At 67.9% G+C, this 55,936-nt stretch carries 55 protein-coding genes, 1 pseudogene and 1 riboswitch (2 of these 57 running past the window's edge); of the genes and pseudogenes, 22 read left to right on the forward strand and 34 right to left on the reverse strand.

The features are described 5' to 3' along the window. From BW990_RS13725 to tldD, 6 genes are all read right to left on the reverse strand, one after another. Nucleotides 1-810, reverse strand: the 5' portion of a protein-coding gene (locus tag BW990_RS13725) for a PAS domain-containing protein (RefSeq protein ID WP_076448657.1). Its footprint begins 249 nt before the window's first position; only the first 810 of its 1,059 coding nucleotides appear in the window; its start codon is at nt 808-810; the stop codon falls past the left edge of the window. Between the two features lie 3 nt (nt 811-813). Next, nucleotides 814-1,515: a CoA transferase subunit A gene (locus tag BW990_RS13730; RefSeq protein WP_076448658.1), complete on the reverse strand. Its 702-nt coding sequence runs from the start codon at nt 1,513-1,515 to the stop codon at nt 814-816. 274 nt (nt 1,516-1,789) lie between these two features. After that, nucleotides 1,790-4,339, reverse strand: coding sequence for a type I DNA topoisomerase (gene topA, locus BW990_RS13735; protein WP_076448661.1), 2,550 nt, complete (start codon nt 4,337-4,339; stop codon nt 1,790-1,792). A gap of 247 nt (nt 4,340-4,586) precedes the next feature. After that, a complete protein-coding gene (locus BW990_RS21895) occupies nt 4,587-4,745 on the reverse strand; it encodes a hypothetical protein (RefSeq protein WP_159441657.1) in 159 nt (52 codons plus the stop codon). Nucleotides 4,746-4,910: 165 nt separating this feature from the next. Beyond that, nucleotides 4,911-6,131 carry a DNA-processing protein DprA gene (dprA, locus tag BW990_RS13740; RefSeq protein WP_076448663.1) on the reverse strand — a complete coding sequence of 407 codons (1,221 nt, stop codon included), beginning with the start codon at nt 6,129-6,131 and terminating at the stop codon, nt 4,911-4,913. 107 nt (nt 6,132-6,238) lie between these two features. Then, nucleotides 6,239-7,660 (reverse strand): metalloprotease TldD, encoded by a 1,422-nt coding sequence (gene tldD / locus BW990_RS13745; RefSeq protein ID WP_076448665.1) that lies wholly within the window; start codon nt 7,658-7,660, stop codon nt 6,239-6,241. Between the two features lie 184 nt (nt 7,661-7,844). Between tldD and coxB the strand changes: the two genes are divergently transcribed. The 12 genes from coxB to BW990_RS13800 all read left to right on the forward strand — a co-directional run bounded on the left by coxB (nt 7,845) and on the right by BW990_RS13800 (nt 18,207). After that, a complete protein-coding gene (gene coxB / locus BW990_RS13750; protein ID WP_076448668.1) occupies nt 7,845-8,744 on the forward strand; it encodes a cytochrome c oxidase subunit II in 900 nt (299 codons plus the stop codon). Between the two features lie 72 nt (nt 8,745-8,816). Further along, nucleotides 8,817-9,761, forward strand: coding sequence for a heme o synthase (gene cyoE, locus BW990_RS13755; protein ID WP_076448669.1), 945 nt, complete (start codon nt 8,817-8,819; stop codon nt 9,759-9,761). Further along, nucleotides 9,758-9,931 (forward strand): hypothetical protein, encoded by a 174-nt coding sequence (locus BW990_RS22125; protein ID WP_200798050.1) that lies wholly within the window; start codon nt 9,758-9,760, stop codon nt 9,929-9,931. Before cyoE ends, BW990_RS22125 begins: the two co-directional genes overlap by 4 nt. After that, entirely contained in the window at nt 9,931-10,515 is a 585-nt protein-coding gene (locus tag BW990_RS13760) for a cytochrome c oxidase assembly protein (RefSeq protein ID WP_076448670.1), read from the forward strand. Before BW990_RS22125 ends, BW990_RS13760 begins: the two co-directional genes overlap by 1 nt. Nucleotides 10,516-10,544: 29 nt before the next feature. Beyond that, nucleotides 10,545-11,345 (forward strand): cytochrome c oxidase subunit 3, encoded by an 801-nt coding sequence (locus tag BW990_RS13765; protein ID WP_076448671.1) that lies wholly within the window; start codon nt 10,545-10,547, stop codon nt 11,343-11,345. Between the two features lie 397 nt (nt 11,346-11,742). Further along, the gene (locus tag BW990_RS13770) at nt 11,743-12,426 is read left to right on the forward strand and encodes an SURF1 family protein (protein ID WP_076448672.1); all 684 of its coding nucleotides are present in this window, start codon (nt 11,743-11,745) and stop codon (nt 12,424-12,426) included. Further along, on the forward strand, nt 12,423-13,811 hold the full coding sequence (thrC, locus tag BW990_RS13775; RefSeq protein ID WP_076448673.1) for a threonine synthase: 1,389 nt from the start codon (nt 12,423-12,425) through the stop codon (nt 13,809-13,811). Before BW990_RS13770 ends, thrC begins: the two co-directional genes overlap by 4 nt. Beyond that, complete coding sequence (locus tag BW990_RS13780) at nt 13,808-15,070, forward strand: M16 family metallopeptidase (RefSeq protein ID WP_076448674.1); 1,263 nt, start codon at nt 13,808-13,810, stop codon at nt 15,068-15,070. The genes thrC and BW990_RS13780 overlap by 4 nt, the downstream gene beginning before the upstream one ends. Beyond that, nucleotides 15,070-15,654, forward strand: coding sequence for a GNAT family N-acetyltransferase (locus tag BW990_RS13785; RefSeq protein ID WP_076448675.1), 585 nt, complete (start codon nt 15,070-15,072; stop codon nt 15,652-15,654). Before BW990_RS13780 ends, BW990_RS13785 begins: the two co-directional genes overlap by 1 nt. A gap of 440 nt (nt 15,655-16,094) precedes the next feature. Further along, nucleotides 16,095-17,009: a sulfite exporter TauE/SafE family protein gene (locus BW990_RS13790; protein WP_076448678.1), complete on the forward strand. Its 915-nt coding sequence runs from the start codon at nt 16,095-16,097 to the stop codon at nt 17,007-17,009. Next, nucleotides 17,009-17,776, forward strand: a complete 768-nt coding sequence (locus BW990_RS13795) for a TIGR02186 family protein (RefSeq protein WP_200798051.1) — start codon at nt 17,009-17,011, stop codon at nt 17,774-17,776. Before BW990_RS13790 ends, BW990_RS13795 begins: the two co-directional genes overlap by 1 nt. Continuing rightward, complete coding sequence (locus BW990_RS13800) at nt 17,776-18,207, forward strand: acyl-CoA thioesterase (RefSeq protein WP_076448683.1); 432 nt, start codon at nt 17,776-17,778, stop codon at nt 18,205-18,207. The genes BW990_RS13795 and BW990_RS13800 overlap by 1 nt, the downstream gene beginning before the upstream one ends. Before the next feature lie 115 nt (nt 18,208-18,322). Here BW990_RS13800 and uvrC read toward each other — a convergent pair whose 3' ends face one another. The 18 genes and pseudogenes from uvrC to BW990_RS13885 form a co-directional block, all read right to left on the reverse strand. Next, on the reverse strand, nt 18,323-20,197 hold the full coding sequence (gene uvrC / locus BW990_RS13805; protein ID WP_407690138.1) for an excinuclease ABC subunit UvrC: 1,875 nt from the start codon (nt 20,195-20,197) through the stop codon (nt 18,323-18,325). Nucleotides 20,198-20,509: 312 nt separating this feature from the next. Beyond that, nucleotides 20,510-21,301: pseudogene (locus BW990_RS13810) on the reverse strand (SDR family oxidoreductase); the annotation flags it as partial. A 16-nt stretch (nt 21,302-21,317) separates the two neighbouring features. Continuing rightward, complete coding sequence (locus tag BW990_RS13815) at nt 21,318-22,271, reverse strand: calcium/sodium antiporter (protein ID WP_407690139.1); 954 nt, start codon at nt 22,269-22,271, stop codon at nt 21,318-21,320. Beyond that, entirely contained in the window at nt 22,268-22,438 is a 171-nt protein-coding gene (locus BW990_RS22130; protein WP_200798052.1) for a hypothetical protein, read from the reverse strand. The genes BW990_RS13815 and BW990_RS22130 overlap by 4 nt, the downstream gene beginning before the upstream one ends. Before the next feature lies 1 nt (nt 22,439). Continuing rightward, complete coding sequence (locus BW990_RS13820) at nt 22,440-23,234, reverse strand: S49 family peptidase (RefSeq protein ID WP_076448687.1); 795 nt, start codon at nt 23,232-23,234, stop codon at nt 22,440-22,442. Nucleotides 23,235-23,520: 286 nt separating this feature from the next. Beyond that, complete coding sequence (locus BW990_RS13825) at nt 23,521-24,315, reverse strand: cytochrome c1 (RefSeq protein ID WP_076448758.1); 795 nt, start codon at nt 24,313-24,315, stop codon at nt 23,521-23,523. Nucleotides 24,316-24,335: 20 nt separating this feature from the next. Further along, entirely contained in the window at nt 24,336-25,682 is a 1,347-nt protein-coding gene (locus BW990_RS13830) for a cytochrome b (protein ID WP_076448688.1), read from the reverse strand. Between the two features lie 12 nt (nt 25,683-25,694). Continuing rightward, entirely contained in the window at nt 25,695-26,258 is a 564-nt protein-coding gene (petA, locus tag BW990_RS13835; RefSeq protein ID WP_076448689.1) for a ubiquinol-cytochrome c reductase iron-sulfur subunit, read from the reverse strand. Nucleotides 26,259-26,550: 292 nt separating this feature from the next. Next, entirely contained in the window at nt 26,551-27,303 is a 753-nt protein-coding gene (gene pssA / locus BW990_RS13840) for a CDP-diacylglycerol--serine O-phosphatidyltransferase (RefSeq protein WP_076448690.1), read from the reverse strand. Next, complete coding sequence (locus tag BW990_RS13845; protein ID WP_076448692.1) at nt 27,300-27,971, reverse strand: phosphatidylserine decarboxylase; 672 nt, start codon at nt 27,969-27,971, stop codon at nt 27,300-27,302. Before BW990_RS13845 ends, pssA begins: the two co-directional genes overlap by 4 nt. 397 nt (nt 27,972-28,368) lie before the next feature. Further along, nucleotides 28,369-28,974 (reverse strand): glutathione S-transferase, encoded by a 606-nt coding sequence (locus tag BW990_RS13850; RefSeq protein ID WP_076448761.1) that lies wholly within the window; start codon nt 28,972-28,974, stop codon nt 28,369-28,371. An 81-nt stretch (nt 28,975-29,055) separates the two neighbouring features. Further along, on the reverse strand, nt 29,056-29,679 hold the full coding sequence (locus tag BW990_RS13855) for an FMN-binding negative transcriptional regulator (protein WP_076448694.1): 624 nt from the start codon (nt 29,677-29,679) through the stop codon (nt 29,056-29,058). Between the two features lie 5 nt (nt 29,680-29,684). Continuing rightward, nucleotides 29,685-30,611: a tyrosine recombinase XerC gene (locus BW990_RS13860; RefSeq protein ID WP_076448696.1), complete on the reverse strand. Its 927-nt coding sequence runs from the start codon at nt 30,609-30,611 to the stop codon at nt 29,685-29,687. After that, entirely contained in the window at nt 30,608-31,321 is a 714-nt protein-coding gene (locus tag BW990_RS13865) for a DUF484 family protein (RefSeq protein WP_076448698.1), read from the reverse strand. Before BW990_RS13865 ends, BW990_RS13860 begins: the two co-directional genes overlap by 4 nt. A 152-nt stretch (nt 31,322-31,473) precedes the next feature. Further along, nucleotides 31,474-32,172, reverse strand: coding sequence for a thiamine ABC transporter ATP-binding protein (locus BW990_RS13870; RefSeq protein ID WP_076448700.1), 699 nt, complete (start codon nt 32,170-32,172; stop codon nt 31,474-31,476). Then, complete coding sequence (locus BW990_RS13875) at nt 32,165-33,676, reverse strand: thiamine/thiamine pyrophosphate ABC transporter permease ThiP (RefSeq protein ID WP_076448702.1); 1,512 nt, start codon at nt 33,674-33,676, stop codon at nt 32,165-32,167. Before BW990_RS13875 ends, BW990_RS13870 begins: the two co-directional genes overlap by 8 nt. Next, on the reverse strand, nt 33,652-34,635 hold the full coding sequence (locus BW990_RS13880; protein ID WP_076448704.1) for a thiamine ABC transporter substrate-binding protein: 984 nt from the start codon (nt 34,633-34,635) through the stop codon (nt 33,652-33,654). Before BW990_RS13880 ends, BW990_RS13875 begins: the two co-directional genes overlap by 25 nt. Nucleotides 34,636-34,679: 44 nt before the next feature. Then, nucleotides 34,680-34,781, reverse strand: a riboswitch (TPP riboswitch). Between the two features lie 222 nt (nt 34,782-35,003). Next, complete coding sequence (locus BW990_RS13885; RefSeq protein WP_076448706.1) at nt 35,004-35,849, reverse strand: isocitrate lyase/PEP mutase family protein; 846 nt, start codon at nt 35,847-35,849, stop codon at nt 35,004-35,006. 142 nt (nt 35,850-35,991) lie between these two features. Here BW990_RS13885 and aroC point away from each other — a divergent pair, with 142 nt between their 5' ends. Further along, entirely contained in the window at nt 35,992-37,092 is a 1,101-nt protein-coding gene (aroC, locus tag BW990_RS13890) for a chorismate synthase (protein ID WP_076448709.1), read from the forward strand. 122 nt (nt 37,093-37,214) lie between these two features. Here aroC and BW990_RS13895 read toward each other — a convergent pair whose 3' ends face one another. The 4 genes from BW990_RS13895 to tsaA all read right to left on the reverse strand — a co-directional run bounded on the left by BW990_RS13895 (nt 37,215) and on the right by tsaA (nt 39,917). Continuing rightward, entirely contained in the window at nt 37,215-37,631 is a 417-nt protein-coding gene (locus tag BW990_RS13895) for a carboxymuconolactone decarboxylase family protein (RefSeq protein WP_076448711.1), read from the reverse strand. A 3-nt stretch (nt 37,632-37,634) separates the two neighbouring features. Continuing rightward, complete coding sequence (locus BW990_RS13900) at nt 37,635-38,459, reverse strand: cyclase family protein (protein ID WP_076448713.1); 825 nt, start codon at nt 38,457-38,459, stop codon at nt 37,635-37,637. 153 nt (nt 38,460-38,612) lie between these two features. After that, the gene (locus tag BW990_RS13905) at nt 38,613-38,924 is read right to left on the reverse strand and encodes a hypothetical protein (protein ID WP_076448714.1); all 312 of its coding nucleotides are present in this window, start codon (nt 38,922-38,924) and stop codon (nt 38,613-38,615) included. Between the two features lie 501 nt (nt 38,925-39,425). Then, nucleotides 39,426-39,917, reverse strand: coding sequence for a tRNA (N6-threonylcarbamoyladenosine(37)-N6)-methyltransferase TrmO (gene tsaA, locus BW990_RS13910; protein ID WP_076448716.1), 492 nt, complete (start codon nt 39,915-39,917; stop codon nt 39,426-39,428). Between the two features lie 162 nt (nt 39,918-40,079). Between tsaA and BW990_RS13915 the strand changes: the two genes are divergently transcribed. The 4 genes from BW990_RS13915 to BW990_RS13930 all read left to right on the forward strand — a co-directional run bounded on the left by BW990_RS13915 (nt 40,080) and on the right by BW990_RS13930 (nt 43,471). Further along, nucleotides 40,080-40,787, forward strand: coding sequence for an ABC transporter permease (locus BW990_RS13915; RefSeq protein ID WP_076448719.1), 708 nt, complete (start codon nt 40,080-40,082; stop codon nt 40,785-40,787). Beyond that, nucleotides 40,780-41,484, forward strand: coding sequence for an ATP-binding cassette domain-containing protein (locus tag BW990_RS13920; protein WP_076448722.1), 705 nt, complete (start codon nt 40,780-40,782; stop codon nt 41,482-41,484). The genes BW990_RS13915 and BW990_RS13920 overlap by 8 nt, the downstream gene beginning before the upstream one ends. Nucleotides 41,485-41,551: 67 nt before the next feature. Next, nucleotides 41,552-42,364: an ABC transporter substrate-binding protein gene (locus tag BW990_RS13925; RefSeq protein ID WP_076448725.1), complete on the forward strand. Its 813-nt coding sequence runs from the start codon at nt 41,552-41,554 to the stop codon at nt 42,362-42,364. A gap of 213 nt (nt 42,365-42,577) precedes the next feature. Further along, nucleotides 42,578-43,471, forward strand: coding sequence for a helix-turn-helix transcriptional regulator (locus tag BW990_RS13930; RefSeq protein WP_076448727.1), 894 nt, complete (start codon nt 42,578-42,580; stop codon nt 43,469-43,471). 235 nt (nt 43,472-43,706) lie between these two features. Here the strand turns inward: BW990_RS13930 and BW990_RS13935 are convergent, their stop codons facing one another. The 4 genes from BW990_RS13935 to BW990_RS13950 all read right to left on the reverse strand — a co-directional run bounded on the left by BW990_RS13935 (nt 43,707) and on the right by BW990_RS13950 (nt 48,268). Then, nucleotides 43,707-44,408 (reverse strand): ABC transporter ATP-binding protein, encoded by a 702-nt coding sequence (locus tag BW990_RS13935; RefSeq protein ID WP_076448763.1) that lies wholly within the window; start codon nt 44,406-44,408, stop codon nt 43,707-43,709. Further along, nucleotides 44,401-45,171 carry an ABC transporter ATP-binding protein gene (locus BW990_RS13940; protein WP_076448729.1) on the reverse strand — a complete coding sequence of 257 codons (771 nt, stop codon included), beginning with the start codon at nt 45,169-45,171 and terminating at the stop codon, nt 44,401-44,403. The genes BW990_RS13935 and BW990_RS13940 overlap by 8 nt, the downstream gene beginning before the upstream one ends. Next, on the reverse strand, nt 45,168-47,006 hold the full coding sequence (locus BW990_RS13945) for an ABC transporter permease (protein WP_076448731.1): 1,839 nt from the start codon (nt 47,004-47,006) through the stop codon (nt 45,168-45,170). Before BW990_RS13945 ends, BW990_RS13940 begins: the two co-directional genes overlap by 4 nt. 65 nt (nt 47,007-47,071) lie before the next feature. Beyond that, nucleotides 47,072-48,268: an ABC transporter substrate-binding protein gene (locus tag BW990_RS13950; protein ID WP_076448732.1), complete on the reverse strand. Its 1,197-nt coding sequence runs from the start codon at nt 48,266-48,268 to the stop codon at nt 47,072-47,074. A gap of 219 nt (nt 48,269-48,487) precedes the next feature. Between BW990_RS13950 and BW990_RS13955 the strand changes: the two genes are divergently transcribed. Further along, complete coding sequence (locus BW990_RS13955; protein ID WP_076448733.1) at nt 48,488-49,450, forward strand: aldose epimerase family protein; 963 nt, start codon at nt 48,488-48,490, stop codon at nt 49,448-49,450. Beyond that, a complete protein-coding gene (gene kynU, locus BW990_RS13960; RefSeq protein WP_076448734.1) occupies nt 49,447-50,637 on the forward strand; it encodes a kynureninase in 1,191 nt (396 codons plus the stop codon). Before BW990_RS13955 ends, kynU begins: the two co-directional genes overlap by 4 nt. A gap of 421 nt (nt 50,638-51,058) precedes the next feature. On the opposite strand, the gene BW990_RS13965 is transcribed toward kynU, so the two are convergent. Then, complete coding sequence (locus tag BW990_RS13965) at nt 51,059-52,447, reverse strand: FAD-binding oxidoreductase (protein ID WP_076448735.1); 1,389 nt, start codon at nt 52,445-52,447, stop codon at nt 51,059-51,061. A 371-nt stretch (nt 52,448-52,818) separates the two neighbouring features. On the opposite strand from BW990_RS13965, the gene BW990_RS22475 reads away from it, so the two are divergent. The 3 genes from BW990_RS22475 to BW990_RS13975 all read left to right on the forward strand — a co-directional run bounded on the left by BW990_RS22475 (nt 52,819) and on the right by BW990_RS13975 (nt 54,273). Further along, complete coding sequence (locus BW990_RS22475) at nt 52,819-53,121, forward strand: hypothetical protein (protein WP_159441658.1); 303 nt, start codon at nt 52,819-52,821, stop codon at nt 53,119-53,121. Nucleotides 53,122-53,337: 216 nt separating this feature from the next. Continuing rightward, on the forward strand, nt 53,338-53,583 hold the full coding sequence (locus BW990_RS21450) for a hypothetical protein (protein ID WP_143526198.1): 246 nt from the start codon (nt 53,338-53,340) through the stop codon (nt 53,581-53,583). A 183-nt stretch (nt 53,584-53,766) separates the two neighbouring features. Further along, a complete protein-coding gene (locus BW990_RS13975) occupies nt 53,767-54,273 on the forward strand; it encodes a sulfotransferase (protein WP_234990264.1) in 507 nt (168 codons plus the stop codon). A 66-nt stretch (nt 54,274-54,339) separates the two neighbouring features. Here BW990_RS13975 and BW990_RS13980 read toward each other — a convergent pair whose 3' ends face one another. Further along, a protein-coding gene (locus tag BW990_RS13980) for an HlyD family secretion protein (protein ID WP_076448737.1) crosses the window boundary here: on the reverse strand, nt 54,340-55,936 show its 3' portion. 1,067 nt of this gene lie beyond the right edge of the window; 1,597 of the gene's 2,664 nt are visible here — the last part of the coding sequence; the start codon falls outside the window, past its right edge; the stop codon is at nt 54,340-54,342.

Below are 55,936 nucleotides of genomic sequence, written 5' to 3' on the forward strand. Positions count from 1 at the left end.
GTCGAGGCCGACGAAGGCATGCGAAAAGGCGTTGGACAGCGTCTCGGACAGGATCAGCGCGATCCTCAGCGCGTCGTCCAGCCCGACCTCCATCTGTTCGAATTGCTGCACCACGCGGATGCCGGGGCGGCTTTCGTGATGGGTCACGTTCGCGGCGATGCGGCTCAACAGCGCCCCGAGATCGAGCCCGGCACGGTCCAGTTCGCGGTCGGCCTTCTGCATCTCCTCGTAGACGAGCTGGATGCAATCGAGCCGCCGCGGCATGGCCTCGATCTCGGTCATGGGCTCGGTGAGGTTCTCGCGGATATCCGGATGGGCGATATTGCGCAGGATCAGCCCGAGGTCGCCATGCACCCGGCCCAGCAGCAGGTCGAGAATGGTGTCGTTAGAGACCGACTCGTCCTCATCTTCGCGCAATTCCTTCTGGAAGCCGAGGAAATACAACGGGTTGCCCTGCTCGTCGAGGATCGGCGCGATGGTCAGCCGGTTCAGGAACGGCTGCCCCGAGGCCCGGTAGTTCAGGATATCGACCGACACTTCGCGGCCGTTCTCCACGGCGGTTCGGATGCGGTCCACGTCGGTCTTGCGGGTCCGCTCGCCCTGCAGGAAGCGGCAGTTCCGCCCGATGACCGACGACCGCGCGTACCCGGTGATCCGCTCGAACGCGTCGTTGACGTAGACGATCGGATTGTCGGGCACCTGCGGATTGGTGATGACGATCGCAAGCGACAGGCGCGAAAAGCCCGCCATTGCCGAACGCTCGTCGAGGACCGAACTCAATCGCCTGGATTTCACCGCAGCGCCCGCCATGGTTCAGGCCGCTTTCTTCCGCGTGGTGACCTTCTCGATGCGCTTTTCATGCGCACCCTGGATCAGCCGGTGCACGTAGACGCCCGGCAGGTGGATGTTGTCGGGGTCGAGTTCTCCGGGCTGGACGATCTCTTCCACCTCGACCACGCAGGTCTTGCCGCACATGGCCGCGGGCGGATTGAAGTTCCGCGCGGTCTTGCGGAAGACGAGGTTGCCGGTCGTGTCGGCCTTCCACGCCTTGACGATGGAGAGGTCCGCGAAGATGCCGCGCTCGAGGATGTAGTTCTCGCCGTCGAACTCCTTCACTTCCTTGCCCTCGGCGATCTGCGTGCCGTAGCCGGTCTTGGTGTAGAAGCCCGGAATACCCGCGCCGCCCGCGCGCATCCGCTCCGCGAGCGTGCCCTGCGGGGTGAATTCCAGCTCCAGTTCGCCCGACAGGTACTGGCGCATGAATTCCGCGTTCTCGCCCACATAGGACGAGATCATCTTCTTCACCTGCCGCGTCTGCAGCAGGATGCCGATGCCGAAATCGTCCACACCCGCATTGTTCGACGCGAAGGTCAGGTTCTTGACACCGGATTGCTTGATCGCCTCCAGAAGCAACTCGGGAATGCCGCAGAGGCCGAAGCCCCCGGCCGCAATCAGCATGTCGTCGTGCAACAGACCCTCGAGCGCCTCGGCAGCGGAATTGTAGACTTTCTGCATGGAAGTCTTCCCCCGTAAGCGTTGATTTCCGCCCGTTTGTGGCGAGCGCCCGGGGTGAAGTCAATGCAAACGCAGCATCGATGCAAAGGGCAGGCCCGACGGTCCCGGCGGGATCCTGCAGCCCTGCATGATGCCCGCAATCCCCGGCGTGGCTGTCGAGCTGCGGCGGCGCGCGGCCAGTGCGGCGCAAGCATGACGCGCACGCCTCCCGGGGCGGCATCGCCGCCCACTGGGCCGATTGTGCACGCCGCGTCTGCCCGGCGCGCCCGGGCGTCTATTTCTTCGCTGCAGCCTTCTTGGCCGCCGGTTTCTTCGCGGCAGCCTTCTTCTTCGGCGCGGCCTTCTTCTTGCCCTTGCCGGACTTGGCCTCTTTCTCGGCGATCAGTTCGACCGCCATGGCCACCGTCACATCCTCGGGCGCGACATCCTTGGGCAGGGTCGCGTTGACCTTTTCCCACTTGATGTAGGGTCCGTAGCGCCCGTCCATCACGTTCATCGCGCCGCCCGCCTCGGGATGCTCGCCAAGCTCTTTCAGAGGCTTGGCCGCCGCCCGACCGCCGCCGCGTTTCGCCGCCTTCTCGGCCAGCACGTCCACCGCGCGGTTGATGCCGATCTCGAAGACCTCGTCCACCTCCTTGAGGTTCGCGTAGAGCTTGCCGTGCTTCACGAACGGCCCGTAGCGCCCGATGCCCGCCTCGATGGGTTCGCCATCCTCGGGATGCTTGCCCACCTCGCGCGGCAGCGACAGCAGCGTCAGCGCCTTCTCGAGATCCATGTCATCCGGCGACCAGCCCTTGGGCAGGCTGGCGCGCGGCGGCTTCTTGTTCTCTTCGGTCACCTCGCCGCGCTGCACGTAAGGCCCGAACCGGCCCGACCTGAGCGAGATCTCGTCGCCATTGTCCTCGCCCAGCACCCGGTCGCCCTGCTCGGCGGCATCGCCCCCGATGGGCCGGGTGTAGCGGCATTCGGGATAGCGCGAGCAGCCCACGAAGCCGCCCGAACGCGAGGTCTTGAGATGCAGCGAGCCTTCCCCGCAAAGCGGACAGATGCGCGGATCGCTGCCATCCTCCTTCGGCGGATAAAGCTGCGGCGCCAGCGCGTCGTCGAGCACGTCGAGCACCTCGGCGATGCGCAGCTCGGAAGTCTCGGCGATGGCCGCCGAGAAATCGCGCCAGAACTTCGACAAAAGCTCCTTGTAATCCGCCTCGCCCGCCGACACGTCGTCGAGCTCTTCCTCCAGCGCCGCGGTGAAATCGTATTCCACGTAGCGCTTGAAGAAATTCAGCAGGAAGATCGTCACGATCCGCCCCTTGTCCTCGGGGAACAGCCGGTTCTTGTCCTTGCGGACATATTCGCGGTCCTGGATCGTCGAGATCACGCTCGCATAGGTCGACGGGCGCCCGATCCCCAGCTCTTCCATCTTCTTGACCAGCGTCGCCTCGGTGTAGCGCGGCGGCGGCTGGGTGAAATGCTGCTCGGGCGTGACGCCCTCCTTGGCGGTCTTCTCGCCCTCCATGATCTGTGGCAGGCGCTTGTCGTCGTCATCCACGACGTCGTCGCGGCCCTCCTCGTACACCCGCAGGAACCCGTCGAAGAGCACCACCTGGCCGGTGGCGCGCAGGCCCACCTCGCCGTCGCGGCTGCCGATCTCGACCGTCGTGCGCTCCAGCCGGGCGGCCTCCATCTGGCAGGCCAGCGTACGCTTCCAGATCAGATCGTAGAGCTTCTTCTGGTCCGCGTCGCGCAGGCCCAGCGCGCCGGCATCCTTGGTCATGTCGGTGGGCCGGATGCATTCATGCGCTTCCTGCGCGTTCTTGGCCTTGTTCTTGTAGATCCGCGGGCTGCTCGGCACATATTCCGCGCCGAACCGGTCCTTGATGGCGTCGCGCGCCTCGCTCACCGCCTCGGGCGCCATGTCGATGCCGTCGGTCCGCATGTAGGTGATGTGCCCGGCCTCGTAGAGCCGCTGTGCGGTCGACATGCAGACCTTGGCGCCCATGCCGAACTTGCGGCTGGCCTCCTGCTGCAGGGTCGAGGTCATGAAGGGGGCGGAGGGGTTGCGGCTCGTGGGCTTGGCCTCGACCGAGGTGACGGTCAGGTCGCGGCTCTTGACTGCCTGCACCGCCATTTCGGCCTGGGTCTCGTTCTCCAGGTCGTAGCGGTCGAGTTTCTTGCCCGAAAGGCTGACCAGCCGCGCCTCGAAGCTCTGGTTCCGCTGGGTCTTCAGCTGCGCCTTCACCGACCAGTATTCGCGCGCGCGGAAGGCCTCGATCTCCATCTCGCGCTCGACGATGAGCCGCAGGCAGACCGATTGCACCCGCCCCGCCGAGCGCGCGCCCGGCAGCTTGCGCCACAGGACCGGCGACAGGTTGAACCCCACGAGGTAATCGAGCGCGCGGCGCGCCAGATAGGCCTCGACCAGCGGCGCGTCGATGTCGCGCGGGTTCTTCATCGCCTCGGTGACCGCGTCCTTGGTGATCGCGTTGAAGGTCACGCGGCTGACGGCGGTGTCCTTCTTGATCGACTTGCGCTTGGTCAGCGCCTCCTTGAGGTGCCACGAGATCGCCTCGCCCTCGCGGTCGGGGTCGGTCGCGAGAATGAGCGAATTGTCGTCCTTCAGCGCATCGGCGATGGCCTTGACGTGCTTGCGGCTGTCGGTCGCGACCTCCCAGGTCATGTCGAAACCGTTATCGGTATCGACCGATCCATCCTTCGGGGGCAGGTCGCGCACATGGCCGTAGGAGGCCAAAACCGTGTAATCGGAGCCCAGGTATTTATTGATCGTTTTGGCTTTTGCGGGCGACTCGACAACGACGACGGGCATGAAAAAACCTCGGAAAATGACGGATGTGATATGGCCGCGCAGGACGTGGGGTGCAAGCGCGCAATGTCAAACGGCGGCGGCGGGCGTCATCGCGCGGTTTCCGGCGGCGCCCGCGACGGCGCGCCGCGGCGGCGTTGGTGACATGGCCCGAAGACGACGCCGGCAGGGCCCGAAACAGAAAACGCGCTGCGGGGATCGCAGCGCGTTTTCGCTTCCGATACGGGCCTTTCGGTCCGCTGAGATCCGATCAGCCGCCTTCTGCGGGCGCGATGACCGTCGGGCGGTAATCCACAACCGTGCCGTCCTTGGCGTAGATGGGATCAACGGTGATGACGACGTCGAACGTCTCGTCCGCGCATGCGGCGAGGCCGAGCGTCGCAGCGAGCAGCAAAGCGACTTTCTTCATAAGTTTTTTGTCCCGTATTCCATTCATTTCATCCGGAAAGCACAGCAACCGGCACCGCTCAAGACTAAGGCAGATGAAGGCATGCGCAAGTCTTCGCCGGGGATTTGTGCAATATCACCCTGTTCGGCTCGCCTTTCGCCTTGAGAGTGTGACCTTTTCGACCGCTCAGGCCAGTTTCAGCGCCAACATGCCACCCGGCGCGCGGGCGATTCGACCCTCCAGCTCCAGATCGGTCAGCACCGGTCCGATTCGACCCATGGGCTGATCCAGATCGCGGATCAGCTGGTCCTCGGCGATGGGCGACGGGCCCAACCGTTGCAGGATCTGGCTGTGCAGATCGGCGGTCTCGCGCAGGGTTCTGCGATCCGCGGGACCGCGATCGGTGCCCGGCACCGGCGCCGTCACCGCGCATGGCGCGTCGGGGCCACCGGCGCCGGCTCTGAGCGCGATGTCATGAGCGCCTGCCGCCTGCGCCATGTCGGCGAACGGCGCCATGCCCAAAGCCGCGCGCACATCCCGGCTGCCGCGCACCAGCTGCGCCCCGTCGCGAATGAGCGCGTTGCAGCCGCCCGCCCGCGCATCGAACGGATGCCCCGGTACCGCCATCACATCGCGGCCCTGGTCGAGCGCCGTGCGCGCGGTGATGAGCGAGCCCGATTTCAACGCCGCCTCCACCACGATCACCGCGCGCGACAGCCCCGAAATCAGGCGGTTGCGCAGCGGGAAATGGCGCGCCTTGGGCGCCAGCGTCATCGGCTGTTCGCTGATCCTGAGCCCGCCCGCGGCGACGATCTCCTGCGCGAGCCGGGCGTTTTCCTGCGGGTAGAGCACGTCGACCCCGCCGCCCATCACTGCGACCGTGCCGGTTCGCAGCGCGGCGTCATGGGCGGCCGCGTCGATACCGCGTGCAAGGCCCGAGACCACGACGAGGCCCGCCGCGCCCAGATCGGCGGCCAGCGCCCGCGCCATGCGCAGGCCCAGCGACGAGGCGTTGCGCGCTCCCACCATCGCGACCAGCGGGCGCGACAGCACGGCCACGTCGCCGATGGCCCAGAAACAGGGCGGCGCATCGTCGATATCGCACATGGCGGAAGGATAATCCGGCTCGCCCTCGAAGATCAGCCGCGCGCCCTCGCGGCGGCCCGCGCGCAGTTCCGCGTCGACCAGGGCGTCCGGGCAGGTGTGATAATCGGCAAGGCCCGCCCCGCGGGCGATGTCGGGCAGCGCATCGAGCGCGGCCCGGGCGGTGCCGTGTTCGGCCATGAGCCGCCGGTAGGTGGCGATGCCGACGCGCCGTGAGCGCAAGAGACGGAGCCGGTCAAAACGGTCGTCTTCCGTGGTGGGTGGGATTGGGGGGTGAGTGGAAGAAGGATGGTCTTCGGCCATTCGCCCGTCCCCGTCTGCTTGCAGAATCAGGTATAGCACCCGGCGCCTTAACATAAGCTTAAGAGCCGCGGCGCGATTGCGGCGGGAAGGCGCCGCGGCGATGGCGCTCAGCCCTGCGCGCCGCCCACCGTCAGCCCGCCGATCAGCACCGAGGGCTGGCCGACGCCCACCGGCACCCACTGGCCCTGCTTGCCGCAATTGCCCATGCCCGGATCGAGCGCCATGTCGTCGGCCAGCCCGCGGATCTGCTGCAGCGCCGTCGCGCCGTCGCCGATCAGCGTCGCGCCCTTCACCGGCGCGCCCACCTTGCCGTCCTTCACCCTATAGGCCTCGGTGCAGGAGAAGACGAACTTGCCGTTGGTGATATCCACCTGCCCGCCGCCGAAGCCCACCGCGTAGATGCCGTCCTTCAGCTCGGCCACGAGGTCCTCACGCTTGGCATTGCCACCCAGCATGTAGGTATTGGTCATCCGCGGCATCGGGATATGCGCGTAGCTTTCGCGCCGCCCGTTGCCGGTGGGCGCCACGCCCATCAGCCGCGCGTTCTGGCGGTCCTGCATGTAGCCCACGAGGATGCCGTCCTCGATCAGCACGTTCTTGCCCGATGGCGTGCCCTCGTCATCCACGGTGATCGACCCGCGCCGGTCGGGGATGGTGCCATCGTCGAGCACGGTCACGCCCGGCGCCGCCACCCGCTGGCCCATGAGCCCGGCAAAGGCCGAGCTGCCCTTGCGGTTGAAATCGCCCTCGAGCCCATGCCCCACCGCCTCGTGCAGAAGGATGCCGGGCCAGCCCGGGCCCAGTACGATATCCATGACGCCCGCGGGCGCGGCCTCGGCGCGCAGGTTCACCGTTGCGATCCTCAGCGCCTCGCGCGCCTTCGCCTCCCAATCCGCGCGTGTGACCAGACCGTCCAGCATGACACGCCCGCCGCCGCCCGCCGTGCCCTGTTCGCGGCGGCCGTTCTCCTCGACGATGACGCTGATATTGAGCCGGGTCATCGGCCGCGTGTCGCTGACCAGCCCGCCATCGGCGCGCAGGATCGTCACCTCCTGCAGCGACGCGCCGAGCGAGGCCGACACCTGCACGACGCGCGGATCGAGGTCGCGCAGGAAGGCGTCGATCTCGCGCAGGGTCTCCAGCTTGGCGGCGAAACTCAGCCCCGCGATGGGATCGGCGTCGGTGTAAAGCCTGCGATTCGTCGGCGACGGCGCGGGCGCCATGACGCCGCCACCATCGCCGATGGCCAGCCGGGCGGTCTCCGCCGCGCGCGCAAGCGCCGCCTCGCTGATCTCGGTCGAATGGGCGTAGCCCGCCACCTCGCCCCTGACCGCGCGCAGGCCGAATCCCTCGGAGGCGTCGTAATTGGCGGTCTTGACCCGACCGTCGTCGAAAACGATGCCCTCGCTGCGCTTTCGCTCGAAGAACAATTCGCCGTCCTCGGCGCCATCGAGGGCGCTGCGCAGGCGCGACAGCGCGGCCTCGTGGTCGAGATGCGTCTCAAGCGGGCGGAACGGCGCGTCGGACATGGGGGAACCCTTCTTTGGTCGGATTGAGCGAAAGCGGCTCTTTGCCGCAAGCATCCATCTTTATCTGGCTGTAAGAATATGGTTTGAAGCGCCGGAGAAACAAATCGGGGATTCCGCGGCATACCGTTCGACGCGGCCTTCGCCCCGACCGACGCTGGAACGACTGAACCGATCAAGGTGACATATGCGACTTAAAACGATGCTCTCTAGCCTCCTTGCGGCCACGCTCGCCGCACCGGCCTTCGCCCAGAGCGACGAAGTGGTCGGCGCGCCCTCGGCTGGCGGCATGGGTTTCCAGCCCGCCGTAACCGAGCTTGCACGCGATCTGCAATGGCTCGACGGGATGATCAACATCATCATCACCGCGATCGTTCTGTTCGTGCTGGGTCTCATCCTGTGGTGCATCGTGCGCTACAACCGCAAGGCCAACCCCGAGCCCGCGGGCTTCACCCACAACACTCCGGTCGAGATCGCCTGGACCGTCGTGCCCATTCTGATCCTCGTCTTCATCGGCGCCTTCTCGCTGCCGGTGCTTTTCAAGCAGCAGGAAATTCCCGAGGGCGACATCTTCATCAAGGCGACCGGCTACCAGTGGTACTGGGGCTACGAGTACCCCGAGGAGGGCTTCGGCTTCGACAGCTACATGATCGGCTCGCCCGCGACCGGCGGCGACAATTCCTACACCGAGGAAGTCGAGATGCAGCTGATCGAGGCCGGCTACGAGCCCGAGCACTTCCTCCTGGCCACCGACACGCAGGTCGTGGTGCCCGTGGGCAAGACCGTGGTCGTGCAGGTCACCGGCGGCGACGTGATCCATTCCTGGACCATCCCGGCCTTCGGCGTGAAGCAGGACGGCATCCCGGGCCGCCTGGCCGAGCTGTGGTTCGAGGCCGAGCGTGAAGGCATCTATTTCGGCCAGTGCTCCGAGCTTTGCGGCATCGCCCATGCCTACATGCCGATCACCGTGAAGGTGGTCAGCGAAGAGGAATACGCCGACTGGCTGGTGCAGATGAAAGAGGAATACGCCTCCAACGACGCGGCCCCGGCACCCGCCGAGGCGGTCCAGCTCGCCTCCGCCGACTGATCTCTTCCCCGATCCCGGTCGGCGCGGGACCACCCGCGCCGCCCCCCTTCCCCTGACCCCGCCGAGTGTTGAATGACCGACGTTTCGCTGCAAACCGCCTATCAGGACGAGCCGCAATTCAGTGATTATTTCGCGCTGCTGAAGCCGCGCGTGATGACGCTTGTGGTGTTCACGGCCTTTGTCGGCCTGCTGGCCGCGCCCGGCGGGATGCATCCGTTCGTCGCTTTCTGCGCGATCCTGTTCATCGCCATCGGCGGCGGCGCTTCGGGCGCGCTCAACATGTGGTGGGATGCCGATATCGATGCCGTGATGCGCCGCACCGCCAAGCGCCCGATCCCGTCGGGCCGCGTCTCGGGCGACGAGGCGCTGGCCATCGGCCTTGCGCTCTCGGCCTTCTCGGTGGTGTTCCTCGGCCTCGCGACCAACTGGGTCGCCGCGGGTCTTCTGGCCTTCACCATCTTCTTCTATGCTGTAATCTACACGATGTGGCTGAAGCGCGCGACGCCGCAGAACATCGTCATCGGCGGCGCCGCGGGCGCGTTTCCCCCGATGATCGGCTGGGCCGCGGCCACCGGCGGCGTGTCCATCGAATCGGTGCTGATGTTCGCGCTCATCTTCATGTGGACGCCGCCGCATTTCTGGGCGCTGGCGCTGTTCATGCGCTCGGATTACGACGATGCGGGCGTGCCGATGCTGACCGTGACCCATGGCCGTCCCGCCACCCGCCGCCATATCCTGATCTATACCGTTCTGCTGGCGGCACTCGCCCTCGCCATGGGTGTCACCGCCGTCGCGGGCCCGGTCTACCTCGCTTCCGCGCTGATCCTGAATGCGCTCTTTCTCAAGGGTGCCGTGGCGATCTGGCGCCGCGACGAGGCGATGGCCGAGGCCGACAACTACCTCGTGGAGCGCAAGTTTTTCAAACTCTCGCTGCTCTATCTTTTCGCCCATTTCGGCGCGATCCTCGCCGACCAGGCGCTGGCGCGCTTCGGACTGACCTGGGAGGTCTTCCTGTGAGCCTCACGCATAAACACGAAATCCACACCCGCCGGTTCAGCCGCAACATGGGCGTCGGCCTGACGCTCGTGGCGCTGATCGGCATCGTCTTCGGCCTGACCTTCGTGAAGGTCACGCGCGGCGATTTCGAGGTGCCGCGCGCCAATTCCACCATCGTGGGAGATCAGTGATGGCGATGGACGCAAAGACCAAGACCGTGACCCAGCTCGTAGGCGTGGCGACCTTCATGGGCGCCATGGCCTGGGCGTCCGTGCCGCTTTACGACTGGTTCTGCGCGGTCACCGGCTACGGCGGCACGACCGGCACGGCCACGGCCTCGTCCGAGACGGTGCTCGACCGGGAGATCACCGTGCGCTTCGATGCCAATACCGAGAAGGGCTTCGGCTGGGAATTCCGCCCCATGCAGACCGAGATGACGGTCAAGATCGGCGGCGACGGGCTGGCCTTCTACGAAGCCTACAACCCCACCGACCGGCCCATCGCGGGACAGGCGGGCTACAACGTCGCCCCCTTCATCGCGGGCAGCTACTTTTCCAAGGTGGAATGCTTCTGCTTCCAGGAGCAGGTGCTGATGCCCGGCGAACGGGTCGAGATGCCGGTCAATTTCTTCGTCGATCCCGAGATCGTCGAGGATGCCGACGCGAAGAACCTCAAGCACATCACCCTGTCCTACACTTTCTACGAAATCGACCTGCCCGAAGACGTGGCAGCGGTTGACGAAGGTCTCGGAACCGGGAACACCGAGACCAACTGAACAACGCGAAAGCGAGCGAGGGAACAAACATGGCGCACGCGAAAAACCACGATTATCACATCCTCAACCCCTCGATCTGGCCCTTCATCGGGGCGGTGTCGGGCTTCGTCATGCTCTTCGGCGCGGTCCTCTGGATGAAGGACAGCGGGCCGTGGATGTTCCTCATCGGACTGGTGGGCGTGCTCTACGTCATGTTCGCATGGTGGTCCGATGTCATCGCCGAAAGCCAGGTGGGCGATCACACGCCGGTCGTGCAGATCGGCCTGCGCTACGGCTTCATCCTGTTCATCATGTCCGAGGTGATGTTCTTCTTCGCCTGGTTCTGGTCGTTCTTCAAACACGCCATGTACCCGATGGGCCCCGAAAGCCCGGCGGTGGACGGCGTCTGGCCGCCCGCGGGCATCGAGACCTTCGATCCCTGGCACCTGCCGCTGATCAACACGCTGATCCTGCTCTGCTCGGGTGCGGCGGCGACGTGGGCGCACCACGCGCTGGTGCACGAGAACAACCGCAAGGACATGAAGAACGGCCTGATCCTGGCCGTCGTGCTGGGCCTGATCTTCACCGCCTTCCAGGCCTATGAATATTCGCACGCGGCCTTCGGGTTCTCCGGCAACATCTACGGTGCCAACTTCTTCATGGCGACGGGCTTTCACGGCGCGCATGTGATCATCGGGACGATCTTCCTGTTCATCTGCCTGCTGCGCCTGCAGCGCGGCCACTTCACCCCCACCAAGCACGTGGGTTTCGAGGCCGCCGCCTGGTACTGGCACTTCGTCGACGTGGTGTGGCTGTTCCTCTTCGCCGCCGTCTACGTCTGGGGCGGCTGAGCCCGGGCGGACGAGACCTGCACGAGAGAACGCCCGGCTTGCCCGGGCGTTTTCTTTTTTCGGACCGATGGTGTCAGCCAAAACCCGCCACAGCGATGCACCCGGAGCGCGGAACAAGGCTGCTTGCAGCCGCCGCGCTCCAGCGCCTGCCCGCCCCGGTGGGCTGGCGCTTTGGCGACGCAAGTGCGACGTTCCTTCTGCGCGATGACTTGGCAGCCATAAAGCGCTTGCGTTCCAAGGTCTTTGCGCCACCCCGCGGGCAGGCGCTCTCGACGTGGCACCGACACCCGAACCCGCGCCACCGCTGCGCATCGCCCCTCCCATTCCCTCCATTGAACCCACTGGCGCCAGACGATAGACGATCCTCCAGCCAACCAAGCGGATTCCGCCCGACCCCATGCGCTTCATCGCCCCCCTTCTCTTCGGCCTCATCGGCTGTGCGATCCTGATCTCGCTCGGCACCTGGCAGGTGCAGCGCCTCGCATGGAAAGAGGGCATCCTGGCCGAGATCGAGGCCCGCATCGACGGCGCGCCCCAGCCCCTGCCCACCGAGGTTTCGCCCAGCGCGCAGCGCTACCAGCCCGTCGAACTCGGCGGCGCGATCGGCGACGGCGAAGTGCACGTCCTCGTCTCCACCAAGTCGCAGGGCGCGGGCTACCGCATCATCGCCCCCTTCACGACGGAGGACGGCCGCACCATCCTGCTCGACCGCGGCTATGTCCCGAACGAGGCCAAGAGCGCGGAGCGCCGCACCGGCCCCGCCACGATCACCGGCAACCTGCACTGGCCCGACGACCGCACCTCCTCGACGCCCGCCAATGACGAGGCCGGCAACACCTGGTTCGCCCGCGACATCGGGCCGATGGCCGAGGCGCTGCAGACCGAACCGCTTCTGGTCATCGCCCGCGCCGAGGACCCGCCCGCGCCGGGCATCCAGCCCCTGCCCGTGTCGATCACCGGCATCCCGAACGACCACCTGCAATACGCGATCACATGGTTCTCGCTCGCCGCGATCTGGGCGGCTATGACTGTGTTCTACATCGCCCGCACGCGCAAAACCGCGAAAGGCCCCGCCACATGAAATACGTCTCGACCAGGGGGCAGGCCCCCGCGCTCGGCTTTGAGGAGACGATGCTGTCGGGCCTCGCCCGCGACGGCGGCCTCTACGTGCCCGAGACGATCCCGCAGATGTCGCATGCCGATATCCGCGCCCTGCACGGCCTGCCCTACGAGGAAGTCGCCTATCGCGTGATGCGCCCCTTCGTGGGCGATGCCTTCGACGACGCGACCTTCATGCGCCTCATCGAGAACGCCTATGCGAGCTTCGGGCACGCCGCCCGCGCGCCGCTCGTGCAGCTGGCACCCGGCCATTTCCTGGCCGAGCTGTTCCACGGGCCCACGCTCGCCTTCAAAGACTTCGCGATGCAGCTCATCGGCCAGATGTTCGAGGAGGCGCTGAAACGCCGCGGCGACCGGGTGACCATCGTCGGGGCCACCTCGGGCGACACGGGCTCTGCGGCGATCGAGGCCTTCCGCGGGCTCGATGCGGTCGATGTCTTCATCCTCTACCCCCATGGCCGCGTCTCCGAGGTGCAGCGCCGCCAGATGACCACGCCGACCGAGGCCAACGTCCACGCCATCGCGCTCGACGGGCATTTCGACGATTGCCAGGCGCGGCTGAAGGACATGTTCAACCATTTCGAGTTCCGCGATGCGGTGCGCCTTGCGGGCGTCAACTCGATCAACTGGGGCCGCGTTCTGGCGCAGGTCGTGTATTTCTTCACCTCCGCTGTGGCGCTCGGTGCGCCCGACCGCCGTGTCAGCTTCACCGTGCCCACTGGCAATTTCGGCGACATCTTCGCCGGCTACATCGCCAAGCGCATGGGCCTGCCCATCGACAAGCTTGTGGTCGCCACGAACCAGAACGACATCCTGCACCGCTGCCTGTCCACAGGCGATTACCTGACCGACAGCGTCGCACCGTCCATTTCGCCATCCATGGATATCCAGGTCAGCTCCAATTTCGAACGCGCGCTCTTCGACGCTTATGGGCGCGACGGCGCGGCCATCGCCCAGCTCATGGACGAGCTGAAGGCGGGCGGTTTCCACGTCTCCCAGGGCGCGCTCGAAAAACTGCGCGAGGATTTCACCTCCGGCCGCGCGTCGGAGGTGGAGACGCTGGCGATGATCACCCGCGCCCATGCCACCATGGGCGAGCTTCTATGCCCCCATTCGGCCATCGGCGTGCATGTCGCCGAACGGCATCTCGATCCCGCCGTGCCGATGGTGACCCTCGCGACCGCCCATCCCGCGAAATTCCCCGACGCGGTGGAACAGGCCTCGGGCCTGCGCCCGCCCCTGCCCGAACGCATGGCCGATCTCTTCGACCGGCCCGAACGCGTGACGCGCGCGGCCAACGATCTCACCGAACTGGAAACCCTCATCAAGGAGCGGATCGCCCTTTGACTTCCCGCATCACCACGCTGCCCAACGGCTTCCGCATCGTCACCGAGGCCATGCCGCACCTGAAATCCGCCGCCCTCGGCATCTGGGTCTCGGCGGGCGGCCGGCACGAGCGCGAGACGGAAAACGGCATCGCGCATTTTCTCGAACACATGGCCTTCAAGGGCACCGCCTCGCGCACGGCGCTGAAGATCGCCGAGGAGATCGAGGATGTGGGCGGCTATATCAACGCCTACACCTCGCGCGAGACCACGGCCTATTTCGCGGGCGTGCTGGAACCCGACGTGCCGCTCGCGCTGGAGCTCATCGCTGACATCCTGCGCAATCCCGTCTTCGACGACCGCGAGATCGAGACCGAGCGCCACGTCATCCTGCAGGAGATCGGCCAGGTCCGCGACACGCCCGACGACATCATCTTCGACTGGCTGCAGGAGAAATCCTATCCCGACCAGGCCATCGGCCGGTCGATCCTCGGCCCCTCGGCGAATGTCTCGCGCTTCGCGAAATCCGACCTCGCCGCCTTCGTGGACGAACATTACGGCCCCGACCAGCTGATCCTGTCGGCGGCGGGTGCCGTCGATCACGACCACATCGTCAAGCAGGCCGAGGCGCTGTTCGGCGACATGGTGCCCCGCGCCTTCCGCGCCGCCGACCCCGCCTGCTTCGGCGGCGGCGAGGTGCGCGAGACCCGCGCGCTGGAACAGGCGCATATGGCGCTGGCCTTCGAATCCCCCGGCTACCGCGCGCCGGATTTCTACGCCGCGCAGATCTATTCCACCGTGCTGGGCGGCGGCATGTCCTCGCGGCTCTTCCAGGAGGTGCGCGAGAAGCGCGGCCTCTGCTACACGATCTTCGCCAATTCCGGCGCCTATGCCGATACCGGCACCACGACGATCTATGCCGGCACCTCGGGCGAGGAAGTCTCCGCGCTGTCGCACCTGGTGATCGACGAGATGAAGCGCGCGGCCTCCGATATCCGCCCCGCCGAACTGGACCGCGCCCGCGCGCAGCTCAAGGCCGGGCTGCTGATGGGGCTCGAATCCGCCTCCGCGCGCACCGAACGGCAGGCGCGGATGGTGCAGATCTGGGGCAAGGTGCCGCTGCTCGAGGAAACCATCGCGCGCATCGACGCCGTGAGCCTCGAGGATGTGCGCGTCTTCGCCGAGGCCCTCGCGGTCACGGCCCCCGCCGCGCTCGCGCTTTACGGCCCGGTCGCCGAAGCCCCCTCGCTCGAGGCGCTGAACGCCGCCCGCGCCGCCTGATGCTGAACCGCCGCCGGAAATTGAAGATCGAGACCGAGCGGCTGACGCTGCGCCCGCCCGTGCACGGCGATTTCAACGCCTGGTCGGCCCTGCGCCAGGACAGCCGCGATTTCCTCACCCCGTGGGAACCCACCTGGGCGGGCGATCACCTGACCCGGCGCGCCTTCACCAACCGCGTCTACTGGGCCAACCGCTCGATCTCAGGCGGCACGGCGGTGCCGCTCTTCCTGGTCCGCCGCGCGGATCAGAGCCTGCTCGGCGCGCTCACCCTCGACAATATCCGCCGCGGGCCCGCGCAATCGGGCACGATGGGCTACTGGATCGGCGCGCCCTTCGCGCGGCAGGGCTACATGCGCGAGGCGATCGAGGCGATGGTGCATTACGCCTTCGAACGGCTCGACCTGTCGCGGATCGAGGCCGCCTGCCTGCCCGAGAACGTGGCCTCCCGGGGCCTGCTGGAACGCTCGGGCTTCAAATACGAGGGCGTGGCGCAAAGCTACCTGCAGATCAACGGCCGCTGGCGCACCCATGTGCTCTACGCCGCATTGCGCCTCGACCGCCGCGGCAAGACCCAGGTCGGCTGAGCCGCGCCCCGGCCGGAAGCGCGCCCGCGCCTCTCCTGCCCCTGCCTCGCCGCGCCCCCCACGCTTCCGACACCAGCCCCCAACCTGCAAGGCCGCTGTCCAAACGCCCAACGCGCCCGCCATCCGCACCGCGCCCGGCGACCGTCACCGGCCCCCTGCCTTGGCTCTTTCCAAATACGCATCCGCAACCCGCGCCACCGGCAAACCACCCGAACCCCGCGCGCCCCCGCAACAGGCCCCTCCCCCGCCTTGCCTCTTTCCAAATACGCAAACACGCACCGCTCCACACGCCCGCCCTCCCCGCAAAACGCACTCCCCCCGCCACAAGTCCCCACCGGCGCGGGCGCCTGCGCCCGCAACATGACCAGCGTGCGGAGCCTCGGCTCCGCACCCCACCGGATCACATTGCCTTTCCGCCCGGCGCGGCACATTCTGGAGCGATGCAGCTCTACCTCCCCATCGCCGAGGTTTCGGTCAACCTGATCCTGCTTCTGGGGCTCGGCACGCTCGTCGGCATGCTCTCGGGGATGTTCGGCGTGGGCGGCGGGTTTCTCATCACGCCGCTCCTGTTCTTCATGGGCATCCCCCCCGCCGTCGCCGTGGCCACCGGGGCCAACCAGATCGTGGCCTCCTCGGTCTCGGGCGTCATGGCCCATCTCAAACGCCGCACGGTCGATCTGCGCATGGGGGTCGTGCTGCTCGCCGGCGGTCTCGTGGGGTCGGGCTTCGGGGTCTGGGTCTTCAACATCCTCAAGGAGCAGGGCCAGGTCGACCTGCTCGTGCGGCTGGCCTACGTGATCTTCCTCGGCGTGATCGGCGGGCTGATGTTCATCGAAAGCGTCCGGGCGCTGCGCCGCTCCAAATCCGGCGGCGGCACGCGCAAGAAACGCCATTCCCATGTCTGGGTCCACGGGCTGCCCTTCAAGATGCGCTTCCGCGCCTCGGGGCTCTACATCTCGGCCATTCCGCCCCTGATGGTCGGCGCGGCGGTGGGCGTTCTGGCGGCGATCATGGGCGTCGGCGGCGGATTCATCATGGTGCCCGCGATGATCTACCTTCTGGGCATGCCGACGAAGGTCGTGATCGGCACGTCCCTCTTCCAGATCATCTTCGTGACCGCCTTCACCACGCTCCTGCACGCGGTGACCACCCAGACGGTGGACATCATCCTCGCCGTGGCACTGATCGTGGGCGGCGTTCTGGGCGCGCAGGTCGGGGCCGTGATCGGCTCGAAACTCCGGGCCGAGCAGCTGCGCATTCTCCTCGCGGGCCTGGTTCTCGCGGTCTGTTTCAAGCTCGCGCTCGACCTCTTCCTGACCCCGGAAGAGCTCTTCGTCATCGCGGAGGCGGGCTGATGCGGCGCCTTCTCGTCCTCATGGCCCTGCTTCTGGCCGCCGCCCTGCCCGCCCGCGCCGCAGAGGACGTGGTCCTCGATCTCAGCCAGGACGAGGTCTCCATCTCCACCAATTTCGACGGCTCCGAGATCCTCGTCTACGGCGCCGTAAAGCGCGAGGATCCGATCCCCGAAGACAGCGAGCTTGACGTGGTCATCACCGTCGAAGGCCCCTTCGTGCCGCTCACCGTCTACCGCAAGGCGCGCGTGCTGGGCGTCTGGGCCAATACCGAGGCGGTGGAGGTGGACCTCGCCCCCTCCTTCTACGCCATCGCCACCTCGGCCCCCTTCGAAGAGGTCCTCAGCAATGTCGAGGACCTGCGCCACCACGTCTCGATCCCCCGGGCGATCCGGTCGGTGGGCGCGCCGGTGGAGGTCGAGAATGCCCAGGTCTTCACCGATGCGGTGATCCGCATCCGCGAGGCGGGCGGTTCCTACCAGCTCAAGGAAGGGTCGGTGTCGGTGCGCGAACAGACGCTCTTTTCCGCCCGGGTGCAGATGCCCGCCAACCTGACCGAAGGCACTTACCGCACGCGCATCTTCCTGACCCGCGAGGGCCGCGTCGTCGGCCAGCTCGAACGCGAGATCGCCGTGCGCAAGATCGGCCTTGGACGCTGGCTCTTCAACCTCGCGCAGGGCCAGCCGCTGATCTACGGCATCCTCGCCGTGGTGATCGCGCTCGTCGCGGGCTGGACCGCCTCCGCCGTCACGCAACTGCTGAGGTCCTGATGCCGCGCACGCCCCCTCCGGACCGCGCGGGGTTTCCCGCCTTCGTCGATCTGCAGACCCGCTGGAACGACAACGACGAATACGGACATCTCAACAACGCCACCTATCTGGAGCTTTTCGACACCGCGATGAGCTATTGGCAGATCGAGAACGGCATCACGATCCGCGGCCCCGACGCCTGGCGCTTCGTCGTCGTCGAAAGCGGCTGCACCTATTTCCGTGAGGTGGGCTTTCCCGACCGTCTCGCGGCGGGGCTGCGGGTCGCGCGGCTGGGCGGGTCGTCCTTCCGGATCGAAATCGGGCTCTTTCGCGCGGGCGAGGACGAGGCGGCGAGCCTCGGCTTCTTCGTCAACGTGCTGACCGGCGCCGATGGCCGCCCGACGCCGATCCCGGACGATCTGCGCGCGCGCCTCTCCCGCATCGCCGTGTGATGCCCGCGACCCGCGCCGCGCGGCCTCGCAAGGCGCGGCGATCCGCCCGGACAGACCGACCCCGGGCCCTCCTGGCAATCCCTCCGGCCCCGCCCCGGATCGCAAGGCCCGCGCGCTAACCCTTCTCGTGGAAATAGCCGTAAATCCGTTCCGCCAGCGCCTCGGACACGCCTTCGACGGCCTTCAGATCCGCGAGGTTCGCCCGGCTCACCGCCTTGGCCGAGCCGAAATGCGCCAGAAGCGCGCGTTTGCGCGACGCGCCCACACCCTGGATCTCGTCGAGGGGGTTCTTGCCCATCGACTTTGCCCGCTTGGCCCGGTGCGTCCCGATGGCGAAGCGGTGCGCCTCGTCGCGCATCCGCTGCACGAAATAGAGCACCGGATCGTTGTGCCTGAGCGCGAAGGGCCGCTGGCCCTTCCGGTGGAACTCTTCCTTGCCCGCATCGCGGTCGACGCCCTTGGCCACCCCGACCATGGGGATGTCCTCGACCCCGTATTCGGCCATGATCCCGTGCACCGCCGAGACCTGCCCCGCGCCGCCATCGATCAGCAGCAGGTCCGGCCACATGCCCTTCTCGCGATCCGAGTCCTCTTTCTGCAACCGCTTGAAGCGCCGGGTCAGCACCTCCTTCATCATGCCGAAATCGTCGCCCGGGACGAGGTCCTCACCCTTGATGTTGAACTTGCGGTACTGGCTTTTCAGGAATCCCTCCGGCCCCGCGACGATCATCGCGCCGACGGCGTTCGTGCCCTGGATATGGGAGTTGTCGTAGACCTCCACCCGCTCGGGCGGCGCGTCGAGCCCGAAGGCATCCGCGAGACCCCGCAGGAGCTTCGTCTGGGTGGCCGTCTCCGACATCTTCCGCGCGAGGCTTTCGCGGGCGTTGCGCGCGGCGCCCTCGACCAGCTCGGCCTTCTCGCCCCGCTGCGGCACGAGGATCTCGACCTTCCGGCCCAGCTTGTCCGACAAGAGCTCCTGCATCAGGTCCGGGTTCTCGATCCCGTGGCTCAGGATCAGCTGACGGGGCGGCTCTTTGGTGTCGTAGAACTGGCCGATGAACGCCTCGAGCACCTCGGCGGCATCCACGTCCTCGCCCACCCGGGGATAGAAATCGCGGTTGCCCCAGTTCTGGTTCGCCCGGATGAAGAAGACCTGCACGCAGGCCTGCCCGTGCTCCATGTGCAGCGCGATGATGTCGGCCTCGGTCACGCCGCGCGGGTTGATGCCCTGCACCGACTGCACCTGCGTCAGCGCGCGGATCCGGTCGCGCAGGGCCGCCGCGCGTTCGAATTCCATCGCCTCGGACGCCTCGGCCATCTGCGCCGCCAGCGTCTCCTGGATCTTGGTGTCGCGCCCCGACAGGAAGCGCTCCGCGTCGCGCACTGTCTCGGCATATTCCGCCTCCGTGACCCGGCCGACGCAGGGCGCGCTGCAGCGCTTGATCTGGTGCAGGAGGCAGGGCCGCGTGCGCGTCTCGAACACCGAATCCGAGCAATTGCGCAGCAGGAACACCTTCTGCAGCTGGTTCAGCGTCCGGTTCACCGCGCCCGCGCTGGCGAAGGGTCCGTAATAGGACCCTTTCTCGCGCTTGGCGCCGCGATGCTTCTTGATCTGCGGAAAGGCATGATCGCCGGTGACGAGGATGTTCGGGAACGACTTGTCGTCGCGCAGCAGCACGTTGAACTTGGGTTTGAGCTGCTTGATTAGGTTCTGTTCCAAGAGCAGCGCCTCGGTCTCGGTGCGCGTCGTCAAGAACATCATCGAGGCAGTGTCGGCGATCATCCGCGCGATGCGCCGCGAATGACCCGAGGGCCGGGCGTAATTCGACACCCGCGCCTTGAGATTGCGCGCCTTGCCGACGTAGAGAACCCGGCTCTGCTCATCGAGCATCCGGTAGACGCCCGGCGAGGAATCGAGCGTCTTCAGATAGCTCTGGATGCAGTCATGCCCGCGCAGGGGCGTGCCGGATTCGCGCTCTGTCTCTGCCATCGTCATCAAAATTTCATGATTCTGTGTAGGGCCGCATGATTCGATTGCTGCGCTGCAATTGTACTCCCTCCGGATCAAGCGAATTTGCATCCACGAAACCTGTGGATAAACCTCTGGGGAAATTTCGGATTGGGCGAATTTTCCCTTTGTTTTCGACCGGTTTGTTACATTGCCTAATTTCTGGGCGCATTTTCAACATACTGATTTATTGGGGTATTTTTTTATTCGTCAGACAAAGTTCTGAATCCCATCGTATATTTTCGGTCACAGGCTGCGCAAACGGCGCCGGTGCATAACATGACCCAGGGTCACTTACTCGACCCCGACCACGTCCGGCGTTTCCCAGCCCAGATGCTGGCCGCCATCGATGCACAGAAGTTGGCCCGTCACCCCCGGCGAATCGACGAAATAGCCCAAGGCGCCGGTGATGTCCGCCACGTTGGCGCCGCGAGTGAGAATCGTCGCGGCGCGCTGCTTGGCGAAATGCGCGTCGCTCTGCCGTCCGCCCTGCAGCGTCGGACCGGGGCCGATCGCGTTGACCCGCACCTTCGGCGCCAGCGCCTGCGCCGCCGTCTGAGTGAAGGCCCACAGCCCCATCTTGGCGATGGTATAGGTCATGAATTCCGGCGTCAGCTTGCGCACCCGCTGGTCGATCATGTTGACGACAAGGCCCTGCGCCATCGGCTCGCCGTTCTCGTCCGCGACGGGCGGCGGCACCTGCGCGGCCAGCGCCTGGGTCAGCACGAACGGAGCGCGCAGGTTGCTTTCGAGGTGCCGGTCCCAGGTCTCGCGCGTGGCGCTGTCGATATTGTCGTACTCGAAGATCGACGCGTTGTTCACCAGATGCGTGACCGGCCCGCCCAGCGCCTCGGCGGCGGCGGGCAACAGGCCCATCACGGCCTCTTCGTCGAGCAGGTCCGCGCCCACGGTGACCGCCTGCCGGCCCTTGTCCCGGATCAGGCCTGCGACCTCTTCGGCGGCTTGGTCGGAGCTGTTGTAATGCACCGCCACATCGAGACCCCGGTCGGCAAGGTACAGCGCCATGGCCCGTCCCAGGCGATGCCCGGCGCCCGTCACGAGGGCGCGTTTCACGTCGCTCATCTTCGTCTCCTTCGAGCGGTCAGCTCAGAACATAGGCCACGTAGGCCGCGTAGAGGAGGGTCAGGCCGATGCCCCAGGCCCGCGTCAAATCGCGCCCCATCAGCACGAAGGGGATGAGCAACAGCGAGGCCGCCAGCATCACCCACAGATCGAAGCGCAGGAATTCCGGGTCGACGTCGATGGGCGCGATCAGGCTCGCCACGCCGATGATGGCCAGCAGGTTGAACATGTTCGAGCCGATGACGTTGCCCAGCGCCACGTCCGCCTGCTTCCTGAGCGCCGCCGACACCGTGGTCGCCAGTTCCGGCAGCGAGGTGCCGATGGCCACGAGGGTCAGGCCGATCACCGTGTCCGAGACGCCGAACCGCGTGGCGATGACCCGGGCGCTGTCGACCAGCAGGTCCGCGCCGACGGGCAGGCCCACGAGGCCCAGCGCGAGGAACAGCAGCACTTTCCACCACGCCATGTCCGGGTCGGCCCCCTCGAGGTCCTCGTCGTCCTCCGCGCCCTCCAGCGCGCCGTTGCGGTGCTTCAGGCTGTCGCGGAACGCATCGCCCAGGATCACCGCCAGCACGCCCACGAGGATCAGGCCCGCGATCCAGTCGAACACGCCCCGGAAGGCGAGCCCGATGAACAGGAAGGTCGCCGCCAGCATGATCCAGAAGCTCTTGCGCGTGTCGTGGCTCGATGTGTGCATCACCGCCAGCATCGCCGGGATGCCCAGCACCAGCAGCACGTTCGCGGTGTTCGAGCCCACGACATTGCCAAGCGCGATCCCCGGGGCGCCCTCCAGCGCCGCCTTGATCGAGATCAGCAGCTCCGGCGCCGAGGTGCCGAAGGCCACGATGGTCAGGCTCACGATGAGCGCGGGCACGCCCAGCCGCAGCGCGAGGTTTACCGCGCCCTTGACCAGCGCGTCGCCCGCCAGAAGCAGGATGGCGAGGCCCAGGAGGCCCGTCAGATAGACCATCATCGTTTCGTCCCCTCGCCGCAGGGACAGGGGCCCTTGCCGATCCGGAAGCGTCCGCAGGACTTGCACTTACGGCTCGCCAGCTGCTTGGCGCCCGGCACCCGCAGCTTGCCGAACATCGCCAGCACGCCCATGAAGATCAGGAAAAGAAGAACGATCTTTACGATCACGTCAGAGGCCGTAACGCGCGAAGGAGGCGCGCTCCTCGATCTGGTGGAAGGCACTCTCGGCGGCATCGGCGCCAAGGCGGCTCAGAAGGCCGCGTTTTTGCCCGTAGCGGCGGAACTTCACGTCCTCGCCGAAGCGCTTCTTCATCTCCGTCTCAAGATGGCCGATCCCGTCCGCAAGCCCCACATCGACCGCGCTGCGGCCCAGCCAGACCTCGCCGGTGAAGAGGTCGGGATTATCGGCGAGCTTGCCCTCGCGGCGGGCCTTCACATGGCCGATGAAATTGCCGTGCAGCTCCTCCAGCAGGCGGTTCAGACGCGCGACATCCTCCTCCTTCTCGGGGCGGAACGGGTCCATCATGCTTTTCGACTTGCCCGCCGTGTGCACGCGCCGTTCGAAGCCCTGCCGCTGCAGGAAGACATGCGCGCCGAACCCAGCCGAGATCACCCCGATGGAGCCCAGGATCGAGCTTTCATCGGCGAAGATCTCGTCCGCGGCCGAGGCGATCCAGTAGCCGCCCGAGGCTGCGACATCCTCGACGAAGGCGATGACGGGCACCTCTTTCTCCTCGGCGAGGCGTCGGATGCGCGCGCCGATCAGCGAGGATTGCACCGGCGAGCCGCCGGGCGAATTGATCTCGAGCGCGACCGCCTTCGGCCGGCCCCGGCTGAACGCCTTGTCGAGCATGTCGGCGACCGACCGGTCCGACATGCCGGCCCGGCCCATCCCGATGGCGCCCTGCAGCCGGACGACCGACACGACGGGGCCGCGCTTGAAGTAGGTCATGGGATTTTTCATGTTCTTGGACTTAGATTGCGGGTGGCCAGTAAACAAGGGGCGCGCGGGGCTTGGCGACAGGTTGATGCCGTCCGGGCGCGGCTTGGGTGAGACCAGCGCCACGATGCGGGGCTTTGCGCCCGTAATCCGCCCCCCGAATAGCCGCCGCACCCCGGGACCGCGCGGCCTCTGGCGCCCTTCCGCCCGATCGCGCAAGACGCAAATCCCGGCAGCCCGCCCCACCCGCCTGCGGAAACGAAAAGACCCCGCCGAAGCGGGGCCTTTCCTGCATTCTTCGTGCCGGGGATCAGTCCTCGGCGCGCGCCTTGATCGGCTTCCAGATGCGCTTGTTCGTCAGGTAAAGCAGCACCGACAGGATCGTCAGGAACACCACACCGACGAAACCGGCCTGCTTGCGGGCCATCAGCTTCGGCTCGGCGGTCCACATCAGGAACGCGGCCACGTCCTTGGCCTGCTGCTCGACGGTGACCTCGATATCGGGGTTGGCATAGGCCACGTCGTCACCGTAAAGCGGCGGCGCCATGTTGATGTAGCCACCCGGATAGGCGGTGTTTTCGTAAAGCACGGTGCCCGCCTGCTCCATCGTCTCACCGGTATAGCCGGTCAGCAGCGACGCGATGTATTCCGGACCGCCCATGCCCTTGAAGAACTGGTTGATCCCGAGGCCGTAGGGGCCGTGGAAACCGGCGCGGGCCTTGGCCATCAGCGACAGGTCGGGCGCGCCGACCGCGTCGTTGGCGGGGAAGTTGTCGACCGGGGTCGCGGGACGGAAATCGTCCTCTTCCTCGTCATAGACCTCGAAGTTCTGCTCGGCATAGGCGCGCACTTCGTCCTCGGAGAAGCCCGGGCCGTCTTCCCAGCCCAGGGACCGGAAGGAGACGTATTGCATGCCGTGGCAGGCAGAGCAGACCTGCGTGTAGACCTGAAGGCCGCGCTGCAGCTGGTTCTGGTCATAGGTGCCGAACGGGCCCTCGAAGGAGAAGTCGTAGTCGATGACTTCGCCCGACGTGCCGGCGGCGTAGCCACCGCCGGCAGTGAGACCCAGCGCCACGAAGGCGGATAGAAGGGTTTTCTTGAACATCATGGGTTTCCGATCCTTTTTCATTCGGCCGGAGCGACGGACGGCGCGGTCTTGGTGCCGCCGGATGCGGCCTTGTGCGCCTCGAAGTCGGACTCGATCGTGTCGGGACGCGGCAGCGGCTTCTCGAAGACGCCGAGCAACGGGAGGATCACCAAGAAGTAGGCGAACCAGTAGGTCGAGCCGAGCAGCGCGATGTAGGGGTAGATGCCTTCCGCCGGCATCGCACCCGCCCACATCAGGACGAAGAAGTCGATGACCAGCAGCCAGAACCACCACTTGAACTGCGGACGATAGCGACCCGAACGGACCGACGAGGTGTCGAGCCAGGGCGCCAGCGCCATCACGGCGATCGCACCGAACATCGCGAGCACACCGAAGAACTTCGCGTCGATGATGCCGCCGGTCAGCCAGCTTGCCGCTATCACGACCCAGACATCGCCGTCGAAGGCGCGCAGGATGGCGTAGAAGGGCAGGAAGTACCATTCCGGCACGATATGCGCGGGCGTCGCGAGCGGGTTCGCCTCGATGTAGTTGTCGGGGTGGCCCAGGTAGTTGGGCATGAAGCCGACGATCGCGAAGAACACGGCCAGGATCACCGCCAGGGCGAACAGGTCCTTGATGACGAAGTAGGGCCAGAAGGGCACGGTGTCCTTCTCGGCTTCGGCCTTCGAGGTGCGGCGCACTTCGACACCGGTGGGGTTGTTGTTGCCCGTGGTGTGGAAGGCCCAGATATGCACGATCACGAGGCCGAGGATCAGGAACGGCATCAGGTAGTGCAGCGAGAAGAAGCGCGTCAGCGTGTAGTTGCCCACCGCGGGTCCGCCCAGAAGCCAGGTCTGGATGGTCTCACCGACGAAGGGGATGGCACCGAAGAGGCCGGTGATCACGGTCGCGCCCCAGAAGGACATCTGGCCCCAGGGCAGAACGTAGCCCATGAAGGCGGTGCCCATCATCAAGAGGTAGATCAGGATGCCGATGATCCATGTCACTTCGCGCGGCGCCTTGTAGGAGCCGTAATAGAGCGACCGGAAGATATGCGCGTAGACCGCCACGAAGAACAGCGAGGCGCCGTTCATGTGGATGTAGCGCAGCGCCCAGCCGCCGTTCACGTCGCGCATGATATGCTCGATCGAGGCGAAGGCGAGGTCTGCATCGGGCGTGTAATGCATCACGAGGGTGATGCCGGTGATGATCTGCAGGACCAGCGTGAAAGTCAGCACGATGCCCCAGATCCACATCCAGTTGAGGTTCTTGGGCGTGGGGATCATCAACGTGTCATAGGCGAGCCCGAGGATCGGCAGGCGCTTGTGCAGCCACTTCTCACCCCCGGTCTTCGGTTCGTAATGGTCGTGTGGGATACCAGCCATGGATATTCTCCCTTAACCGAGCAGGATGGTTGTTTCGTCGACGAACTCGGCCAGCGGAACCGGCAGGTTGGTCGGTGCAGGACCGCGACGGATGCGGCCTGCGGCATCGTAGTGCGAGCCGTGGCAGGGGCAGAACCAGCCGTTGTAATCGCCCGCGCCGTTGCCCAGCGGGACGCAGCCCAGATGGGTGCAGACACCCATCATGACGAGCCAGCGACCCTCTTCGTCGAGGGTGCGGTTCTCGTCGGTGGCCTCGGCCTCACCCTGGATATTCTCGTTCCGGGCGACGGGATCGGGCAGGTCGGACAGGTCGACCGACCGCGCATCCTCGATCTCGGACTGGCTGCGGTTGCGGATGAACACCGGCTTGCCGAGCCATTGCACGGTGATCTGCGAGCCTTCGGACACGGCGCCGACATCGACCCGGATGGTCGACAGGGCGCGCACATCGGCCGAGGGGTTCATCTGGTTCACGAGCGGCCAGACAGCCGCTCCGGTTGCGACAGCGCCGGCACCGGCGGTGGCGTAGTAGAGGAAGTCCCTCCGGGTGCCTGCGTGATCTTCTGCATTCGACACGAGGTTTTCTCCGTTCTGGCGCCGGCTGGCCGGCAAGACGTCATGGCCCGCACAGGGCCCTTTGGTAATCTGCACAGCTACCTAGCGGCCCTGCCCCGCACCGTCCAGAAGGCAAAACGTCTAGAATCGAAAAAGCGCGCTTCTGTCGCGGCTGAATTGGCCGGATTCGGCGGCAGGCTCGGCACTTGCGCTCAAGATCGGGTGAAGGCCACCCCGGGCGGCGACAGAATCGCTCGGGCCGGTTCCATGGCCGCCGCGACAGGCCGGGCGCCTGTCCGGACATGCCCTTGGGTCAGCCCGACCGCCCCCGGCGGCGCAAGGCCGCGAGCTTGATCAGCACCACCGCCACATAGGCAATGCACAGCGCGACGAGGCTGATCCAAGCATAGGTCAGCAGCACCGCCCCCGCGAGCGCGAAGGCCACGAGAAAAAGCTTCACGTTGCGCCGCGGCACGCGCGTCGTCTTGAACGACCAGGTCGGCACCCGGCTGACCATCAACAGCCCCATGGCGATGACATAGATCGCCAGCGCGATGTCGTGCAGCACCGGCCCCTGCGCGAAGGCGAAGGAGGCGAACATCGGCAGCATCGCCAGCATCGCGCCCGCGGGCGACGGCACACCGATGAAATAGGCGCTGTCGCCGCCCTTGCCGCCCGGGATCTCCTCCTTGCGGGCGACGTTGAACCGCGCCAGCCGCATGACGCAGCAGATCGCGTAGATCAGCACCGCGAGCCAGCCCAGACCGCGCAAATCCTCGAGCGCCCAGAGATAGAGCAGGAGCGCCGGCGCCACGCCGAAATTCAGGAAATCGGCGAGGCTGTCGAGTTCCGCGCCCATCTTGCTGTCCGATCCGAGCGCCCGCGCGATCCGCCCGTCGAGCCCGTCGAGCACCGCCGCGAGCAGGATCATCAGCACGGCGAGTTCCCAGCGCTCCGACAGGCCGAACCGGATGGAGGTCATTCCCAGCCCGATCGCCGTGATCGTCAGCATGTTGGGAATGAGCTGCACCAGCGTCAGCTTGTCTCCGCGCGGGCCGTCGGTCATTCGGCCGCTCCGTCCAGACGCGCCAGCACCGTCTCGCCCGCGATCATCGTCTGGCCGATGGCCACGTCCAGCTCGACGCCCGGCGGCAGGTAGATATCGAGCCGCGATCCGAAGCGGATGAGGCCGAAACGCTCGCCCCGCGCGATCTCAGCGCCTTCCTCGGTGAAGCACAGGATGCGCCGCGCCACGAGGCCCGCGATCTGCACCACGCCCAGCTCGCGCCCGTCTGCCATGGTGATGACGAGGCCGTTGCGCTCATTGTCCTCGGAGGCCTTGTCGAGCGAGGCGTTCAGGAACTTGCCCGGCGTGTAGGCCACCGTTTTCACCCGGCCCGCGACCGGCGCGCGGTTCACGTGGCAGTTGAAGACCGACATGAAGACCGACACCCGCAGGCGCTTGTCCTCGGCAAGGCCCAGCTCGGCGGGCGGCGTGACCTCCTCGATCAGCGACACGACGCCATCGGCGGGCGAAATGACAAGGCCCGGACGGTCCGGCGTGACGCGCTCGGGATCGCGGAAGAAGTAATAGCACCAGATTGTCAGGCCGACGCCGAGCCAGCCCAACGGCTCCCACAGCAGGAAAAGGCCCAGCGTGACCGCGGCGAAGATGCCGACGAAACGGCGCCCCTCGGGGTGCATGGGTTTCAGAAACGTGTCGCGCATCCGCATCGGGCGGCCTTTCGGGTTCTGGATATCGCCTGACCGGGTATCCAAGGCCGGGCGTGGGCGCAAGAGTGACGCGTGTGACCGTGGGCCCCGCCCAGCGTCCGGTGAAACCCGGTTCGGTAGCGCTGCGTTATGCGCCAATTGGACGATCCACCGATGTCGCAAATCTCCTGAGCGCGGAATCAAGGCTGCTTGCAGCCGCCGCGCTCCAGCGCCGATCCGGCCCCACCGGATTGGCGCTTTGGTGACGTCAGCGCACCGCCCGGGCAACGCCCTGACATGATGAGATAAAGCGCGCCGCACAGGCCTTGCTGCGCCAACCCGCCGGACCGGCGCATCCAGCGAGTGACCTGTGTCAGGTCAGGCTCTCAAGCGCTCCTGTCCGCAGAACGTAACTTCCCTACCCTTTCGGCACGGTCTCCTGCATCGACGGGCGCGCGGCGAAGCCTTCATACCAGCGCGCCAGCGACGGATGCCCGTTGCGCCAGCCGCGCGCGTCATGGCGCAGGTCGAGATAGCCCAGCGCGCAGCCCACCGCGATCTGCCCCGCATCGAGCGGCCCCGCGAGATGGCTCATCCACCGCCCCTCGAGTGCCGCGAGCGCGCGGGCGATCTTGACCCATTGCGCCTCGACCCATTCGGGCCAGAACTTCTCGCCCTCGCGGAACCGCGCCTCGTATGTCATCGCCAGCGCCGCATCGAGCATGCCGTCCGCCGTGGCCTCCAGCGTCAGCACGTCCCAGACCCGCGTCTCGGGATAGAGCCCCGCCCCCGCCACGTGATCGAGATACCGGCAGATCACCCGGCTGTCGTAAAGCGTGCCGCCATCATCGCGCACCAGCGCCGGGATTTTCCCCAACGGGTTCAGCGCGGTCAGCGCGGGGTCGGGATCGAGCGGCGAATTGGCACCCGAAATCAGCTCGACCTGGTCGATGAGGCCGGTCTCGATCAGGGTGACATGCACCTTGCGCACGTAGGGCGACGGGCTGAGCTTGTAGAGTTTCATCATGGCAGACGGGCCTTTCGCGCCGGGATCACGGAGGGATTTGGCGGCGAGCCTACAGCGCGGCCCGCGACCCGCAAGCCCTCACAGTTCGGGCGGATCGCGCATCAATGCGGCCAGAGCCACGAGTTCCTGCCCGACGCCATCCGCCTCCACGGCCTCCGCCGCAGCCATCCGCACCGCGTCGGGCTTGTTCTGACCGAGTTTCCAGGTCGCGTCGATCTGCTCCACCTCGAAATGGAAGGGCACGATCTGGCGCATCATCCGTTCCAGCACCTCGGGCGTCATCTTGTCGGTCTGCCAGACGGGCTTCGGGGCCAGATGCGCCTCGGCCATACCCGATTGATGATCGAGCATGACGCGCATGTCCTCCTGCGGCTGCCGGATGAGCCGCCCAGTCAGGTGCACCGCGACGTAGTTCCAGGTCGGGACCTGGTCATCGACCCCGTACCAATCGGGCGAGATGTAACTGTCGGGCCCCATGACCGCGATCCGCGCAGGCGCTTCGCTGTCGGTGCGCCGCGCGATCGGGTTCGAACGCACGAGATGCAGCATCGCGCGGTGCCCGTTCTCCGACAGCGCAAACGGCACATGCGCCAGAAGCGGCACCGGCTCGGCGGAAACACACAGCGTGCCGAAGCCGCGCGCGCGGGCAAAGGCGATGTCCTTGGCGTGATCGGCCGACCGGAAGGCGGGGTTGGGATGCATGGGCGTCAGCCTGCCTTGGGATGGGCCGCGGCGTAGACCTTCATCAGGTGCACCTGATCGACCGAGGTATAGGCCTGCGTCGTGGACAGCGAGGCATGGCCCAGAAGCTCCTGTATCGCGCGCAGATCGCCGCCCGCCTGCAGCAGATGCGTGGCGAAGGAATGCCGCATCGCGTGCGGCGTGGCCGTCGCGGGCAGGCCGAGCTGCATCCGCGCCGCCGCCGTCACCTTCTGCACGAGCCGCGGATTGAGCGGCCCGCCGCGCTGGCCGCGGAAGACCGGCGCACCCGGCGTCATCTCGTAGGGACAAAGCCGCAGATAGGTCTCGACCGCGTTGCGCGCGACGCGCAGGACCGGCACGATCCGCTCCTTGCCGCCCTTGCCGCGGATGCGCAGGCTGTCGCCCAGCGGCAGGTCCGCGCCGGTGAGGCCCAGCGCCTCCGAGATGCGCAGGCCCGAGCCGTAAAGCAGCGTCACCACCGCGGCGTCGCGCGCCCCGATCCAGTCCTCGCGGCCCTGATCGCCGACGCTGTCGATCATCGCCCGGGCGGCGTCCTCGGTCAGCGGGCGGGGCAGCTTCTTCTGGAACTTGGGTGCGCGGGCGGACAGCACGGCGGTCGGCTCGAACCCCTCCCGGTCGGCGAGAAACCGGTAGAAGGACTTCACCGCCGAGAGCTTGCGCGCCATCGAACGCGGGCTCGCCCCCTGCCCCCTGAGATGCGCCATGAAGGCGCGCATGTCGGTGGTGGAGATGCGCGCAAGCGCGCCCAGGCCCTGCGCGTCGCCGCGATAGCCGGTCATGAACAGGATGAAGCCCAGCACGTCCGCGCGATAGGCGGCCTCGGTGTTGTCGGACTGGCCCTTGAGGGCGCGCGCGGTCTCCAGCCAGGCCTGCAGCGCATCGCGCGCCTGCGGCGAGACCGCGAGGCTCATTGCAGCCAGCGCCGCATCGAGCGCTCGAACACGCCGGCGAAGAAGGCCAGAAGGTCGGTGCCGTGCTGCGGGGTGAATTGATGCGGGTCCTCGGCGCCGAAGATCAAAAGCCCCGGCAGCCGGCCCTCGCCCAGATCGAGCTTCAGACAGGCTTCGGAGCGGATCCAGTCGCTCAGATCCTCGTAGATCCGCGCGTCGCCCTCGTCGATCTGGCGCAGGGTGACCTGGCGCGGCGGCCCGGTGGTCCGGCCCTCGACGACATAGCCGTCGATGAAGCCCGGTTCGGCCACGATCAGAACGCCGCCCAGCCCCGAAAGCGCGTCGGCCTCGGCATCCGCCTGGGTGCTTTCGAGCACGAGCTTCACGCAATCGACACGCAGGATGTCGGCGACATCGCCGCCGAGATCGCGCAGGAAGGCCTCGAACTCGGTCGGGTCGAGCATGCGCAGGATGGCGCGGTGCAACTGGTTGGTCCCGGCGAGGTTTTCATAGGCCGCCGCGATCACCGAGCGGTGCGTCTCCTCGAGCCGGTCGAGTCGCGCCTCGAGCCGCTCCATCGCGATGCCCCGCAGATCGACGATATTGGCGCCCATGGCGCGTTCGTTGGCGGCCACGAGGGCGCGCATCAGGTCCGCATCCTCGAGCAGAAGGTCCGGCCGTTCGATCAGCTCGTGGCGCAGGGAAGGGTCGATCTTGGGTGCTGTGGTCATGTCGCCTCATCGGGTGTCGCTGACCCGTGTGACCCGGGCCTTTGGACTTCTTGTCGTCCGGCGGGGGGCGCAAAGTCAATCGCGGTGGCAGCCGAGGCGGGGGCCGGGTGCCTTTGAGGTCACGCGCGGATGACCCGGCAGCGACCCCGCGCTCACGCGCCGAGATAGGCCGCGAGCGCTGCGGGCGGATCGTCGAAAAGCGCCTTGGTGTCACGCGGCGGATGGGCCACGCCGTCGGCCACCAGCACCGTGCGCTCTGCAAAGCGGCGCGCATCGGCGGGATCGTGGCTGACCAGAAGCGTGAGCGCGCCGCGGGCTTCGGCCAGTGCGGCGACGCGGTCCAGCATCTCGGTCTTGAGGGCGGGGCCCAGCGCCGCGAAGGGCTCGTCGAGAAGCAGCACCGGCCGGTCCTGCAGCATCACCCGGGCCAGCGCCGCGCGGCTGGCCTGCCCGCCCGACAATTGCGCGGGCTTGCGCGCGCCGAAGCCCGCGAGTCCCACTTCGGCAAGCGCCTCCTCCACATTCATTGTGTCCGCCTCGCCGAGCCGTCCACCCCCGGGGCGCAGGGCAAGACCCAGATTGCGCGCGAGGCTCAGATGCGGAAAGAGGTTCTGGTCCTGGAACAGGATCGAGACCGGGCGCGCGCCCGGGGCGAGACCGGTGATGTCGCGCCCCTGCCAGCGCACGACGCCCGCCTCTGGCGCGTAAAAGCCCGCGATCACGTCGAGCAGCGTCGACTTGCCCGCGCCGGACGGGCCGATCACCGCGACCCGCTCTCCGGGTTGCAGCGTCATGTCGGCGCGCAGCGTGAAGGCGCCCGCGCGGATGGTGAGATCCGCAAGCTCAAGCATCGACGCGCCCGCCCCGGTCGAACGCCCAGAAGAGCGCGAGGCTGGAGGCCAGCAGCACCAGCGCCGCGCCCTGCGCCGCCGCCATCTGGTAGCTGCCCATCAGCCGGTAGACATAAAGCGGCAGCGTCGCCCGCTCGGGATCGGCAAAGAGCGCGATGACCCCCAGATCGCCCATCGACAAGGCCGCCGTCAGCCCCGCCGCAAAGCCCAGCGGACGGCGCAGGCGCGGCAGGAACACCCAGCGCGTCCAGGCCCAGGGCGTCAGCCCCAGCGATTGCGCCAGCCGGGCATGATCAGCGCGGATCGCCTCGGCCTCGGGGCGCAGGATGCGCAGCGCGAAGGGCAGGCTGACCAGCGCGTTGACGAGCGCCGTGACCGGCAGCGCCAGCGTGAACGGATTGACATAGGGCCGCACGATCAAGAAGAGCCCGGTGCCCAGCACCAGCGGCGACAGCGCGATGCCCAGAAGGCCCAGAAGCTCGCCCCGCCGGGTGGCGAGCGGCAGCGCCCAGGTGAGGCAGAGCGCGGTGGAGACGAGCGCCACCCAAAGCGAATTCCACGCGGCCTCCAGCATCCCCGGCGGCAGCATGACCAGCCCCGGCAACCCGCGCAGCGTGACCAGAACCAGCGGCGTCAGCAGGAACAGCGCAACCGCCGCGATGGCGCCGGCATCGAGGCTCCGCGCCACGGCGCCCTGCCCGTCCCAGCGCGGCACGATGCGGTCGAGCCCGGCGCCGAAGCCCGCGCCGCCCGACAGCCGCAGCGCGACGAGCCCCGCCACCATGGCGAGGGCCAGCTGCACCACCGATAACGCCGCAGCACGGCCCAGATCGAAATCGAAGCGCATCGCCTGGTAGATCGCGAGCTCCACCGTCGTCGCTCGCGGCCCGCCGCCCAGCGTCAGCGCCACCGCGAAGGACGAGAGGCAGATCACGAAGATCACCGCGAAGGCCCCTGGCAGGATGCGCGCCAGCATCGGCAGCTCCAGCGTGCGGAACATCGCCCAAGGCGTCAGCCCGAGCGAGGCCGCCAGCCGCAGCCGTTCGCCCGGCATCGCAAGCCAGCCCTGCAGGATCAGCCGCGTGGCCAGCGGCAGGTTGAAGAAGACATGCGCGATCACGACGCCATGCAGCCCGTAGATCGTCGTCTCCGGCAGGCCCAGCGCCGCCAGCGCGCGGTTGACGATGCCGTTCGTGCCGAAGGTCGCGATCAGGCCCAGCACCGCCACGATCACCGGCAGGATGAAGGGCGCCCCGAGAAGCGCCACCAGAAGGCCGCGCCCCGGGAAGTTGCGCCGCGCCAAAGCGCGCGCCACCGGCACTGCCGCCAGCACCGAAAAGAGCGCCGACAGCGTCGCCTGCCAGAGGGTGAAGCGGACGGCCTCCATGTCTCCGGGCGCGAAGCCGGCAAAGCCCCCCGCCCGGATCATCACCGCCCCGAGCGGCACCAGCGTCAGCGCCAGCACCGCCAAGGCCGCGATTATCGCGACAGGCCCGCGCGCCATGCCTCGATCGCCTGATCCTTGAGCGCGTCGGCCTCATCCTCGGAATAGAAAAGCGCGGTCTCCGGCAGGTCGAGCTGCCGGAAGCCCTCGGGCCATTGCGCCTGCGGCAACGCCGCCGGGAAGGACCAGTTGCCGGTGGCGATCATCGACTGGAACTCCTCGGTCAGCACGAAATCCATGAACTGGTCCGCCAGCTCGGGATTGTCGGTGCCCGCGACCTTTCCCACCAGCTCGACCATGAAGTAATGCCCCTCGGGGAAGATCGCGGCCTTGATGGTGGGGTCGTCCTCGGCGATCAGGTGATAGGCGGGCGAGGTGGTGTAGGACAGCACCATGTCGGCCTCGCCATCGGTGAAGAGGCCGTAGCTTTCCGACCAGCCCTTGGTGACGGTCAGCACGTTGTCGGCGAGCTGGGCCCAGGCCTCCTCGGCGCCGTCGCCGTAGACCGCCTGCACCCAGAGTGCCAGCGCCAAACCCGAGATCGAGGTGCGCGGGTCCTGGATCACGATGGACAGATCGTCGCCCGCCTCGAGCAGCGCCGCGAAGCTCGCGGGCGGCTCGGCGATCCGGTCGGTGTCGTAGACGAAGGCCGTATGGGCGTAGTTGAACGGCAGGAAGACATCGTCCTGCCAGTCGATCGGCAGCGTCAACGCCGAGAGGTCCTGCCCGTGCGGCGCGAAGAGGCCCGCCGCGCGCGCCTCTTTCGTCACGTCGGTGTTGAGCCCGAAGACGATATCGGCCTCGGTGCGGCCGCCTTCGAGGCGCAGCCGCGGCATCAGGTCGCCGGGGCTGAACTGCAGATCGCAATCGCAGCGGGCCTCGAAAATCTCTTCGATCTTGGGGCCCGGACCCCATTCGGAGACGATGTAATCGCCCGCATAGACGGTCAGGACGTTGTCCTGCGCAAGCGCGGTGCCCGCCAGAAGCGTGCCCGCTGCAAATGTGGTGAGGGCTTTCATGTCCCATCCTCCTATTTGCGGCGGATGGGTCAGATCATGGGGCGCGATGCCCGGCAAACCTTCCCTCCGCCGGTGTTAACCGGTTCAGGTTCAACGGGTTCGCATCATGCGCATCTCAGCCCTGTCGGGCACCCCGAGGTACATTGAGAGGTAGAGCAGCGGAAGGGGGCGTGCAAGGGCGCGTCGCGTGTGACGGGTGCGGGTCCGCCGCGTGGGCGACGGGCGCGGGTTCGCGACGAGGGCGATGGGCGCGAGTTCGCGCGGCGTGCAAAGGGTGCGGGTTCGCGCAGCGGGCGACGGGCACGGATCCGCGCCGGGGCGGGCGACGGGCGCCGGTCGGCGCCGGGGGGATTGGGACCCGGCGCGGCTCAGCCCCTGCGGTCCTCCGGACGCGCCCCGGACATCATCGCCGCCATCAGCCGGTCGGGGATCGCTGCCTTGGCATAGGTGAAGCTGCCTTGCTGCAACACTTCCTCTGCCGCGCGCTCCACCGCGGCGAGGGCGGCGCGCGCGAAGGAGCCGCCGACGCTGATCCGGGTGACGCCCGCCTCGGCCAGTTGGTCCACCGTGAAATCCGCGGTGGAGAGCCCCATCACCACGTTCACCGGCTTGTCCACCTCGGCGCAGAGCGTGCGAATCTCCGCGAGGCTCTTCAGGCCCGGAGCGTAGAGCACCTCGGCCCCGGCCTCCGAAAAGGCCTGCAGGCGGGCGATCGTGTCGGCGAGGTCGGGCCGTCCCCAGAGGTAGTTTTCGGCCCGCGCGGTCAGCACGAAGGGCAGGTCGCGGGCGGCTTCGGCAGCCGCGCGCACCCGGTCGACCGCCGCGGCGAAGGGATAGATCGGCGCGTCGGGATCGCCGGTCGCATCCTCGATGGAGCCGCCGACAAGGCCCGTGCCCGCGGCCATGCGGATGGTCTCGGCGCAGTTCTCGGGCGCCGCGCCGAACCCGTCCTCGAGATCGGCGCTGACCGGCAGATCGGTCGCCGCGACGATGGCGGCGGCATTGAGGAGCAGCGTCTCGCGCGGGATCGCGGCGAAACTGTCGCGCACCCCCAGGGCGAAGGCGAGCCCGGCGCTGGTCGTCGCCAGCGCCTCGAACCCCATCGCATCCAGCAGCCGGGCAGTGCCCGCATCCCAGGGGTTGGGCATCACGAAGGGAGCGTCGCGGCGATGCAGCGCCTGGAAGCGGGCGTGTTTCTCGGCGGGGTTGGACATGGGGATCCTTTCGGCGGCTGCGCCCATGATAGCGGGCGGTCGGTCCGGTGTCGCGCCTCCCGCGCCCGGTCCCCGCGCGGTCCCTGCCTCTTGAGGCGGTGGGCGCGCTGGCCTAACAGGGGCGGGCAAGAGGCGAGGCACCATGAGCTACAACACCTTCGGACATCTCTTCCGCGTCACCACCTGGGGCGAAAGCCACGGGCCCGCGCTCGGCTGCACGGTGGATGGCTGCCCGCCGGGCGTGCCCATCGACGAGGCAGCGATCCAGCACTGGCTCGACCGGCGCAAGCCCGGGCAGAACAAGTACACCACCCAGCGGCGCGAGCCCGACCAGGTGCGCATCCTTTCCGGTGTCTACGAGGGGCGCACCACCGGCACGCCGGTTCAGCTGATGATCGAGAACACCGACCAGCGCTCGAAGGATTACGGCGAGATCGCCGAGACCTTCCGCCCCGGTCACGCCGACATCTCCTACTGGCAGAAATACGGGCATCGCGACCCGCGCGGCGGCGGTCGCTCCTCGGCGCGGGAAACCGCGGCGCGGGTGGCGGCGGGCGGTCTTGCGCGGGCGGTGCTGGCCGCGCTGGTGCCCGACCTCGAGATCCGGGGCTACATGGTGCAGATGGGCCCGCATGTGCTGGGCCCTGAGCGGGACATGGACGAGATCGAGAAGAACCCGTTCTGGGTGCCTTCGGCGCAGGCCGCCGAGGACTGGGCGGCCTATCTCGACGGGCTGCGCAAGTCGGGCAATTCCTGCGGGGCCGCGATCGAGGTCGTGGCGCGCGGCGTGCCCGAGGGGCTGGGCGCGCCGGTCTACGGCAAGCTCGATACCGAGCTCGCCGCGGCGATGATGTCGATCAACGCGGTGAAGGGCGTCGAGATCGGCGAGGGCATGGCGGCCGCCGCGCTGACGGGCGAGGACAATGCCGACGAGATCTTCCTCGGCAATGACGGCAAGCCGGTCTATGCCTCGAACCATGCGGGCGGCATCCTCGGCGGTATTTCCACGGGCCAGGACGTGGTGGTGCGCTTTGCCGTCAAACCCACCTCGTCGATCCTGAAGCCGCGCGCCTCGATCACCAAGTCGGGCCAGCCCACCGAGGTCGTCACCAAGGGGCGGCACGATCCCTGCGTGGGCATCCGCGCGGTGCCGGTGGGCGAGGCGATGATGGCCTGCGTGATCCTCGATCACCTGCTGTTGGACCGCGCCCAGACCGGCGGCACGCGCGGCAAGATCGGCTGAAACCTTTCGCATGCGAAAGGTAACATTATGATAATATTAATTAATATTATCAGCCTGACGTCACGGGACGACGACCGCCCTGATCTTGCGCAACTTTCGAACGGGCGCTCTGCCGGAGAATATTAACTAATATTCTCCGGCGCTCCGGCATCGAAGGCCGCGTCGATGGGCACCTGCAGCGCCGAGACCAGCCCGTTCGTCTGCATCGCCATGCCGATCGCCGCTAGAAGCTCGCCGTGTTGCGCGGCGCTCATGCCCTTGGCGCGCGCCGCGGCGGTGTGGGAGTGGATGCAATATGCGCAGCCATTGGCGGTGGAGACCGCGATATAGAGCATCTCCTTGACCAGGGGGTCGAGCGCGCCGGGCGCCATGACCGCCTTCAGCCGCGCCCAGGTCGCCGCCAGCGTCGCCGGGTCATGCGCGAGGGCGCGCCAGAAATTGTTGATATGATCCGTGCCGCGGGTGGCGCGGATATCAGCGAAGACGGCCAGCGCCTCGGCGCTGACCTCCGCGTCCGTCAGAAGCGGGACCGTCGCCATGGCTCAGACCATGGCGAAGATGCGCGCCGGCCCGCCGGTGCCGCCCACGTGGTTGGGTGCCCCGATCACCAGCGTCGCGCCGGCGGCGGGCACGTTTTCGAGCCCGGCGAGGTTCTCGATGCCGAACCGGCCCATCGGCAGCCAGGCGTAATGGGTGGCGAAATCCGCCGAGGGCCCGTGATCGAGCGACAGGGTGTCGGTGGCAATCGACGCCGCGCCGGTCTCCAGCAGCATCTGCGCGGCCTCGACATGGAAGCCCGGGAAATGCGCCACGCCGTCCGCATCGCGGCGCACGAAAGCCTCGGCCGAGCCCGATTTCCCGGCCCAGCCCGAATGCATCGCCACGCAGGCGCGGTTCGGGATGTCGCCATGGGTGTCGATCCAGGCCTGCAGATCGTCCGGCGTGACCTGCGCATCGGCGTTCTCGGCGGCGCGGGCGGCGATGTCGATCATCACCAGCGGCACCACGAGGTCGGTCACCGGGATCTCGTCGACCGAGGCGCCGTCGGCGGTGAAGTGCAGCGGCGCGTCGATATGGGTCGCGGTGTGCTCGTTGATCGAGAGGTTGAAAAGCGAGAAGCCGTGTTCGGGAAAAGTGAACTGCTGCTCCATCGAGATGCCGGGCGTCCCGAAGAAGGTCGGGAATTCGGGGCTGAGCTTGTGGCTCATGTCGATCACGCCGCCATGGCCCGCCGCGAGCGCCGGGGGCGCCGCGGTGACCGCGCCCAGCGTCGCCGCCGCCGCCGCCGCGCCCGCGCTGGCCGAGAAGAACTGACGCCGCGAGAGCATCTTGTCCTTCACCTTGTTCATTACGCAGATATCACACATGCCGGATCCTCCTGTGGCAAGGCGCGGCCCGCATGGATCGCGGACCGCGCCTCAAAGAAGGGTAACACGGCATCGGTTTTTGCCCAGCGGGCCTGCGCCCCGGGCGGCAGCATCGCGCCGCCCCGAGGGCCCGGTCCGGGCGTCCGGCCCGGCTCAGACCGGCGTGGCGTGGGTCCGGCGCGGCGGCATCTGCGGCGGCGCGGAGGGCTTGCGCATGGCGCGCCGGGCCTGGCCCGCCTCGGTGATCGTGGCCATCACCCGCGGCGAGACCGTGCGACGCGGCGCGCCCGCCTCGGCCCGCGGATCGGCGGGCACGGCCTTGAGCGGCTCGATGCCGATCATCGAGTAGCCGCCCTGCTGCGCGGCCTGCGTCATGATCTGCGCAACCTTGATCTGCTGCGCCCAGAGCGCGCCGGTCCAGGCGAACCACATCTGAGTCGCTGCCATGGGTGTCATATAGGTCATGTTTTCCTCCCTGATGACCTGACGGGGTCTTCCCACCCCGGAATTGCGCCGACCCGGCGCATCGAAATCTGTCCCCGCACTCGCCCCGGAGCATCATCCGAAGCCGAGAGCGCTTTCACTAACATTTGGTTAACGCAAAACGGTTGAAATACCGGCGGCGGTCCGGAAACCGCAACCCCTAACCCGTGTCGCGTGATACCGCACGAAGATCAACGCGACATGACGCCCGAACGCAAATTCGGCGATCTCGTGCCGGAATGGCTGTCCTCCATTCTCGTGTCCGACCCGGCGCCACGACCGACGGATGCCAAATCCGCGAGGCCCGTTCCTTGATCTGGCTCAAGGCGCGGGCGGTTCCCCGGACGGGGTGCCGCCGGTCTCTTTCATCAAAGCAAAAGCCCCCCCGCGGGATCAAGGCGATCCGGCATGCGGGCCGCGCCCCGGCGCCCGCGCGCCGATTTTTCGGGCAAAATGCCCTGTAAACAGCCATATGCGGCAGCGTCAGCCATCGGCGCGATCCGCCGCTTTTGCGGGAGCGAGCGGCGTGTAGGCGCAGCGTTCGGGCTTGATGTCCACAAGCGGCGTGCCGTCGATGCAATCGAGCCCGCGCACGAAGAGGACCGCGCCCTCGCGCCGTTCCAGCGCCACGCGCGCCAGCCCGATCGGGTTCGGCCGCACCGGGGAGCGCAACGAGAACGTGCCCCGCAGTGCGCCGTCCTTGCCGGGATTCTGGGTCACGAGATCGCGGCGCGACCGGTCCAGCCAGTAGAGCACGTCGAGCCGGGCGAATCGCTCTATCCCGTCGAGCGCATCGGCCCAGTCGGGATCGATCTCCAGCCGGCAGAGCGGACCGTCGAGCGCACCCTGCCGCGGACAATCGGCGCGGGTGGCGTAGGGCGTGCGGCAGCGGCCGATGAAATGCACCACCGCTTCGCCGATCCGGGGCGGGTCGCGGCGGGTCTCTCCGGGGCGCGGATCGTCGGCTTTGTCCATGGCGGGCTCTCCTGCAGGGGGGCGGCGGGTTCGGGCCGTCATCGGGCCCTGCGCGGAACTCTAGCGCAGCCGCGCGCCGCAGTCGCCCGACATCGCGGCTTGCAATCCCTGTGGCAATCGGGAAAACTTTGCAGGCCGCGGGAAATTTTGCAGGATTACGACATGAACGACATGGCCGAGGCGCTCCGCATCGCCGTCACGCTCGTTCTGTCGGGCGATGGCGACCTCTGGGAGATCGTGCTTCTGTCGCTCCGCGTGAGCCTCAGCGCCACGGCGCTGGCCTGCCTCATTGGCATGCCGCTGGGCGCGCTCTTGGCGACACAGCGATTCGCCGGGCGCGGCGCGGCCATCGTCTGCATCAACGCGCTGATGGGGCTGCCGCCGGTGGTCGTGGGGCTGATGGTCTATCTCGCGCTGAGCCGGTCGGGGCCCCTTGGCACGTTCGGGCTGCTTTACACGCCGGCGGCGATGATCATCGCCCAGACCATCCTGATCGCGCCCATCGTCGCGGCGCTGTCGCGGCAGGTCCTCGAGGCGCTGCATCTCGAATATGACGAACAGTTCCGTTCGCTGGGCCTCGGGCGCGTGGCGGCGATCCGGGCGCTGCTCTGGGACGGGCGTTTCGCGCTGATGACGGTGGGGCTGGCCGGGTTCGGCCGCGCCATCGCCGAGGTCGGCGCGGTGATCGTCGTCGGCGGCAATATCGACCACCTGACCCGGGTGATGACCACGGCCATCGCGCTCGAGACCTCGAAGGGCGATCTGGCGCTGGCGCTGGCTTTGGGCCTCGTGCTGATGGTGCTGGCGCTCGTGGTGAACGCCGCGGTGCACGGGGTGCGCAACAGCGAAGGACAGCTGGCCCATGCGTGATTTCATCGAGACCGGGCGGCGGGAAGCGCCGCGCCTCACGCTGAGCGATCTTTCGGTCGAGATCGGCGGCCGCGTCCTTCTGGACCGCGTCGAGATGGCCGTGCCGCGGCAGGGCATCACCACGATCCTCGGGCCGAACGGAGCGGGCAAGAGCCTGCTTTTGCGCGCGATCCACGGTCTCATTCCCCATGCGGGCCGGATCGACTGGGGGCAAGGCGCCGCGCCGCGGCAGGCGCTGGTTTTCCAGAAACCCGTGCTGCTGCGCCGCTCGGTCGCGGCGAACATGGCCTTCGTGCTGGGCCGCGACCATGCCCGGAGCCATGCGCTGCTGGCCGAGATGGGCCTGCAGGACCGCGCCGATCAGCCCGCCCGGCGGTTGTCCGGCGGCGAACAGCAGCGGTTGGCGCTGGCGCGGGCGCTGGCGACCGATCCCGAGCTGCTGCTGCTGGACGAACCGACCGCGAGCCTCGATCCGGCCTCGGCGGCGATGATCGAGGCGGTGCTGCGCCGGGTGGCGGCGCGCGGCACGACGATCCTGATGGTCACCCACGACATCGCGCAGGCCCGCCGCATCGCCGATCACGCCATGGTCATGTGCCGCGGGCGCATCGCCGAGGCGGGCGCCGCGATGCGCATACTCGCCGCCCCCGCGACGCCTGTGGCGCGCGACTTCCTCGAGGGGCGGCTGGTGCCCTGAACGGCCCCCCGGCCCCCCGGCCCCGAGCCCAACCCCGAACCCCAACCAGACGAGCCCAGAGACCAAGATGACCTTCCGCGCCCTGACCCTGGCCCTCGCGCTTTGCTGCGCGAGCGCGACCAGCGCCGACACCCCCTCGATCCTCGTGCAATCGACGACCTCGACCGCGAATTCGGGGCTCTACGATAACCTCCTGCCGCGCTTCACGGAGGCCACCGGCATCGCGGTGAACGTGGTGGCGGTGGGCACCGGACAGGCGATCCGCAACGCGCAGAATTGCGACGCGGACGTGCTCTTGGTCCATGCCAAATCCGCCGAGGAGGCCTTCGTCGCCGCAGGTTACGGCGTGTCGCGGCAGGACCTGATGTACAACGATTTCGTCATCGTGGGCCCGGCGGACGACCCTGCGGGCGTGGCCGGGCTGACCGATGCGGGCGCCGCTTTGAGCCGCATCGCGGAGGCAGAGGCGCTCTTTGCGTCGCGCGGCGACGATTCGGGCACCCACAAGAAGGAACGCGCACTCTGGGAGGGCACCGGCGCCGATCCCGACGCGGCCTCGGGCGATTGGTACCGCGAGACCGGGTCGGGCATGGGCGCCACGCTGAATGCCGCCGTGGGCATGGGCGCCTATACCCTGACCGACCGGGCCACATGGCTGAGTTTCGGCAACAAGGGCGACGTTGCGGTTCTCGTGGAACACGACCCTGCGTTATTTAATCAATACGGCGTCATTCTCGTTTCGCCAGACCGCTGTCCCGATGTTAAGGAGGAAGATGGAATGGCGTTCATCGATTGGCTGACCGGACGGGACGGACAATCCGCCATTGCGGAGTTCACGATTGACGGGACGCAGGTGTTTTTTCCCAATGCGCCCGAGTGAGCGGTCCGGAGCCGGGGCTGCCTGTCATTTAACCAGTGCACAGGTCATGAGTGCCCCCTTCCCGCCCGCGGGAAGGGGGAGCGACGTGACCGGAATCCACGCCCGCCCCGGACGCCCGTTGCGGCCGCGGCCCCGTCGCATCGGCCTTGCGCGCATCGCGTCGTATCCGCCCCCTTCAGCCACCGCCGCCACCCCCGCCCGGAGCCCGTGTCCATGCCCGCCTTTCTGACCGTCAAGGAACTGGCCGCGCTGCTCCGGATCAAGGAGCGCAAGGTCTATGACCTGGCCGCTTCGGGGGCGGTGCCGTGCTCCAAAGTGACCGGCAAGCTGCTGTTTCCCGAGGATGAAATCCATGCCTGGATCGCCGGGGCACGCTCGGGGCCCGACCCTGCGCGCGCGGCGGCGCCGGATGTCGTTCTGGGCAGTCACGACCCGCTTCTGGGCTGGGCGCTCCGGCAGTCCCGCGCGGGTCTCGCGAGCTATTTCGACGGCTCGATGGACGGGCTCAAGCGCTTTGCCGCGGGCGAGGGAATCGCCGCCGGCCTGCACCTGATCGACATTTCGGGGACCGGGGGCGGGCGAGACCCCGGCGATGCGTGGAACATCCCCGACGTGATGCGGCAGGCGGGCGGCATGGACGCGGTGCTGATCGCCTTCGCCCGGCGCCAGCGCGGTCTGGTGCTGCGCCCAGAGGACAGAGGGCGCGTGGCGGGCCTGGCCGACCTGCCCGGCCTGCGAATCGCCGCGCGGCCCGAGGATACCGGCAGCGAACGGCTCTTGGCCCATGTGCTGCGGCAAGCGGGGATCGCGGAGGCGGACCTCACCCGTGGCGAGACCGCCCAGAGCGAGGAAGACGCCGTCTTCGCCGTGGCGCAGGGCCGCGCCGACGTGACCTTCGGGCTCGCCGCCGTGGCCGCCGCGCAGAACCTCGCCTTCGTACCGGTGACCGAGGAACGCTACGACCTGCTGCTCGACCGGCGCGCGGCCTTCGAGCCGCCCCTGCAGGCGCTGCTCGGTTTCCTGCGCGGGGCGGAGTTCCGCGACCACGCGGCCCGGCTCGGCGGTTACGATGTCGGGGAGGCGGGCGCCGTGCGCTGGAACGCGTGACGCGCCCGGTGGCACCGGCGCGTTTGCGTATTTTTCCAAGAGGCAAGACAGGGGGCTCGGCGCATCCGGTGCCCGGGCGCGTCATGGGCATGTGGTGCAAGAGACCGCGCCACCGGGGCCAATCCCGCGGCGGGGCCGGGCGCTGCCCGGGACGTCGGGTGCAAATCCGGCTGTCTTGCCTCTTTCTGAAATACGCCTGCCGAAGGCCGGGGCCCGCGCGGCGCGGTGCAAGCGCTCAGACCGCGAGGTGATCGGCGCGGATACCCGGTGCGGCGTCGAGGGCGTCGAAGGTGCCCTCGAAGACCACGCGGCCGTGGTCGATCACCGCGACCCTGTCCGCGACGGCGCGGGCGAAGGGGAGGGTCTGTTCGGAGAGCAGGATGGTCAGCCCTTCGCCCTTCAGCCGGCGGATCGCGCGGACCATCTCGGCCACGATCACCGGCGCGATGCCCTCGGAGGGCTCGTCGAGCAGGAGGCAGGCCGGGTTGCCCATCAGCGTGCGGGCGATGGAGAGCATCTGCTGCTCGCCGCCCGACAGCGCGCGGCCCGGCGCATCGGCGCGTTCGGCGAGGTTCGGGAACAGCGCGAAGAGGCCTTCTTCGGTCCAGGCGGGCACCCCCTCGCGCGGCTTCTGGCGGCCCACTTCGAGGTTCTCGCGCACGGTGAGCTGGGTGAAGATGCGCCGCTCCTCGGGCACGTAGCCGAGGCCCGCGCGCGCCACCCGGTAGGGCGGCGCACCGGTGATCTCCGTCCCCGACAGCCGCACCGTGCCGCGCGCCACCGGCAGCATCTGCATCAGCGCCTTCAGCGTCGTGGTCTTGCCCGCGCCGTTGCGGCCCAGGAGCGCCACCACCTCGCCCCGCGCGACGTGCAGCGACAGGCCTGAAAGCACCTGCGCCTTGCCGTAGAAGACGTCGAGCCCCTCCGCCTCAAGCATCGTCCAGCGCCGCCGCATCGAGCCCGGTGCCGAGATAGACCGCCTGCACGCGCGGATCGGCGCGCACCGCGTCGGGCGTGTCATGAGCGATGAGCCGCCCGCGGTCTAGGACCATGACGCTTTCGGCATGGGCGAAGACCACGTCCATGTCGTGTTCGGTGAAGAGGATCGTCATGCCCCGGTCGCGGGCGATCCCGGTGACGGTGTTCATCAGATCCGCGCGCTCGGTGGCGGCCATGCCCGCGGTGGGCTCGTCCATGAGCAGAAGCTTCGGGTCATTGGCCAGCGCGATGGCCAGTTCCAGCCGCTTGAGATCGCCGTAGGCGAGCACCGCGGCGGGGCGCTCGGCCTGCTCGGCCATGCCCACGATCCCGAGAAGCGCGCGCGCGGGCGCGACCTCCTGCCGCCGGGCATAGCCCATCAGCGAAAAGGTCCGCCGCCGTGCGGCGAGGCAGGCGGTCTGGACATTCTCCAGCACGGTCATGGACGGCCAGGTGCCGGTGATCTGGAAGGTGCGCCCGACCCCGCGGCGGCAGATCTGGGCAGGGCGGAGGCCGGTGATCCGGCGGCCTTCGAAACTCACGGTGCCGGCGGTGGGCCGGGTCTCGCCCATCAGCATCTTGAAGAGCGTGGACTTGCCCGCGCCGTTCGGACCGATCAGCGCGCGGATTTCTCCCGGCGCGAGGTCGAAGCTCACATCTTCCACCGCGCGCAACGCGCCGTAATGGCGCGCGAGATGCGTGACCTGCAGCAGCGCGGTCATGACCGCCCCCTTTGCCAGAGCCGCCGTGCCGCCCCGACGATGCCCTGCGGTGCGAGGGTGACGATGAAAAGCACCGTGAGGCCGAGGGCCAGGCGCCAATATTCGAAGCGCGTCAGCCAGTCGGTGCCCGCCTCGAACACCGCGCCGCCGACCCAGCCCCCCGAAAGCGTCTTCACCCCGCCCAGGAACACGACGATGAGCGCGTCGAAGCTGCGTGCGATCTCGAGCTCGTTGGGAAAGACCGAGCCCTTGGCGAAGACGAAAAGCCCGCCCGCAAGGCCCGCCATCGCGCCCGCGAAGGCGAAGGCCACCCATTGCAGCCGCGCCACCGCGAGCCCGGAGGCCGCGGCGCGGGCCGGGTTGTCGCGGGCCGCCCGCAGCGCATAACCCAAGGGCGCATGGGCCGCGTGGCGCAGCACCAGGATGCCCGCGACGCAAAGCACGAAGGCCAGCCAGAAGAAGGCGGCGTTGCCCCCGGCCCAGTCCGCGGGCCAGATGCCCACCATGCCGTCCGAGCCGCCGGTAAACTCCGCCCATTGCCAGACGAGCGACCAGAGCAGCTGCGCGAAGGCGAGCGTCAGCATGGCGAAATAGACCCCCGTGGCCCGCAGCGAGACCCAGCCGATGGCCAGCGCGAGGAGCCCCGCGATCAGAGGGGCGAGGAGCAGCGCCAGCTCCATCGGCGCGCCCGCATGGCGCACCAGAAGCGCCGCCGCATAGGCGCCGCCGCCGTAGAAGGCCGCATGGCCGAAACTCACCAGCCCCGCCTGCCCCAGAAGGAAGTGCAGCGAGGCGGCGAAGAGGCAGAAGATCAGGATGTCGGTGGCCAACACCAGCGCGAAATCCGAGCCGTAGAGGGGCAGCGCGCCCAGGGCGAGAAGCGCCAGCGCCACGCCCGCGCGCACGGACCAGCCGGCGGGCCGGATCGGGTCTTCGGGCGGGCCGACCTGGCCGGCCTCGCCCGCGACTTCCTCGCGGCCCAGAAGCCCGAAGGGCCGCCACATGAGCACCGCCACCATGACGACGAAGGTCAGCGCCAGCGTCGATTGCGGCAGGTAGGCCACGCCGAAGACACCGAGCACCGAAATCAGCACCGCCGCCAGATAGGCCCCCGGCAGCGAGCCCATGCCGCCGATCACCACCACCACGAAGACCGAGGTCAGGATGGTGAAATCCATCAAGAGATCCGCCCCGCCCTGCGGCAATTGCAGCGCGCCGCCGAGGCCTGCCAGCGCACAGCCCAAGCCGAAGGTCCCGGTGAAAAGCCAGCGCTGGTTCACGCCGAGCGCGGCCACCATCTCGCGGTCCTGCGTCGCCGCGCGCACGAGGATGCCGAAGCGGGTCTTGGTGATGAGCGCCCAGAGCCCGAGCGCCACCAGGGGCGTGACCCCGATCAGGACGAGGTCGTATTTCGGCACCGGCTCGCCCATGATCCGCACCACGCCGCGCAGGCCGGGGGCGCGCGGGCCCAGAAGGTCCTCGGGGCCCCAGATCATCAGCGCCAGATCCTGCACGATCAGGATCACCCCGAAGGTGGCGACCAGCTGGAACAGCTCGGGTGCGGCATAGACGCGGCGCAGGATCACCATCTCGACGAAGGCGCCGATCACGCCCACCGCCACGCCCGCGAGCAGCATCGCCCCCCAGAACCCGACCGCGCCGGGCAGGACCTGCATCAGCGTGTAGCCGATATAGGCGCCCAGCATGTAGAAAGAGCCATGGGCGAAGTTCACGATCCGGGTGACGCCGAAAATGAGCGACAGGCCCGAGGCCACCATGAAGAGCGCGCCCGCATTGGCGAGCCCGGTCAGGATCTGAGCGAGAAAAAAGCCCATCGCGGCGTGCCTTCAGCGAGCGGCGAGACCTGGCGGCCCCGCCCGTGTCGTCACCGGAGCGGTCGTCACTGCCCCTGGCGCGCGCGCACCGCGTCGTCGGCGGGCAGGTAATCGGCGCCGTCGCGATAGGTCCAGTCGACCATCACGCCGCCGCCATCTTCCAGCGCCGTGGTGCCCACGAAGGCGCCCATGGTCGATTGGTTGTCGATCTGGCGGTAGGTGATCGGCCCGACGGGGCCCTCGACCTGCAGCCCCTCGAAGGCGGCACGGATCGCTTGCTTGTCGGTCGAACCCGCAATGTCGAGCGCGGCGGCCACCGAAAGGCCGGTCATGTAGCCGACGAGGCTGCCATTCTTCGGGCTCTCGCCGAAGCGCTCGGTGTAGGCGGCGACGAAATCGGCATTGGGGCCGTCCTCGAAAGCGTACCAGGGATAGCCCGTGACAACCCAGCCCTCGGGCGCCTCGTCCGCGAGCGGTTCGAGGTATTCCGGCTCACCCGACAGAAGGCCGAAGACCGCGCGCCCGTCAAAGAGCCCCCGGTCGGTACCCTGACGCACGAACTTCGCTAGGTCCGGCCCGAAGGTGACGTTGTAGATCGCGTCGGGCTTGGCGCGTTCCAGCGCCTGCACCTCGGCACCGGCGTCGATCTGGAAGAGCTGCGGCCATTGCTCGGCCACGAACTCGACCTCGGGCTTCAGCGCCGTCAGCGCCTCCTTGAAGGCCGCGACGGCGTCCTTGCCGTAGGCGTAGTTGGGCGCGATGGTCGCGTAGCGCAGCGCGTCGGTCTTGGCGGCCTCCTCGGCCAGCATCGCGGCCTGCATGTAGGTCGAGGCGCGCAGGCGGAAGGTCCAGTCGTTGCCGTTCTCCCAGACCAGCGCGTCGGCCAGCGGTTCGGAGGCGAGGTAGACCCATTCCTTCTGCGCCGCGAGCGAGGAAAGCGCGAGGCCCACATTGGACAGGATCGAGCCCGTCAGCATCACGGCGCCTTCGCGGGTCATCAGTTCCTCGGCGATGCGGATCGCCTCGCCCGGCTCGCCCTGGTCGTCGCGGAAGATCACCTCGATCTGGCGGCCATCCGCGCCGCCCGCGGCATTCACCTCCTCGATCGCCATCTCGTAGCCCTTGCGGTAGGGCTCGGCGAAGGCGGCCATGCGCTTGAAGTGATTGATCTCGCCCACCACGATGGGGCCGTCTTGCGCGATTGCGGAGGTCGCGGCGGCGGCGAGCGCCAGGCCGAGGGACAGGAAGGTTCTGCGGATCATGGCGGACCGCCTCTCATCAGGATGCTTTGCGCCGTCATACGCGACCGACGGCGGTTTATGTAGCCCCCAGCGCGCGGAAAATGATCCCGGGCGGCTTCCCTTCGCGCCGATTGGCTGGTTCTGTCGTCCCCGAAGAGCCCAAAGAGCAGGGAGCGCCGCGATGACAGGCCGAAGGACAGCCGCCAGAGGCAGGCCCCGCCCGCCCCGGGGCGCGCGGCCATGAGCGCCGATATCCGCCCTCTGCGCGACACCGATGCGGGGCCGTTCGTCGAGGTCGCGCTCGGCTCCGGGCCGGTGCGCGCGCGCGTCACCAATGCCGGCGCCGCACTGATCGATCTGCGCCATGCGGCGGTCGGGCGACCGCTGATCCTGGGTTTTGACGATCCGCAGCGATACCTCGACAACACGCAGTTCATGGGGCCGCTGGTGGGCCGGGTCGCGAACCGGATCGCCGGGGCGCGGGCGGTGATCGCGGGCATGCCCTGCCGCTTTCCGGTCAACGAGGGCGATCTCATACTGCATGGCGGGCCCGACGGCGCGTGGCGCAAGCTCTGGACGCTTCAAGACGCCTCGGCCGCGCATGCGCGCTTCGCGCTGACGCTGCCGGACTGGCATATGGGCTTTCCGGGGACGCTGGAGGTCGTGGCGGAGTACCGCGTTGCGGGCGCCGCGCTGCATCTCAACATCGAGGCCGTCAGCGACCGCGAGACGCTGTGCAACTTCGCCAGCCATGTCTATTATGCCCGCGGTCCGGAGACGCGTCTGCGCATCGCCGCCGATCATTACCAGCCGGTCGATGCGAGGAACGTGCCCGAGGGCGATCCGGCCCCGGTTGCGGGCACCCGCTTCGACTATCGCGCGGGGCAGCCGGTGACGGAGCCCATCGACCACAACCTGTGCCTGTCGCGGCATCGCGAGGCGCGGCGCCCGGTGGCCGCGCTGATCCATCCCGATTGCACGCTACATCTCGAGACGACCGAGCCGGGGCTGCAGGTCTATGACGGGCGGCATCTCGATCTCGCGGGCGGGCTCGACGGCGCGCATTACGGGCCGGGCAGCGGCGTCGCGCTGGAGCCGCAGGCCTGGGTCGACGCGCCCAACCGCTCTTTCGCGGACCAGGTTGTGCTGCGCCCGGGCAACCGCTACCGGCAGGAGACCGCAATCCGACTGGAGCCCGCATGACCGACCTGCCCGTGAAGGACCGCTTTCACCTGCCCGAGGGGGTGATCTATCTCGACGGCAATTCGCTGGGCGTGCTGCCGAAGGGGGCCGCCCGGCGCGCCGTCGAGGTGATCGAGGGCGATTGGGGACAGGAGCTGATCCGCGCCTGGAACAGCCGCGACTGGATGGATCTGCCGCGCCGCGTCGGTGACCGGGTGGGCCGCCTGATCGGCGCGCCCGAGGGATCAGTGACCATGGGCGACACCCTGTCGGTGAAGGTCTTCCAGGCGCTGTCGGCGGCGCTGGAGATGCGCCCCGACCGGCGGGTGATCCTGTCGGATGCGGGGAATTTCCCGTCGGATCTCTACATGGCGGACGGGCTGGTGCGGCATCTCGGGCGCGACCACGAGGTGCGCACACCCGCGCCCGAAGACGTGCTCGGGGCCATCGACGACGGGGTGGCGGTGGTGATGCTGACCGAGGTCGATTACCGCACCGGGCGGCGCCATGACGTGTCCGCGATCAGCCGCGCCGCCCATGACGCGGGCGCGGTGATGATCTGGGATCTCGCCCATTCGGCGGGCGCGCTGCCGGTCGACGTGGTCGCGTGCCGCTGCGAATTCGCGGTGGGCTGCACCTACAAGTACCTCAATGGCGGGCCGGGCGCGCCGGCCTTCATCTACGTGCGCCCCGATCTCGCCGACAGCATCGACCCGGTGCTGCAGGGCTGGCTCGGTCATGCCGCCCCCTTCGAGATGGCGCGCGATTACCGCCCCGCCCCCGGGGTGGAGCGGATGCGCGTGGGCACGCCGCCGGTGATCCAGCTTGCGGTGCTCGATGCGGCCCTCGACGCCTGGGAGGGCGTGACGCTCAAGGCCTTGCGCGCGGCCTCGGTCGCCCTGTCCGAGCGCTTCATCGCCGAGGTGGAGGCGCGCTGCCCGTCGCTGACGCTGGCCTCGCCCCGGGCGGCGGAGGCGCGCGGGTCGCAGGTCTCCTTCGCGCATCCCGAGGGTTATGCGATCATGCAGGCGCTGATCGCGCGGGGCGTGATCGGGGATTTCCGCGCCCCGGATATCCTGCGCTTCGGCTTCACGCCGCTCTATCTGGACGAGGCGGACGTGCTGCGCGCGGCGGAGGTGCTGGAGGAGATCATGGCGACCGACGCCTGGCAGGCGCCGGAGTACCGGGTGCGCGGTCGGGTGACCTGAGGGGGGGTTCGGGCACGGTGGGGCGTCGTCCGCTGGTCTGATCCGGGGGGTCTTGTCACAGACGCATCGCGCGGGGCGCCGGTCCGGCGGGCTGGCGCAGCAATGTTTGTGGTCAGTGCTTTATGCTGCCGGATCATCGCTCCGTTCCCGCGGCGCGATTGCGGCGCCAAAGCGCCAGTCCGATAGGGCCGGACCGGCGCTGGCGCGGCGGCTGCTAGCAGCATTGTTTCCGCGCCTCGGGTTACTTCGCTCGACCCTCGGACCGAAGAAACGAGCCGAATGGCGAAACGATGCAGATGCTTGCCCGCGGGATGGCGCTGTTCCGCGCGGCATGGACGCCTTATCGCGCCACGTCATTGCGCCGTGTGCGCGAAATGACGAAAGCGCCAACGCAGACGCGCGGCGTCGGCCCCCCGCCCCCTCACACCTCCACGATCTTGCCGGGGTTCATCAGGTTCAGCGGGTCGAGCGCGCGCTTGATATCGGCCATCACGTCGAGCGCATCGCCATGCTCGTCGCGCATATAGCCCATCTTGCCGGTGCCGACGCCGTGCTCGCCGGTTACGGTTCCGCCAAGCTCCAGCGCGATGTGGCTCACGCGGGAGGCCAGCGCCTTCGCCGCAGCGACCTCGTCCGCCGCCTCGGGATCGACCAGAATCGACAGGTGGAAATTGCCGTCGCCCACATGCCCCACCAAGGGCGCGATCAGCCCCGCCTCGGCGATGGCGGACTTGGTGCGCGCGATGGCCTCGGCGAGCGCCGAGATCGGCACGCAGCTGTCGGTGACCACGCCCTTGGCGCCCTGCCGAAGGGCCTGCGCGGCGTAATAGGCGTTGTGCCGCGCCTCCCAGAGCCGGGTGCGGTCCTCGGTCTTCGTCGCCCATCTGAACTCGGACGCGCCGTGCTCTTCTGCGATCTCGCGGAACTGCGCGACCTGTTCGGCGACGCCCGCTTCGGTGCCGTGGAACTCGAGGAAGAGATGCGGCGCCTCGGGCATGTCGAGATCGGGATTGTAAAGCGCCATGCCGCGCATCTGCACCTCGTCCAGCAACTCGATCCGGGCCATCGGCAGGCCTGACTGGATGGCGAGGATCACCGTATCCACCGCCGCGGGCACGTCCGGGAAGGCGCAGGTCGCCGCCGAGATGCGTTCGGGCTGCCCGAAGAGCCGCACGGTCAGCGCGGTGATGATCCCGAGCGTGCCCTCCGAGCCCAGGAACAGATGCGTGAGATCGTAGCCCGCCGCGGATTTCCGCGCCCGCGTGCCCGTGCGGATCACCCGGCCATCGGCCAGCACCACCTCGAGCGCCAGCACGTTCTCCCGCATGGTGCCGTAGCGCACCGCGTTGGTGCCCGAGGCCCGCGTCGCGGCCATGCCGCCGAGGCTCGCATTGGCGCCGGGATCGACGGTGAACATCAGCCCCGTCGCGCGCAATTCCTCGTTCAGCTGCTTGCGGGTGACACCGGGCTGCACCACCGCGTCGAGATCGGCCTCATGCACCGCAAGCACCCGGTTCATCCGGCTCGTATCGATGGAAATCCCGCCCTGGAGCGGGATCACATGGCCCTCGAGCGACGAGCCGATGCCGAAGGGCACGACCGGGCAGCGATGGGCATGGCAGAGCGCCATGATCCGGCTGACCTCCTCGGTCGTCTCGGGGAAAGCCACCGCATCGGGCAGGTGCGGGGTGGAATAGGCCTCGTCCCGGCCATGCAGATCGCGGATCGACGCGCCGGTGGACAGCCGGTCGCCCAGCTCGGCCCGCAGCGCCTCGATCACGTCGGAATGGGGCGATATCTGTCCGTCCATGGCGTGCCTCCTCCTGCGGTCTCGGGCTTTCCGAAAACTTAGCAGAGCAGGATGCCGGGGATAAGGCCACGAAGGCCCTCGACGCGCGGTTTGGTCGAAACAGGCCGGCCGGCGCGGATCTCGCGCGCCGGCCCACGACATGTCGACGAGCGCGTGGCCCGCCCGGCTCAGCTCGCCTCCGTCTCCTTGTCGGCCCCACTTTTCAAGGGAGCCGAGGCGGAGGTGGAGCGCTGCTGTTGCGTGGACGGACTGGGCGCATATTGCGGTTCGACTGCCCCACCCCCGCCAAAGCGTCCGGCCGCAGCGGCACCGCCGCCAAATCGACCTGTCCCGCCCGGCTGGCCCGCGGCCCCGCACAAGCGACCTGCCATTTGGCCAGCCCCACCAGCACCGCCACCAAAGCGGCCCGCCATCGGACCCGCGCCACCGGCACCGCCGCCGAAGCGACCCGCCATCGGACCCGCCCCACCAGCAACGCCGCCGAAGCGGCCCGCCATCGGACCCGTCCCACCGGCACCGCCGCCGAAGCGGCCCGCCATCGGACCCGCGCCACCGGCACCGCCACCGAAGCGGCCCGCCATCGGGCCCGCGCCACCGGCACCACCGCCGAAGCCCTGGCCGCCAGCACCCCAGCCAGCGCCGGCCTGGCCAAACCGGCCTGCCATCGGGCCTGAGCCGCCGGCCTGTCCAGCCCCGGGAGCACCTCCGACCGCGGCGAGGCGACGACCGGCCATCACTCCCATCAAGAAGGCGCGCATCAGCGCCGGGTTGCCCTGGCCACCCAAGCCGCCTGCTCCGGCCCCGCCTTGCCCGGCGAATGCTCCGCCGCCAAAGCCCCGACCCTGACCAAAGCCTTGTGCGCCCCCGTGGCCTGGACCTTGGGCCGCTGATTGACCTTGCCCGAAACGGCCACCACTCTGCGCTCCGAAGCCCTGGCCCGCGTGGCCTTGGTCGCCCGGACCCTGTGCAGCAAAGCGCTGGCGGGCAAAGCTCTGACCGCCCCCCCCACCGGATCCGATCTGCCCGGCGTCGTAGGGCTGTTTGCCGCCCGCAGCCTCCTGGTCGAGACCGTCGCGGCTCAAGTGATCACTTATGAAATTGGGTCCTGGTTTTTCGGTCATAATACGCCCCCTTGAAAGATCTTTCCGTTTCAATCTTAGCAAAATTATTGCTTGTTCACCATTTTCGGTGTCTTCATGCCGCCTGCCAAGACCCATTTTGCCTATCGAGAAGTTCGAGCCCAAAATATGACCACAGCCCCTGACTTTGTGACCGTCGTCTCCGGCCTTCCGCGGTCCGGCACCTCCATGATGATGCGCATGCTTGAAGCAGGCGGCGTGGCACCCGTGGCCGACGGGCTGCGCGAAGCCAACGAAGACAATCCGATGGGCTATTACGAGTTCGAGCCGGTCAAGGACCTCGACGCGGATCGCTCCTGGGTCGCGCAATCCCGTGGCCGTGCGGTCAAGGTGATCTACAAGTTGGTATACGACCTGCCGATGGAGGTGCCCTACAAGATCCTCCTAATGCGCCGCGACGTGACCGAGGTGGTGCGCTCTCAGGAAAAGATGCTTGTCCGGGAGGGGCGGGACCCGGGCGTCGAGGCCCGCGACATGCTCGTACAGCTTTTCCAGCAGGAGATGCAGGCCTTCAGCGAGTGGGCCGCCGAGCGGGACAATATCGAGGTCTATGACGTCGATTACGCGGGCGTCGTGGGCGATCCCGAACGTGCCGCAGAAGGGATCGCGGCCTGGCTCGGGCTGTCGCTCGATACCCGGGCTATGGCAGAAGTGGTCAATCCCGATCTCTACCGCAACCGCGCCTGAGCCCGCCCGCCCCGACCTCGACACAGGGCACGGCCCAGCGCCGATGGCACGAGGCAGAGCAACAAATCAGGGGATCCAGCCCCAGAACTCGATCAGGAAGAAACGCACGAAGAGGCGGGTATAGGCCTCCCAGACCTTCATCTCGGCCCCTTCGATCTTGGCGTAGCCGGTCATGCCCGGGCGGAACTGACCGTTCTCGTTGGCGAGCGACGTCTTCACCCGGACGATCTTGCCGAATTCCTCGTCCTCGGCGACCGGCGCGAAGCTCGACACCGTCCCGATCTTTTCTTCGCCGGGCAGCGACCAGAACTTGAGCCGCACCCGCTCGCCTACCTCTACGAGGCCCACATCGGCTTCGGGCACCTTGATCTCGGCGCGGGCGATGCTGTGGTCCTCTATTTCCATCAGCGCGGTGCCGCGGTCATAATACTTGCCGACGACCGGGCCTTCGCGGGCGAAGACCACGCGTCCGGCTACCGGGGCTGCGATCCGCGTCGCATCGAGGTTCGACTGGTTGTAATCCACCTCCGCCACGAGCCGGTCGATGTCGGCCTGGAGGATCGCGATCTCGGTCGCCGAGGCCGCCGCGCGCACCTTTTCGAGATTGGCCTCGGCAGCGCGCATCTCGGCCTTGCCGGTTTCATAAGCCCCGATCAGGCGCTCCGCCTCTGCCTCGGGGATTACCCCTCTGCCCCGCAGCTCCTCGGCGCGCTCGGCCTCGGATTGCAGGTAGGGCAGTTGCACACGCTGGCGCTCGACCTGTTCTTCGGCGACGCGAATCTCTTCGGCGGACGCCCCCTCTTCGAGATTCCGCAATTGCGCGCGGGCCTTGGCAAGCTCGGCCTGCGAGACCTGGAGTTGGTGGCGTTCGCGGGTGTTGTCGAGCTCGGCCAAAAGGTCGCCTTCGGCGACTATGTCGCCCTCGTCCACCGCCAACAGCGCAAGCTCGCTTGGAACACGCGCCACGACCTGCACGCGGTCATCGGCGAGCACGGTGAAATCGCCGCCGGTCTCGTAATTGTAGGGCAGGAAGGCCACGAAGACGGCCCCTGCAAGCATTCCAATCCCGAGAAACCGCCGGACCCAGACCCAAAACCGGCTGCCCTTGGCATTGTCGCCGTAAAGCCCGGGCAACGGCTTGTAGACCTGCATGGAGGTCTTTTGCGCGGGCACTGGTAGCGTGTTCGCGGGCCGCAGCGCCGGCAGGCCCGGACGGCCTGGAGCGCCGCCGTCCTGTGTGGCCTTCTGCGCGGCTATATGTTCCTTGATCAGGTGCTTGCGCAGTTTCCGCCCGCGGGCGCGGCTGACCATGAACCAGACGAGCGTCAGCCCCAGCAGCACGAGGAAGATCACGACGCCCGTGCCGTTGAACCGTCTCTCGAGCGCAGTCGAGAGATAGGCGACGAGCAGCGTCGCCAGAAGCGCCGAAGTCAGCAGCGAGCCCATCCCGAACAACGAATAGGCCCAGCGATCCGCGGCGCTCGGGTCTTTCGGGGCCGACTTCAAACCGAAGAGATATGAGATCGAGCGCTCGCGCAGCATGGGTTGTTGAAAATGCGCGCAGAGCAACTGATACCCCTCGCCCCCGAACAGCGGAAAGGCCAAGAGCAGGAAGGAAAAAAGCGCCATCTGCCCGAGGATTGCCATGATCTCGTCGATGGAC

The sequence above is a fragment of the Roseivivax lentus genome (genome assembly GCF_900156805.1).
Taxonomy (GTDB): Bacteria; Pseudomonadota; Alphaproteobacteria; order Rhodobacterales; family Rhodobacteraceae; genus Roseivivax; species Roseivivax lentus.

Excerpts from the sequence above, each read along its gene's own strand:
- BW990_RS13730 (WP_076448658.1), bottom strand. The coding sequence starts at position 1,515 with ATGCAGAAAGTCTACAATTCCGCTGCCGAGGCGCTCGAGGGTCTGTTG.
- topA (WP_076448661.1), bottom strand. The coding sequence starts at position 4,339 with ATGCCCGTCGTCGTTGTCGAGTCGCCCGCAAAAGCCAAAACGATCAAT.
- BW990_RS21895 (WP_159441657.1), bottom strand. The coding sequence starts at position 4,745 with ATGAAGAAAGTCGCTTTGCTGCTCGCTGCGACGCTCGGCCTCGCCGCA.
- dprA (WP_076448663.1), bottom strand. The coding sequence starts at position 6,131 with ATGGCCGAAGACCATCCTTCTTCCACTCACCCCCCAATCCCACCCACC.
- tldD (WP_076448665.1), bottom strand. The coding sequence starts at position 7,660 with ATGTCCGACGCGCCGTTCCGCCCGCTTGAGACGCATCTCGACCACGAG.
- coxB (WP_076448668.1), top strand. The coding sequence starts at position 7,845 with ATGCGACTTAAAACGATGCTCTCTAGCCTCCTTGCGGCCACGCTCGCC.
- cyoE (WP_076448669.1), top strand. The coding sequence starts at position 8,817 with ATGACCGACGTTTCGCTGCAAACCGCCTATCAGGACGAGCCGCAATTC.
- BW990_RS13760 (WP_076448670.1), top strand. The coding sequence starts at position 9,931 with ATGGCGATGGACGCAAAGACCAAGACCGTGACCCAGCTCGTAGGCGTG.
- BW990_RS13765 (WP_076448671.1), top strand. The coding sequence starts at position 10,545 with ATGGCGCACGCGAAAAACCACGATTATCACATCCTCAACCCCTCGATC.
- BW990_RS13770 (WP_076448672.1), top strand. The coding sequence starts at position 11,743 with ATGCGCTTCATCGCCCCCCTTCTCTTCGGCCTCATCGGCTGTGCGATC.
- thrC (WP_076448673.1), top strand. The coding sequence starts at position 12,423 with ATGAAATACGTCTCGACCAGGGGGCAGGCCCCCGCGCTCGGCTTTGAG.
- BW990_RS13785 (WP_076448675.1), top strand. The coding sequence starts at position 15,070 with ATGCTGAACCGCCGCCGGAAATTGAAGATCGAGACCGAGCGGCTGACG.
- BW990_RS13790 (WP_076448678.1), top strand. The coding sequence starts at position 16,095 with ATGCAGCTCTACCTCCCCATCGCCGAGGTTTCGGTCAACCTGATCCTG.
- BW990_RS13795 (WP_200798051.1), top strand. The coding sequence starts at position 17,009 with ATGCGGCGCCTTCTCGTCCTCATGGCCCTGCTTCTGGCCGCCGCCCTG.
- BW990_RS13800 (WP_076448683.1), top strand. The coding sequence starts at position 17,776 with ATGCCGCGCACGCCCCCTCCGGACCGCGCGGGGTTTCCCGCCTTCGTC.
- uvrC (WP_407690138.1), bottom strand. The coding sequence starts at position 20,197 with ATGGCAGAGACAGAGCGCGAATCCGGCACGCCCCTGCGCGGGCATGAC.
- BW990_RS13815 (WP_407690139.1), bottom strand. The coding sequence starts at position 22,271 with ATGATGGTCTATCTGACGGGCCTCCTGGGCCTCGCCATCCTGCTTCTG.
- BW990_RS13820 (WP_076448687.1), bottom strand. The coding sequence starts at position 23,234 with ATGAAAAATCCCATGACCTACTTCAAGCGCGGCCCCGTCGTGTCGGTC.
- BW990_RS13825 (WP_076448758.1), bottom strand. The coding sequence starts at position 24,315 with ATGTTCAAGAAAACCCTTCTATCCGCCTTCGTGGCGCTGGGTCTCACT.
- BW990_RS13830 (WP_076448688.1), bottom strand. The coding sequence starts at position 25,682 with ATGGCTGGTATCCCACACGACCATTACGAACCGAAGACCGGGGGTGAG.
- pssA (WP_076448690.1), bottom strand. The coding sequence starts at position 27,303 with ATGACCGACGGCCCGCGCGGAGACAAGCTGACGCTGGTGCAGCTCATT.
- BW990_RS13845 (WP_076448692.1), bottom strand. The coding sequence starts at position 27,971 with ATGCGGATGCGCGACACGTTTCTGAAACCCATGCACCCCGAGGGGCGC.
- BW990_RS13850 (WP_076448761.1), bottom strand. The coding sequence starts at position 28,974 with ATGAAACTCTACAAGCTCAGCCCGTCGCCCTACGTGCGCAAGGTGCAT.
- BW990_RS13855 (WP_076448694.1), bottom strand. The coding sequence starts at position 29,679 with ATGCATCCCAACCCCGCCTTCCGGTCGGCCGATCACGCCAAGGACATC.
- BW990_RS13860 (WP_076448696.1), bottom strand. The coding sequence starts at position 30,611 with ATGAGCCTCGCGGTCTCGCCGCAGGCGCGCGATGCGCTGCAGGCCTGG.
- BW990_RS13865 (WP_076448698.1), bottom strand. The coding sequence starts at position 31,321 with ATGACCACAGCACCCAAGATCGACCCTTCCCTGCGCCACGAGCTGATC.
- BW990_RS13870 (WP_076448700.1), bottom strand. The coding sequence starts at position 32,172 with ATGCTTGAGCTTGCGGATCTCACCATCCGCGCGGGCGCCTTCACGCTG.
- BW990_RS13875 (WP_076448702.1), bottom strand. The coding sequence starts at position 33,676 with ATGGCGCGCGGGCCTGTCGCGATAATCGCGGCCTTGGCGGTGCTGGCG.
- BW990_RS13880 (WP_076448704.1), bottom strand. The coding sequence starts at position 34,635 with ATGAAAGCCCTCACCACATTTGCAGCGGGCACGCTTCTGGCGGGCACC.
- BW990_RS13885 (WP_076448706.1), bottom strand. The coding sequence starts at position 35,849 with ATGTCCAACCCCGCCGAGAAACACGCCCGCTTCCAGGCGCTGCATCGC.
- aroC (WP_076448709.1), top strand. The coding sequence starts at position 35,992 with ATGAGCTACAACACCTTCGGACATCTCTTCCGCGTCACCACCTGGGGC.
- BW990_RS13895 (WP_076448711.1), bottom strand. The coding sequence starts at position 37,631 with ATGGCGACGGTCCCGCTTCTGACGGACGCGGAGGTCAGCGCCGAGGCG.
- BW990_RS13900 (WP_076448713.1), bottom strand. The coding sequence starts at position 38,459 with ATGTGTGATATCTGCGTAATGAACAAGGTGAAGGACAAGATGCTCTCG.
- BW990_RS13905 (WP_076448714.1), bottom strand. The coding sequence starts at position 38,924 with ATGACCTATATGACACCCATGGCAGCGACTCAGATGTGGTTCGCCTGG.
- tsaA (WP_076448716.1), bottom strand. The coding sequence starts at position 39,917 with ATGGACAAAGCCGACGATCCGCGCCCCGGAGAGACCCGCCGCGACCCG.
- BW990_RS13915 (WP_076448719.1), top strand. The coding sequence starts at position 40,080 with ATGAACGACATGGCCGAGGCGCTCCGCATCGCCGTCACGCTCGTTCTG.
- BW990_RS13920 (WP_076448722.1), top strand. The coding sequence starts at position 40,780 with ATGCGTGATTTCATCGAGACCGGGCGGCGGGAAGCGCCGCGCCTCACG.
- BW990_RS13925 (WP_076448725.1), top strand. The coding sequence starts at position 41,552 with ATGACCTTCCGCGCCCTGACCCTGGCCCTCGCGCTTTGCTGCGCGAGC.
- BW990_RS13930 (WP_076448727.1), top strand. The coding sequence starts at position 42,578 with ATGCCCGCCTTTCTGACCGTCAAGGAACTGGCCGCGCTGCTCCGGATC.
- BW990_RS13935 (WP_076448763.1), bottom strand. The coding sequence starts at position 44,408 with ATGCTTGAGGCGGAGGGGCTCGACGTCTTCTACGGCAAGGCGCAGGTG.
- BW990_RS13940 (WP_076448729.1), bottom strand. The coding sequence starts at position 45,171 with ATGACCGCGCTGCTGCAGGTCACGCATCTCGCGCGCCATTACGGCGCG.
- BW990_RS13945 (WP_076448731.1), bottom strand. The coding sequence starts at position 47,006 with ATGGGCTTTTTTCTCGCTCAGATCCTGACCGGGCTCGCCAATGCGGGC.
- BW990_RS13950 (WP_076448732.1), bottom strand. The coding sequence starts at position 48,268 with ATGATCCGCAGAACCTTCCTGTCCCTCGGCCTGGCGCTCGCCGCCGCC.
- BW990_RS13955 (WP_076448733.1), top strand. The coding sequence starts at position 48,488 with ATGAGCGCCGATATCCGCCCTCTGCGCGACACCGATGCGGGGCCGTTC.
- kynU (WP_076448734.1), top strand. The coding sequence starts at position 49,447 with ATGACCGACCTGCCCGTGAAGGACCGCTTTCACCTGCCCGAGGGGGTG.
- BW990_RS13965 (WP_076448735.1), bottom strand. The coding sequence starts at position 52,447 with ATGGACGGACAGATATCGCCCCATTCCGACGTGATCGAGGCGCTGCGG.
- BW990_RS13975 (WP_234990264.1), top strand. The coding sequence starts at position 53,767 with ATGCTTGAAGCAGGCGGCGTGGCACCCGTGGCCGACGGGCTGCGCGAA.